Here is a 56,939-nt window from a genome sequence, read left to right as displayed (position 1 = left end):
TTGGTCAGCCCGATGAGGGCCGCCTTGCTCGTCGCGTAGAGGGTCCCGCCGGGACCGGGCACGCGATGGGCCATGCAGCTGCCGATGGTGACGATCCGGCCACCGCGTGCCAGCTTCGTGGCGGCGGCCTGGGTGGTGAGGAAGACGCCCTGGACGTTCACGGCCAGTAGTTGGCCGACATCGGCCACCGGGAAGGAGTCCAGCGGGCCGAGCAGACGGATTCCGGCGTTGTTCACGAGGATGTCGAGCCGCCCGCCGAGACCGGCCACGGTCCGCTCCACGACGCCCGCCGCCTCGGCGGGGTCCGCCGAGTCCGCGCGCAGCGCGAGGCCGCGCCGGCCGGTCGCCTCGATCTTGCGCACGACCTCCAGGGCGGCGTCCTCGTTCGCCACGTAGGTGATCGCGACATCGGCGCCCTCCTGTGCGAGCCGCAGGGCGATCGCGGCCCCGATGCCCCGGCTGCCACCGGTGACCAGCGCGGTGCGGCCGGCCGGAGCGGAACTCGTTACAGACATGTGGTGCGTCCTTCGGTCGATAGCCCGCGCGACGGCGGGCGATGAATGGGGTGCGGATGTCTTCGATCAAACCGGCCGGGCGTGCGAGCCACCGGCGGGAATCGGACGACGACTGACCGGGGAGCGTTGGCGGGTTGCGCGGCTCGTGTTCCGCGCTCGTCCTCAATCGCCGGACGGGCTCCAAACGCCCCCCGGGCGGGCACTTCTAGCCGTCCGGCGTTTGAGGACTCCGCCTGGCGCGGCGGATGCATTCAGCCGGTCCGGGTGGGCGCCTTTAGCCGTCCGGCGTTTGAGGACGCCGCCTGGCGCGGCGGGCGCATTCAGCCGGTCCGGGTGGGCGCCTTTAGCCGTCCGGCGTTTGAGGACCCTGCCGGGCGCGCCGGGCGTACTCAGTCCGTCCGGGCGGGCACTTCTAGCCGTCCGGCGCTTGAGGACACCGCCGGGCGCGCGTGGACGCCACCAGCCCGTCCGGCGCTTGAGGACAGAACACCAGCCCGTCCGGCGATTGAGGACGGACCCCTGCCCGGCAGTGACCTAGGTCGATGACGCCGTGACTTTGGTAGCCCTCGTCGGACAGCAGCCCGCATCCCGTCCGTCACCTGCATAGATTGGTTCGTATGACCCGTACGGAATACCCCTGGCTGCTGCCGTCGGCGATGGCGGCACCCGACGACCCCGGGCCCGCCGGAAAAGGGGGCGGGCGGCGGCGCCCGCGGCGGACCGTGCGCGACTGGGTCGTGGACCTGCTCGCCTTCCTCTTCGCCGCCTTCATCGGCATGGTCGCGCTGGACGCCGCCGACCAGGCCGGCAACAGCGAAGGTCTCCTCATGGCCGACATGCTGATCGGCCTGGCGGCGTGCTGCACCCTCTGGGCGCGGCGGCGCCGGCCGCTGGCGCTGGCCCTCGTACTCGGCGCCGTGCAGGTCGTGTCGCCGCTGGCGGGCGGCGCCGCGTTGGTGGCGCTCTTCAGCCTGGCCGTGCACCGGCCGTTCAAGCCCGTGGCCGTCGCCGGGGCCGTGGGCATGGCGGGCATGGTCGGCCAGGCGTACGTGCGCCCCGACCCGACCCTGTCGCATCTGACGGCGATCATCCTCGGAGCGCTGATCGTCCTGCTCTTCATCGCCGCGGGCATGCTCGTACGGGCACGCCGGCAGCTCGTCGTGGCGCTGCGCGAGCGCGCCGTACGGGCGGAGACCGAGGCGGCGCTGCGGGCCGAACAGGCCCAGCGCCTGGCCCGTGAGGCCATCGCGCGCGAGATGCACGACGTACTGGCCCACCGGCTGACGCTGCTCAGCGTCCACGCGGGCGCGCTGGAGTTCAGACCCGACGCGCCGCCCGCCGAGGTGGGCCGGGCGGCCGGTGTGATCCGCGACAGCGCGCACGAGGCGCTCCAGGACCTGCGCATGATCATCGGCGTGCTGCGCGCGCCCGGCGACGAGGGCGAGCGCCCGCAGCCCACGCTCGTCACCCTGGACGCCCTGGTCGCCGAGTCCCGCGACGCCGGGATGGAGGTCACCCTCGACAGCGGTGTCGAGGACCCGGCCGCCGTACCGCCCACCACCGGCCGTACCGCCTACCGCATCGCGCAGGAGGGGCTGACCAATGCCCGCAAGCACGCGCCCGGCACCGGCACGACGGTCCTGGTGAGCGGCGGCCCGGGGGACGGTCTCACCGTCGAGGTACGCAACGAGGCGCCCACCGGCCCGGTCCCGAACGTGCCCGGCTCCGGCCAGGGGCTGATCGGACTGACCGAACGAGCGACCCTGGCCGGTGGCCGGTTCGAGCACGGTCCCACCGGCGACGGCGGATTCGCCGTCCGGGCCTGGCTACCGTGGTCCCCATGACCTCCACGATCATCCGGCTGCTCATCGTCGACGACGACCCGCTCGTGCGCGCCGGACTGACCTTCATGCTGGGCGGCGCGGACGACGTCGAGATCGTGGGGGAGGCCTCCGACGGCTCCGAGGTCGACGCGCTCGTCCGCGCACGCACCCCCGACGTCGTGCTCATGGACATCCGGATGCCCGTGATGGACGGTCTCACCGCCACCGAACTGCTGCGGGCCCGCGCCGACGCGCCCGAAGTCCTCGTCCTGACCACGTTCCACGCCGACGAGCAGGTGCTGCGGGCGATGCGCGCGGGCGCCGCCGGTTTCGTTCTCAAGGACACGCCGCCGGCCGAGATCGTCGCGGCGGTACGGCAGGTGGCGGCGGGCGAACCCGTGCTCTCCCCGGCCGTCACCCGCCAGTTGATGTACCATGTCGCGGGGGCGCCGACCGGCGTGCGCAAGGACACGGCGACCGACCGGCTGGCCCGCCTCGCGGAGCGCGAACGGGAGGTGGCGCTCGGTGTGGGACGCGGCAGCTCCAACGCGGAGATCGCGGCGGAACTGTTCATGAGCGTCCCCACGGTCAAGGCGCACGTCTCCCGCATCCTGGCCAAACTCGACCTCAACAACCGTGTGCAGATCGCCCTGTTGGTGCACGACGCGGATCTGGTGACGGACGGCGACTGAGGGCGGGCCCGGCCGCCCTGTTCGGCGGCGTACGCCGGAGCGACGTAATCTGACGCGATGACCGTCGTCGATCTGGGCGCGTACGGGCCCGATTTTACCGCCGATCCGTACCCGTACTTCGCGAGACTGCGCGAGTCGGGCCCGGTTCACCAGGTGCGCACGCCGCACGGCGAACGGCTCTGGCTGATCGTCGGACACCGGGAGGCGCGCGCCGCGCTGGCCGATCCCCGGCTCTCCAAGTCACCCGCCACGGTGGGCGGCAGCATGCTCGACGAACGGGTCATCGGACCGAATCTGCTGCTCGTCGACCCACCGGACCACACCCGGCTGCGCAAGCTCGTCGCCCGCGAGTTCACCGCCCACCGGGTGGCCGGACTCCGGGAGCGGATCCAGCACGTCACGGACGAGCTGATCGACACCATGCTCCCCGCCGGCCACGGCGACCTGGTCGAGTCGCTGTCGTATCCGCTGCCCATCACCGTCATCTGCGAGCTGCTCGGGGTGCCCGCCGCCGACCGCGCGGTCTTCCGCGCCTGGTCGACGGAGATCGTCGCGCCCGCCGACCCCGGCGGTGAGTACACGGCCGTCCACGAACTCGGCGCCTACTTCGACGAGTTGATCGAGGACAAACGCTGTGCCGGTCCCTCCGGCGATCTGCTCTCCGCGCTGCTGCGCACCCGCGCCGAGGACGGCGACCGGCTCTCCGCCCCCGAACTGCGCGCGATGGCCTATCTCTTGCTGATCGCCGGTCATGAGACGACGGTCAACCTCATCACCAACGGTATGCGGGCCCTGCTCTCCCACCCCGAGCAACTGGCCGCCCTGCGCGACGACTTCGGGCTGCTCGACGGCGCCATCGAGGAGATGCTGCGCTACGAGGGCCCGGTCCTGACCAGCACCGTCCGCTTCACCCGCGAGCCCGTGACCGTCGGCGGCACGGTCGTCCCCGCGTGCGAGGCGGTGCTGATCGGTCTCGGCGCGGCGGGCCGGGACCCCGGTCGCTACGCGGAGCCGGACCGCTTCGACATCCGGCGTACGCCGACGGCCACGGCGACCGGCGCCAAGGGCCGCAACCACGGACATCTCGCCTTCGGGCACGGCATCCACCACTGCCTCGGCGCGCCGCTCGCGCGCCTGGAGGCGAGGATCGCGGTCCGTACCCTCCTCGAACGCTGTCCCGGCCTGACCCTCGACCCGGACACGGGACCGCTCGACTGGCTGCCCGGAATGCTGATCCGCGGGGTGCGGGGCCTGCCGGTGCGGTGGTAGGGATGGAGAGTGCCACGCGGGTACGTTCCGGAGGAGTCCGACCATGCAGGAGTTCGACATCGTCCTGGCCCGGAAGGTGCTGGCCGGCCAGCCCTTCAGCAGCCTGCTCGGCACCCGGGTCATGGTCTTCGGTGACGGGGAGGCCGAGCTGGAGCTGGACATCCGGGAGGACCTCCAGCAGCAGAACGGCTATCTGCACGGGGGAGTGCTGGCGTACGCGGCGGACAACGGCATCACGTTCGCGGCCGGCTCGGTGCTCGGTCCCGCCGTACTGACGGCCGGTTTCTCCATCCAGTACATGCGTCCCGGCACCGGCCGCACGCTGGTCGCCCGCGCGTCCGTCGTCCACGCGGGCCGGCGGCAGGCGACGGTGCGCTGCGATCTGTTCACGGTGGCGGACGACGGGACCGAGACCCTGTGCGCGGTGGCGCAGGGCACGGTGCTGCCGGTGCCGAAGCCCGCCTGAGGGGGGCAGCCCCCGCATCGCCGGGCGGGCCCGTTCAGACGCCCGGGATCTCGTCCAGCCGTACGGGCCGGTGCTCCAGCCGGGACAGCTCGCACGCCTCCGCGATCCGCAGCGCGTGCAGCGCCTCATGGCCGTCGCACGGATTCTCCAGCTCGCCGCCCACGACCCGGATGAAGGCGTCCAGCTCCGCCTCGTACGCCGGGGCGAACCGCTCCAGGAAGCCCGGCCACGGGTTGTCGCAGCGCGGCGGGCCCTTCGGCTCGGTCGAGGTGATCGGCGTACGGTCGTCGAGGCCGACCGCGAACTGGTCGAGTTCGCCCGCCAGTTCCATCCGTACGTCGTACCCCGCGCCGTTGCAGCGAGTCGCCGTGGCGGTGGCGAGCGTCCCGTCGTCCAGCGTGAGGACGGCGGCGGCGGTGTCGATGTCGCCGGCCGCGCGGAACATCGGGGGCCCGGCGTCCGAACCGGTCGCGTACACCTCCACCACCTCGCGCCCGGTGACCCAGCGCATGATGTCGAAGTCGTGGACCAGACAGTCCCGGTAGAGCCCGCCGGAGAGCGGGAGATACTCCGCGGCCGGCGGAGCCGGGTCGGAGGTGACGGCCCGGACGGTGTGCAGCCGGCCCAGCGCCCCGGACCGTACGAGATCGCGGGCCGCGCCGTAACCGGCGTCGAAGCGGCGCATGAATCCCAGTTGCAGCACCGTGCCGGCGGAGTCGACCTCTTTGAGGGCGTTGAGCGTGCCCTTGAGGTCCAGCGCGATCGGCTTCTCGCAGAAGGCGGGCAGCCCCGCCCGTGCGGCGCGGCTGATCAGATCGGCGTGGGCGGAGGTGGCCGAGGCGATGACGACGGCGTCCACGCCCCAGGAGAAGACCTCGTCCACCGAGGGGGCCGCCGTCGAGCCCGTACGGTCGGCGACATGTGCGGCGCGGGCCGCGTCCGTGTCGGCGACGACGAGGGAGCCGACCTCACGGTGGCGGCTCAGGGCCGCGGCGTGGAAGGTGCCGATACGGCCCGTGCCGATGAGTCCGATGCGCATGGCCCCCAAGGTGGCCTTCGCGTCGTCGTCATGTCAAGCGTTTGTCCTGACATTTAGACCTGTTGATGATCTTTGCGATGATCTCTGCCCGGACGGCATCGACCGCCGACCGCCGACGTCACTTGTCCTGACAACCGAACTACAGGACTTTCCGTCAACATCTCACGGGGCTACGCTCGCCCACGTGTCCAAGCAGCCGGAGCAGGAGCAGCCGAGCGGGCAGGCCCCCCAGGCCGCCGCGCTCCAGCTCGCCGTGGACCGCACCAGCCCCGTACCGCTCTACTTCCAGCTGTCGCAGCAGCTCGAAGCCGCCATCGAGCAGGGCGGACTCGCGCCGGGCAGTCTCCTCGGCAACGAGATCGAGCTCGCGGGCCGGCTCGGACTCTCCCGGCCCACCGTCCGCCAGGCCATCCAGTCGCTCGTCGACAAGGGGCTGCTCGTACGCCGCAGAGGCGTCGGCACCCAGGTCCTGCACAGCCAGGTCAGACGCCCCCTGGAGCTGAGCAGCCTCTACGACGATCTGGAGGCGGCCGGCCAGCACCCCGCCACCCGCGTCCTGCGCAACACCGTCGAACCGGCCACCGCCCAGGTCGCCGCCGCCCTCGGCGTCGCCGAAGGCGCGGACGTACGCCTCGTCGAACGCCTCCGGTACGCCCACGACGAACCGATGGCCCGGCTGCGCAACCACCTTCCGCTCCAGCTCCTCGACTGCGACACCGCCCAGCTCGAAACCACCGGCCTCTACCGGATGATGCGCGCCGTCGGGATCACGCTGCACAGCGCGCGCCAGTCGGTCGGCGCGCGGGCCGCCGACGCCGGGGAGGCGCGGCTGCTCGACGAGGCGGCGGGCGCGCCCCTGCTCACGATGGAGCGCACCACCTTCGACGACACGGGCCGCGCCGTCGAGTTCGGCGTGCACATCTACCGGGCCTCGCGCTACGTCTTCGAGTTCCAGCTCCTCGTCCGCCCGTAGAGGCGCACGTAGAGGCGCACGTAGAGCCGCCGAAGGGCCCCCGGCACGCCCTTGGCCGTCCACTTCTTCGTAAGAATGTTCGGACAAAGTATTGACGGGGCCGCGCGACCGCCGCTAGAACTCCCCCAGCCGCAACGGGGCGGCCCGGAGAGAAGGCGGAACCACCATGCGTACCAACCGAAAGGCGGCGGGCCGCACGGCGGCGGCGCTGCTCACCGCATGCGCGCTCGCCCTCGTCGCCGGATGCAGCGGCTCCGGAGGCAAGGACTCCGAGGACAAGGCCGACGACGGCGCAGGCGGTACGGCGGCCAAGACCCCGCGCATGAAGATCGCCATGGTCACGCACTCCGGCGAGGGCGACACCTTCTGGGACATCGTCCAGAGCGGCGCCAAGGTCGCGGCGGCCAAGGACAACGTGCAGTTCCTCTACGCGGCCAACAAGGAGGGCAAGGAACAGGCCCAGCTGATCCAGAGCTACATCGACCAGGACGTCGACGGCCTCGTGGTCAGCCTCGCCAAGCCCGAGGCGGTCAAGGCCGTCCTCGCCAAGGCCACCGCCGCCGGTATCCCCGTCGTCACGATCAACTCCGGCGCCGAGTTCTCCGAGCCGTTCGGCGCGCTCGGCCACATCGGCCAGGACGAGGCCGTCGCCGGTGAGGCGGTCGGCGAGGAGCTGAACAAGCGGGGCAAGAAGAAGGCGCTCTGCGTCATCCACGAACAGGGCAACGTCTCGCTCGAAGGCCGCTGCGCCGGGGTCAAGAAGACCTTCGAGGGCACGGTGGAGAACCTGAACGTCGAGGGCACCAACATGCCCGCGTCGACGTCGTCGATCGAGGCGAAGCTCCAGAGCGGCAAGGACATCGACGCGGTCGTGACCCTCGGCGCGCCCTTCGCCGCCGCCTCCGTGAAGGCCAAGGGGAGCGCCGGGTCCGGCGCCGAGATCAACACCTTCGACCTCAACGCGGACGTGGTCAAGCAGCTCAAGGCCAAGGAGATCGGCTTCGCCGTCGACCAGCAGCCCTACCTCCAGGGCTATCTCGCCGTGGACGAACTGTGGCTCCACAAGAACAACGGCAACGTCATCGGCGGCGGAAAGCCCGTACTGACCGGACCCGCCCTCGTCACCGAGAAGGACGTCCCCGCGCTGGAGAAGTTCACCGCGCGCGGCACCCGATGACAGACGGCCGTCACCCTGCCCTGACATGCACGTGCCCGTACCCGATGACCGGACCCCGAACAGCCATGACCGATACTTGGGCCGCCGGGCCGGGTCCCACCGCGCCCGGCGGTACCGGGAAGTACGGCAAGAGGGGCACGACGTCGTGGCAAGGGTTGGTCGGACAGGGATACGCGCGACGGGCGCGGTGCTGGCGGCGGTGCTCGGGGCGGCGTCCCTGGCGGGATGCAGCAGCACCGGCGGCAAGCGCGCCGAGGAGCGGGCCGCGGCGGCCGAGGCACAGGGGCGGGCCGCGGTGAACACACCTAAGTGGACCTTCGCCATGGTCACCCACTCGGGAGACGGCGACACCTTCTGGGACATCGTCCAGAAGGGCGCCGAGCAGGCCGCGGTCAAGGACAACATCAACTTCCTGTACGCGCACAGCGACGAGGGCCAGCAGCAGGCACAGCTCGTCCAGTCCTACATCGACAAGGGCGTCGACGGGCTGATCGTCACGCTCGCCAAGCCCGACGCGATGAAGGCCGTCGTCGCCAAGGCCACCAAGGCCGGCATCCCGGTGATCACCGTCAACTCGGGCTCCGAGCAGTCGAAGCAGTTCGGCGCGCTCACCCACATCGGCCAGGACGAGTCGATCGCCGGTGAGGCCGTCGGCGACGAGCTGGACAAGCGTGGCAGGAAGAAGGCCCTCTGCGTCCTGCACGAGCAGGGCAACGTCGGCCACGAGCAGCGCTGCGCCGGGGCGAAGAAGACCTTCGACGGCACGATGCAGAACCTGTACGTCGACGGCACCAACATGCCCGACGTACAGGCGTCCATCGAGGCGAAGCTCCAGGCCGACAAGAGCATCGACGCCGTCGTGACGCTCGGCGCGCCCTTCGCGGACACCGCCGTCAAGGCGAAGGAGACGGCGGGCAGCAACGCCGAGATCGACACCTTCGACCTCAACGAGGCGGTGGCCGGCTCGCTCAAGGCGGGCCGGCTCGGCTTCGCCGTCGACCAGCAGCCGTACCTCCAGGGGTACGAGGCCGTCGATCTGCTCTGGCTCTACCGGTACAACGCCGACGTACTCGGCGGCGGGCTCCCGGTGCTCACCGGCCCGCAGATCATCAGCGAGCAGGACGCTGCCGAGCTGGAGAAATACGCGGAGCGAGGGACTCGATGACCACAACCGCACCACCCGTGAAGGACCGGCCGGGCGACGGCGGGGACCGCCCGGCCAAGGACGAGCGGCTGCTCGGTGACTCGACGCTGCGCAAGCTCCTCGGCAGGCCCGAACTCGGCGCCGTCGTCGGCGCCCTGGCGGTGTTCCTCTTCTTCGCCGTCGTCGCCGACTCGTTCCTCAAGGCGTCCAGCTTCGGCACCGTGCTCTACGCGGCGTCGACGATCGGGATCATGGCGGTGCCGGTGGCGCTGCTGATGATCGGCGGCGAGTTCGACCTGTCCGCCGGTGTGCTGGTGACCAGCTCGGCGCTGATCTCCTCGATGTTCAGCTACCAGATGACGGCCAACATCTGGGTCGGCGTGTCCGTGTCCCTGCTGGTCACCCTGGCCATCGGGGTGTTCAACGGCTTCATGCTGACGCGGACGAAACTGCCGAGCTTCATCATCACCCTCGGCACGTTCCTGATGCTCACCGGCCTCAACCTCGGTCTGACCAAACTGATCAGCGGCACCGTCTCCACCAAGAGCATCAGCGACATGGAGGGTTTCGAGTCGGCACGTAAGCTCTTCGCCTCCGAACTGACCCTCGGCGGAGTCGAGTTGAAGGTCACCATCCTCTGGTGGGCCGCTCTGGTCGCCCTGGCGACCTGGATCCTGCTCCGGACCCGCTTCGGGAACTGGATCTTCGCGGTCGGCGGCAACGCCGAGGCCGCCCGCGCCGTCGGCGTCCCGGTCCGGCTGACGAAGATCGGCCTCTACATGGGCGTCGGCTTCTGCGCCTGGGTCTCCGGCCAGCACCTGCTCTTCTCGTTCGACGTCGTCCAGTCCGGCGAGGGTGTCGGCAACGAGCTGATCTACATCATCGCCGCCGTCATCGGCGGCTGTCTGATCACCGGCGGCTACGGATCGGCGATCGGCGCCGCGGTCGGTGCCTTCATCTTCGGCATGACCAGCAAGGGCATCGTGTACGCGGAGTGGAACCCGGACTGGTTCAAGTTCTTCCTCGGAGCGATGCTCCTTCTGGCCACCCTGCTCAACGCATGGGTCCGCAAGCGCGCGGAGGCGACCCGATGACAAGCACGCCCAGCACGCCCGGCACGCCCACGCCCGGCACGTCCACGACCGGTGGCACGGCGACCACGACACCGCTCGTCGAGCTGGACGACGTCAGCAAGTACTACGGCAACATCCGCGCCCTCGAAGGTGTCTCGCTGGAGGTGCACGCGGGCGAGATCACCTGTGTCCTCGGCGACAACGGCGCGGGCAAGTCCACCCTCATCAAGATCATCGCGGGGTTGCACCGGCACGACGCGGGCGAATTCCTCATCGAGGGCCGCAAGGCGGCGCTCGGCTCGCCGCGCGAGGCGCTGGACCTGGGCATCGCCACCGTCTACCAGGACCTCGCCGTCGTACCGCTCATGCCGGTCTGGCGGAACTTCTTCCTCGGCTCCGAGCCGACGAAGGGCGCCGGCCCGTTCAGGCGCCTCGACGTCGAACTGATGCGCCGCACCACCCGCGAGGAACTGCTGCGGATGGGCATCGACCTGCGCGACGTCGACCAGCCCATCGGCACCCTGTCCGGCGGCGAACGGCAGTGCGTGGCGATCGCCCGCGCCGTTCACTTCGGGGCCAAGGTCCTCGTCCTGGACGAGCCGACCGCCGCGCTCGGCGTGAAGCAGTCCGGAGTCGTACTGAAGTACGTGGCCGCCGCGCGCGACGCGGGACTCGGCGTGGTCCTGATCACCCACAACCCGCACCACGCGTATCTCGTCGGCAACCGGTTCGTCCTGCTCAAGCGCGGTGTGATGGCCGGCGGTCACACCAAGGAATCAATCACCCTGGACGAGCTGACGCGCCAGATGGCGGGCGGGTCGGAGCTCGAAGAGCTGAGCCACGAGCTGGCCAAGGCCCCCACCCCGGCCCACCTCGGTGGCCGCCCGGTGGACGGCGGCGGGCATCTCGCCGACGAGGACGGAAAGGGCGAGGGGCGGGGCACCACCGCCAAGCCCTGACGGACCTCCGGACCGCCCGGATGGCAGAATCGGCGGTGGTGGACGACCGTCCACCGCCGCCGTTCCGGACACCCGGTTCGGTGTGCCCCCGATCCGCAGGGACGACACGACACGTGCGAGCACCCAGGCCGCGTTCCGGTAGCAGCGCCGACCGTCCGGCCGGCGGCCCCGGGACCCGACGGACACAGCCCGGTGCGTGCCGTCACAGCGCCCGCCCCGGCTCGGCGGACCCCCGGCGTACGGCGGCTCCCCGGCACCCGAGGGGGCCGGTCCGATGAGTACCTACCGTGATCTCACCCACCGGGGCTCCGCCCGCGCCACCGTCCTGCGGACCGTCGGCACCCGCGAACGCCGCTCGCACGCCTCCGCGCCGCGTGTGCCCACCGTCGGCATCGACATCGGCGGTACGAAGGTGATGGCCGGCGTCGTCGACCCGGACGGCAACATCCTGGAGAAGATCCGCACCGAGACACCGGACAAGTCCAAGAGCCCCAAGGTCGTCGAGGACACCATCGTCGAGCTGGTGCTCGACCTCTCCGACCGGCACGACGTGCACGCCGTCGGCATCGGCGCCGCCGGCTGGGTGGACGCCGACCGCGCGAAGGTCCTCTTCGCCCCGCACCTCGCCTGGCGCGACGAACCGCTCAGGGACTCCATCTCCTCCCGGCTCGCCGTCCCGGTGATGGTCGACAACGACGCGAACACCGCCGCCTGGGCGGAGTGGCGCTTCGGCGCCGGACGCGGCGAGGACCACCTCGTCATGATCACGCTCGGTACCGGTATCGGCGGCGCCATACTGGAGGACGGCCGGGTCAAGCGCGGCAAGTACGGCGTGGCCGGCGAGTTCGGCCATATGCAGGTGGTGCCCGCCGGACACCGCTGCCCGTGCGGCAACCGGGGCTGCTGGGAGCAGTACAGCTCCGGCAACGCGCTCGTCAGGGAGGCCAGGGAGCTGGCCGCGGCCGACTCCCCGGTGGCGTACAACCTCATCGAACGCGTCAAGGGCCACATCCCCGACATCACCGGACCGCTGATCACCGAGCTGGCCCGCGAGGGCGACGCGATGTGCGTCGAACTGCTCCAGGAGATCGGCCAGTGGCTCGGCGTCGGCATCGCGAATCTGGCGGCGGCGCTCGACCCGTCGTGCTTCGTCATCGGCGGCGGCGTCAGCGCGGCGGACGACCTGCTGATCGGCCCCGCCCGGGAGGCGTTCCGCCGCCAGCTCACCGGGCGCGGCTACCGGCCCGAGGCCCGTATCGCCAAGGCGCAGCTCGGCCCCGAGGCGGGCATGGTCGGCGCGGCCGACCTCTCCCGGCTCGTCGCCCGCCGCTTCCGCCGCGCGAACCGGCGCAGACTTGAGCGCTACGAGAAGTACGAGCTGTACGCGGAGGCGATCCGCACCGGCCGGATGCCGCAGGACCTGCGCGAGGAGCAGGAGCTGCGCGAGGCCGAGGAGTCCCGCGCGGCGGCGGTGCGGGAGCGGCGGGAGTCCGCCGCGGCGGACGAGCCGAAGCGGGACGCGGCACCGGGAGCTGCCACCGGGCCGCGGACGCCTGCGCCCGACGAGCCGGAGCCGTCCGACCCGCCCCGAGAACCCCGTACGAGTCCCAGCCGAGCCCCTCGCACCAGCCAGGAACCTCCTTCATGACCGTGCCCCGACAGTCGACCCCCGACGACCTCCCGAAGCCGCCGGAGAACCACCGTCACATGGTTCGCCGCCGGTGGGTGACGGCGATAGTGATCGTGCTGCTCATCGGCATCCCCGCCGGCTATCTGGTGATCTCGGCGGGGCAGAGCCGGCGCAGCGGACTCGACAAGGAGCTGGAGTCCTCGGCGACCGGCCTCACCGACGCCGTGCCGTCCCGGATGAAGCAGCGGGTCTTCGAGGTGCCGATCCCCGCACGCGCCACGAACGTGCGCTACTACGAGACGAGCAACTGGAAGTCCAGCCGGTTGTATGTGCAGTTCAACGTGACGTCCGGCCGGCTCGACACCTTCCTCACCGAACTGGGCTCGCACCGCTCGGAGTTGAAGGAGGGCAACGTCACCATCGCGCCCCGTGACGCGCGCACCGTCGGCTGGGACTTCGTCCCCACGCGCGTGTGGTCGGGCACCACGCACAAGCAGAAGGACCCACGCCCCACGCAGGACATCACCGTCGACCTGAGCGATCCGGCGATGCCCCACGTGTACGTGGTCTCCACGACAACTCCCTGACCGGGGAAGCCCTTTGACGGGCACGGCCGGCGGGCTCCGGCCGTGCCCGCGGGGCCGGGTCCAGGGCGCCGCCAAGCCGGCGCCAACTCGCCGCGTAGCCCCGGCCAACTCCTCCCGCCGAAGCTGTGTGCACGCAGCATCGACATGGAAGGCCGATGATGGAAGCTGTCGAGGTTCCGGTTCTGATAGTCGGCGGCGGAGGGTGCGGCCTGTCCGCTTCCGTCTTCCTGTCCGACCACGGTGTCGAGCACCTGCTGGTGGAACGGCACCCGGACACGTCGATACTGCCGAGGGCCCACTACCTCAACCAGCGCACCATGGAGATCTTCCGCCAGCACGGGCTCGACGGGGAGGTCTTCGAACGGGGGGCGCCGCTGGAGAAGTTCGGCAAGGTGCGCTGGCAGACCACGCTCACCGGCGACGGACCGCTGGACGCGCGGGTGATCCATGAGATGGACGCCTTCGGCGGCGGCGCGCTGAGTGAGACGTACGCGGCGGCGGGCCCCGTCCTGACCACCAAACTCCCGCAGCTCCGGCTGGAGCCGCTGCTGCGCCGTCACGCCGAGGAGCGCAATCCCCGACGCGTCCTGTTCGGCCGCGAACTGACCACGTTCCGCGACGAGGGTGACCGTGTCGTCGCCGAGATCCGCGACACCGCGACCGGGGAGAGCACCGAGGTGGCGGCACGGTACGTCATCGCGGCCGACGGCGGTCGTACGGTCGGTGCCGCTCTCGGTGTGGAGATGCGGGGCACGCCCAGGATGGTCGACGTCACGACGGCGTACTTCTCCGCCGACCTCTCCGCGTGGTGGCACGACGGCACGATCATCACCTGGTTCGTGAACCCCTACCGGCCGGACCTCTCCAGCACCCTGCTGGAGATGGGCCCCACCTGGGGGCGGAACTGCGAGGAGTGGGGCCTGCACTTCGCCCTCGGCGACACGGACCGCTCCGACGGGGACGCGGTCGCCGCCAGGATGCGTGAGGTGCTCGGCCTGCCCCAACTGGATCTGACGCTGCACAAGGTGACCCGGTGGACCGTCGAGGGCGTGCTCGCCGACCGCTACCGGGACGGACGGATCCTGCTGGCCGGCGACGCCGCGCACCGCCAGCCGCCCACCACCGGGCTCGGCCTGAACGGCGGGATCCAGGACGTGCACAACCTCGCGTGGAAGCTGGCCGCGGTTCTCGACGGCCGCGCCGGCGACAGCCTCCTCGACACCTACGAGACGGAGCGCCGGCCGGTCGGCAGGCAGAACGTCGACTGGGGGCTGTCCACCTGGTTCCACCACCGGGTCATGACCGACGCCGCCATCGGCCTCGGCGCGCACATCCCGCCGGAGCACCGGCCGTCGGCGTTCGCCACGTACTTCGACCCGTCCCCGGGCGGCGCCGCCGTACGGGCCCGGGGGGCGGAGATCTTCGGTACGCACCGCGCCGAATGCCAGGCGCACGACCTGGAGATCGGGTTCGTGTACGAGGAGGGCGCCGTCGTCGGCGACGGCAGCCGGGCGCCGTCCCGCGCTCCCATGGGCGACGTGTACCACCCGACGACCCGCCCCGGTCATCTGCTGCCGCACGCCTGGATCGAACACGACGGGCGCCGCCTGTCGACCCACGACCTGACCGGCTCCGCGACCGGCTTCGCGCTGCTCACCGGCCCGGCGGGAACACCGTGGGCCGAGGCGGCCGCGCGGATCGCGGAGAGGTTCTCGATCCCGATCACCGTCGCCCGCGTCGGGAGCGGCGCGGAGTTCACCGACGGCGACGGGCGGTGGGCCGCGGTCCGGCAGATCACCGACGAGGGGGCCGTACTGGTGCGCCCCGACAACCACGTGGCATGGCGCAGCACGGCCGGCAGCGAGGATCCGGTGGGCGTGCTGGGCGACGCGGTCTCCCGCGTCCTGGGCCTGGACGCGGGAGACCGCGCCTGACGTCACCGGCGGCCCGGCCATGTCACATTCCGCCGCCGAGGCCGCTCTCAGGGTGATGCCAAGGTCCATTCGATGCGACAAGGAGAGATGATCGTGGCAACACAGAAAGCGGATCTTGCGGGCGAGCGGGACCCGGCGACCGCCGGGACGGCGGGCGGGGAACCGAAGCGGTGGCTCATCCTCGGCGTCATCTGCGTCGCCCAGCTCATGGTGGTGCTCGACGTGACGGTGATGAACCTCGCGCTGCCCTCGGCCCAGGACGACCTGGACATCACCAACGCCGACCGGCAGTGGATCGTCACCGCGTACTCGCTGGCGTTCGGCAGCCTGCTGCTGTTCTGCGGGCGGCTGGTCGACCTGATCGGCCGCAAGGCGACCTTCCTCATCGGCGCGGGCGGCTTCGCGGCGGCCTCGGCCGTCGGCGGCGCCGCGGTCAACTTCGAGATGCTGGTGACGGCTCGCGCCTGTCAGGGAGCCTTCGGCGCGCTGCTGGCACCGGCCGCCCTGGCCCTGCTGACCACGACCTTCACCGACCCGAAGGAACGGGGCAAGGCGTTCGGCGCCTTCGGCGCGGTCGCGGCCAGCGGCGCGGGCCTGGGGCTGATCCTCGGCGGTTCGCTGACCTCGTCCCTGTCCTGGCGTTGGTGCATGTACATCAACCTGCTCTTCGCCGGAATCGTGATGCTCGGGGCGTCGCTGCCGATGGCCAAGGGAGTCAGGAAGCCGGGCGCCCGACTGGACGTCCCGGGCGTGGTGGCGGTGTCGGCCAGTATGTTCTGCCTGGTCTACGGCTTCTCCAACGCCGCGTCGCACAGTTGGGGCACACCCTCGACCTGGGGGTTCCTGGCCGCGGGCGGGGTACTGCTGCTCGTATTCGTCCTCTGGCAGGCGCGCGCCGCACAGCCGCTGCTGCCGCCCTGGCTCGTACTCGACCGCAACAGGGGCGGCGCCTACCTGACGATGCTCGTCGTCGGCGCCTGCATGTTCGGCATCTTCCTGTTCCTCGTCTACTACATGCAGACCACCCTGGACTACTCGGCGATCACCTCGGGCGTCGCCCTGCTGCCCATGGTGGTGCTCACCGCCGTCGGTGCCAACGTGGGCAACATCGCGGTGATGCCGCGATTCGGCCCCAAGCCGCTGGTCATCGCCGGTCTGCTGCTCAACGCGACGGGGATGGCCCTGCTCACCGGGATCGACGCGGACTCCGGTTACGCGTCCGCCCTGCTCGGCCCGACCATGGTCTCCGGTCTCGGCATGGGCTTCATCTTCGCCTCGGTGCTCCGCACCGGTACCTCCGGAGTGGCGCCGCAGGACGCGGGCATCGCCTCGGCGAGCATCAGCACCGGTCAGCAGCTCGGCGGCGCGATCGGCACCGCGCTGCTGAACTCGATCGCGGCCGGCGCCACCACCGCGTACCTGGACAGCCATGTGCAGGGGCGCCCGACGCCGGCGCAGTTCCACCTCGCGGCGATCGAGGGCTACACCACGGTGTTCTGGTGGTGCGCCGGCATCTTCGCGGCGGGTGCCGTCGTCTGCGGCACCCTGGTGCGCGGCGGTCCGCTGCCGTCGCCCGTGGGCGCTCCCGGCCCGGTGCCGGCCAAGCTGCCCGAGGCGGCCGGATCCTGAGGCACGAACCATCAGCGCCGCAGGGGCACGCGCCGTCGTTCCACGGCGCGTGCCCCTGCGGCGCTGAACCCGCACCGGCGGCGGATGGCACCAAGCCGGTGCCAACTCGTGGGGCATTCGGGGCCAAGCCCGGTCTACGAAGCTGTGGACAGTGTCGGGCAGGGGTGCGCCGACGTGACCGAGAACGGTCGGGCCGCCCCCGCCGGTTCGCTCCCGGGTCGCGGGAGCGACGGCACGGAGCGCATCGGTTGCCGGGAAGTGAAGCTGGTCTGGATGGGGGCCCCATGAGCCATGATTCGATCCACAAGCGCGGCCTGTACCTGGGAGTCGTACCGGAGAGGGCGGCGGCCGGAGGCGGTACGACGCCGCTCACCCTCGATCACGACCTCGACGCCCTGCCGGAGGTGGGACGGCGCCTGACGGTGTCCCAGCTCGCCGGTCATGTGGCCGACCTGGCGGGCCGGATCCGGGCGGCCGGGGTGCTGCCCGGGGAGCGCGTCGTCATCCACAAGAGGGCCAACTTCGACATCTGGCTGCTCGCCACCGCGGTGGCGCGTGCCGGTGCGATTCCGGTGATGCTGTCGCACGCGCTGGACAGCGCGACCGTCGCGGCCCTGCTGGGACGGCTCGACCAGCCGCACCTGCTCACCGACGGGTCCAAGCTGGAGGAGCTGGCCGAGGTGCCGCTGGCCGATCTCACCAAGGGCCTGATCAGTGTGGGCGAACCGGGGCCGGGAGTGACCTCTCTCGCCGCCCTGGCCGGATCGCCGCCGGTACGGCCCGTGTTGCAGGGGCTCGACGAGGCGGCGCTGATCACCCACACCTCCGGCACCACCGGGCTCCCCAAGCTGGTGGTGCACACGCCCCGTACGATGCGCTCCCGGCTCCGGCCGCAGCTGTTCCTGCTGGCGCTGACGCGCGGGCGCGAGACCGTCGCGATCCACATCGCCTTCGGGCACTCGCGGATGTTCGCGGCGATGGCCCTGTGCCTCTTCAGATCGATGCCCGTGCTCCTGGTGAACAAGGGCGCTCCCGACGACGTCGCCGACTTCTTCGCCGAACACCGGCCGGGGCTGATCGAGGCGCTTCCCAACTCGTTCCTGGCGTGGGAGAGCCTGGCCGACGATCCGCGCAGACCGTTCGCGTCGGTCAAGTACTTCAGCAGCACGTTCGACGCGCTCCATCCCAGAACGGTCCGCCGGCTCCTCAGCTCCTCCGGGCGCAGAACACCGCAGTTCTTCCAGATATACGGACAGAGCGAGGTCGGCCCGGCGGTCGGCCGGCCGTACTTCCGCAGGTCCATGCGCCGGATGGACGGGCGCTGCGTCGGCTACCCCCTGCCGGGCAGCGCACGGGTGAGGCTCGTGAGCCAGAACGGCAAGCGGCCCTCGTCGCGGAACCCGGGCTTCATCGAGGCCCGCTGGGACGGGATAGCGAAGACGTACTTCGGCGAGCAGGAGCGCTACGACGCCAACGTCCACGAGGGATGGTGGCGCACCGGCGACGTCGGCTACCGCACCCGGTTCGGCTGCCTGCACATGCTCGACCGGGAGGTGGACGCGATTCCCGGTGTGGGCAGCAGCCTTGAGATCGAGGACCTCGTCCTGGACAGGCTGGAGGAGCTGATCGAGCTCGTCGTCGTGCCGGGCCCGAAGTCCGAGGCGATCCCCGTCGTCTGCACCGACCGGGACAGGCCGCTCGACCTGGACCGCTGGCGCGCCGCCGTCGCGGAGTACCCGCAGCTGGCCGAACCGGTCCAGATCCCGCTGGCCGAACTGCCGCGCACCGCCACGCTGAAGACACGCCGGGTCGAGCTGTCCCGCCGCCTTCACGAACAGCTCGGGTGACGGCGACCCGCCACACACACGCGGGGCCCGGTCCCGGCAGAGGATGCCGGGACCGGGCCCCGCGCACGATCAGCGGATGCTCTGCGCGAACCGGAAGACGTTGTGCGGGTCGTAGGCCTTCTTGACCCGCTTCAGCCGCGGATAGTTCTCCGCGTAGTAGGAACTCCGCCAGTCGGGCAGGCGGGAGTCGTAGAAGTTCTGGTACGTCTCGCCGTTCGAATAGGGATCGAGCACGGCGAAGCCGGCGTCGACGAAGCGCCCCGCCGACGCCTTGGCCTCCTCCGGGACCGGTGCGACGGCGTCCGAGGTGAGGAAGCTCGCCGAGAAGAGGCTGTCGCGGTGCACGTACGCGGTGGCCGAACGCGACACCGAGTTGACCGCCCCGCCGATCGCGACGACCTGCAACTGGCGCATCTGTCCGGGCTGCCGCTCCGTGTCGAGCACGGCCAGCGCCTTGGCCCAGCCCTCACGCGGCATCACCTCACTGAACAGCCGGCTGCGCCACAACCCGAAGGCCGGGCGCGTGAGTTGACCGCCGGGGGAGGTGTCGGCCCGGTGGCACTGCTGCACCGTGAGCCCGCCGCACTGATAGAGGTCCATCAGGATGTCCTGGTAGGGCGCCGTGTGCGACTGCCGGAACGACGGGGCGTGGCCGATCAGGGAGACGAGCCGGTCGATCTCGCTGTCGAAACCGCCGCCCGGCTCGACGGACCCCAGGAAGATCGTCGCCATCGGGACCTTGCCGGGCGCGGCGTCCTCCAGGGTGACCAGGAGCCCGCTGCCGATCGCCCGGGGCGCGTCGACCAGCCAGCGCGTCCAGCCTTCGAGCATGTCCAGCGCCTGGTCGAACGTCCAGGACAGGTTGCAGGCCGCGAGGTCGGTCAGGGGTGTCGGGGCGACCTCGTAGGAGGTCACGACGCCGAAGTTGCCGCCACCGCCGCCGCGGACGGCCCAGTAGAGATCGCTGTTGCGACGAGGTGAAGCGGTCACGACGCTGCCGTCGGCGAGGACGACCTCCGCCGACAGCACCTTGTCCGAGGCCATGCCGATGCTGCGGGTGAAAAGGCCCATGCCGCCCCCCGCGAAGTACCCGCCGGCCGCGACCGTCGGACAGTAGCCGCCGGAAATCGTCAGCCCGGCCGGCGCGAGCGTGTTCGTGATGTCGACGAGCTGCGCCCCGGGGCCGATCGTCGCCGTGTCGCGGCCGAGCGTGGTGGAGCCGATCCGGGACACGTCGATGACGAGCCCCTCCGTCGTGGAGTATCCGCCCGCGCTGTGGCCGCCGCTGCGCACCGCGATGGGCAGGGCGTGGTCCTGGGCGAAGCGCAGACACAGCGCGACGTCGGCGGCCGAGGCGCAGTAGGCGATCGCCCGGGGACGGCTGCCGTCGAACTGCACCAGGTAGAGCTGCTTGGCCCTTCGGTAGTCGGGGTCCGACGGCAGCACCAGCCGCCCGCGGAGGTGGCGGCGCAGCTGGTTCCACTTGCCGCCCGCCGCCGTGCGGGCGGCGGAGGAACCCTGGAACGCCGTGACTGCCAGCGCGGTCGCGCCCGCGCCGACGAGGAAAGATCTTCTGCTGGTCATGGGCTGGCTGCCTCTTTCGTCTGTGTGAGGTCGCGGGCCGACGGAATCCGCGGCTCGTGGATTCGTCCGGCGATGTGGCCGGAACGGGGAAACCCGCCTCCCACGCCGGCGTGACGGCGGCGTCGGAGGCGGGTGGGCAGGAGTCCGGGGCCGCGCGGCGGATTCCCACGGCGCCCCGGCGGACACGGCTCCTCACTCCTTGCGGAACTCCAGGATCCGTACGGGCGCGGCCCGGCCGCCGACGGCTCCGACGGGGACGTCCCTGGTGAAGGTGTATCCGGCCGGCTCGACGAGCGCCCGGTGCTCCTCCACCGTGCGCTCCCTGCCGCCGTAGAGGACCATCATCAGCACGTCCATCAGATGACCCACGGTGGGCACCGGCTCCGACGGGAGTACGTACTCGATCAGCACGAGCGAGCCGCCCGGACGCGCTGCCTTGGCGCAGTTCCCGATGATCACGCGGGCCCTGTCGTCGTCCCAGTTGTGCAGTACCCGGCTGAGGACGTGCAGGTCGCCCTCGGGGACCTCCGTGAAGAAGCTCCCTCCGACCGGCTCCGTACGGTCGGCGACACCCATCGCGGCGAGGTACTCCGCGGTCGTCCGCAGCGCTTCGGGCCGGTCGAACACCACACCGTCGGCCTCGGGCAGCTCCCTGAGCAGCCAGGCCAGTACCGTGCCCCGGTTCCCGCCGACATCGATGACGCGCTTCGAACCCGGCGGCCGGTAACCGGAGCCGCTGAGGGACACGAGCAGGCGGGAGGTGGCGGCGCCCATCGCGCGGGAGAACCTGACGGCCTCCTGGGGATGCGTGCCGAGATACTCCCAGAAACCGCCGGGGACGGAGGGATCGACCTGTCGTCCGCTGCGGACGTGCTCGTCCAGCCCGCCGAGGGCCTCCCGGATCGGCGGCAGCCACATTCCGGCGATCTCGCCGATCGAACCGTAGGCGGGTCCCAGCCGTCGGCCCAGCTCGGTGAGGGTGAAACGGCCGCCGGACTCTCCGGCCACCAGGCCGACCGCCATCCCCGCGCGCAGGAGCCGGGCCGTCGCGTCGGGAGCCGACCCGGTGCCCTCCGCGATCTCACCGGCGGTCAGTGACGTGCCCTCGAGGACTTCGGTGATACCCAGGTTGATGATCGCCACGGCTATCGGCGTCTGCAGGTAGCCGGCGAGCAGTTGGGCGAGTTGGCGTGCCGTCTCGTCGTTCCCGCCGTCGGGCAGCAGGTCGAGCACGGAATAGGCTTCGGGCCCGCGGTGGTCGTCGCGGTCCGCCGCTGCTTCAGACATGTCTCCTCCAGAGGTCGCTCTCGGCGCAGGCTCGAACATCCAGGCTCGGCGAGAGGACTTGGTGGAAGCTGGTGCCCCCGTTGGCGCCTGCTTGGCGGCGCCAACGGGGTCCGGAACGGTCAGAACAGCTTGTACGAGCCGATGGGTGTCAGCCGTTCGACGACCAGCGGCTCCGAGATCCACTCGCTCTTCAGCCTGGCCATGACCTCCTTGAAGGCGGGCACGGCGAGCAGGGGAGTGTTGTCGCCGTTCTCGAACTCGACCACGAACACATAGGTCTCGCCGTCGTCGAGCCTGGTCCAGGCGTAACGGACGCCCTCGGGCCGGGCGGCCTCGATGGCCGCGAACATCTTCTCGCCCGCCTTCTCCATCTCCGCGATCTTCTCGGGCCTGATCCTGGCGCGGAAGGTGTGAACGCTCATGCCGGGTCTCCTGTTTCGTCTCGTACTTCGCTGACCTGCGAAGCTGTGAACCTGTGAACCTGTGAATCCGTGAACCTGTGAATCCGTGGCGCCTCAGTCCAGGCTCGGAGCCTGGTGCAGAATGTCCCTCTCGAGATGCTGGAGCGCCGGGCTGGGATCGATGCCCAACTCCTCGGCCATCCGCTTCTGATGGGACCGCAGCACCGCCAGTGCGTCGGCCTGTCGTCCGGCCCGGTACAGCGCCACGCTCAGCAGCTCGCAGCCGTACTCGCGCAGCGGGTGGGCCTGGGTGAAGGCGGCCAGCTCGGACACCGCGATCTCGTGCGCCCCCACCGCTATCAGCGTCGCGCAGCGCCCCTCGACCACCCAGAGCCGCAACTCCTCCAGCCGCACGACCTCCGGCGCCACATGGGTGGCGTCGGCCACCTCCGCGTACGCCGGCCCGCGCCACAGTGCCAGTCCCGCCTCGAATTCGCGCAGAGCGCGCTGCGGATCACGCTGGTCGAGCGCCTGCCACCCGGCCTTCGCGCGCTCACCGAAGCGCTGGACGTCCACGTCGACGGCGCGGTTGTCGAGGAGATAGGAGCGGCCGCGCGTACGCAGCACCGTCGCGGGCTTCCGTGGCGCCCGGTCCGGTTCCAGCACCCTCCTTAAGTTGGCCACGTACGCGTGCAGCGAGGTGATCGCCGACGGGGGCGGCCGTCCCTCCCACAACTCCTCCAGCAGGACGTCGACCGACACCGGTTGCCCCACCCGGCTCACCAGCAGCGCGAGCACCGCACGCTGCTTCGGCGCCCCCAGGTCGATCCGGCGGCCGGCGACAACGGCCTCCACGGGGCCGAGCACCCGGAACTCCACCTCGGCCGGCGGCCGGTCCGGTGACCGGTCCGGTGACCGGTCCAGGGACTTCAGGGACGGTGCCCCGATTCCCCGCAGAGCGGCCGGCGCGCCGCGGCGTGAGAACGCGACAGCGTTCGTGCCGTTCCCGCGCCCGGCGACCCCGCCGATCCCGGTGGCTTCGAAGCCGGCTTCGGGCAGCGGGAATTCGAGGTTGAGTTCGAGAACCTTCGCGACGTACCGCTTGAGTGTCGCGTTCGCTCTCTGGAGATCCCGGACCTCGCGCTCCAGTTCGGCGATGCACCGGGCCTCGCCGACACCGCCTTGCGGCCGCTGCCTGAGAAGAACCTGCGTCCGGCGGCCGTCGGCGATCCTGAGGCCGGCGACAGCCGTATCGGTGCTGGTTTCCTCGTGCATCATCTCTGAACTCCTCTGCATTTCGGGTCCTTTATCAAAAGGGGCTGCGAAGGCCAAGTCGAAACCAAGTCGGTGGCAAGCGAGTTGCGCGACATTGAGCTGTACACGCTGTGGGACAGCGGAACCTTCTTCACCTCAGAGAGGCGGATCTCCGCATGCCAACCCTGTGCAAGCCGTCGGTGCATGTTCCGGAATACACGATCACGGCGGAAGAGACGATGGAATTCGCCGCGAAGGTACACGCGGGAAAACCGCAACTGCCGCTGGCGCTGCGGCTGATACAGAACACCGGAGTGCGGAAGCGTCACATCGTGCAGCCCGTCGAAAAGACGCTCAGGCACCCGGGTTTCGAGGAGCGCAACCGCATCTACGAGCTGGAATCGAAGAAGCGGTGCCCGCCGGTCGTCGAGGAGGCCCTGGCGAACGCGGGCCTCGGGGCACAGGACATCGACGCCATCATCTACGTGTCGTGCACCGGGTTCCTCATGCCCTCGCTCACCGCGTGGCTGATCAACACGATGGGGTTCCGGTACGACACGCGCCAGTTGCCGATCGCCCAGTTGGGCTGCGCCGCGGGGGGCGCAGCGATCAACCGCGCCCACGACTTCTGTGCCGCCCACCCCGAGAGCAACGTCCTGATCGTCTCCTGCGAGCTGTGCTCGCTGTGCTACCAGCCCACCGACGACGACATCAGCGCGCTGCTCTCCGACGGCCTGTTCGGTGACGCGGTGGGCGCCGCCGTCGTGCGGGGGAGCGGCGGTACCGGCGTGAGCCTGGAGCGCAACGCCGCCCATCTCATTCCGAACACCGAGGACTGGATCTCGTACGCGGTGCGCGACACCGGCTTCCATTTCCAGCTCGACCGCCGTGTGCCCGGAACGATGGAACCGCTCGCCCCGGTGCTGCGGGAATTCACGAGGAGTCACGGCTGGGACGTCGGCAACCTCGATTTCTACATCATTCACGCCGGCGGTCCCCGGATTCTGGACGATCTGGCCAAGTTCCTCAATGTCGACCGCAAGGTGTTCCGGCACAGCTGGTCCACCCTGGCCGATTACGGAAACATCGCCAGTGCTGTCGTACTGGAGGCGCTGCGGCGGCAATTCGAGGAGGACACGGTACTGCCGTCGGCCGCCACGGGTCTGATAGCCGGTTTCGGTCCCGGCATAACCGCCGAGATGGCGCTGGGCAGTTGGACCGTGGAGACGCAAGGAAATCCGGACTCCGCCTCGGAGCCGTACCTGTATTCAGGAGGGACAATATGAACAGCGGCCGACCGACATCGGATCGGATCATGCGGCTCATCACCGGTTACTGGGCCACCGGTGTGCTGGGGACGGCGGCGAACCATTCGGTGTTCACCCACCTGGAGAACGGAGCGACCTCCGCGGACCAACTGGCCGACCTCGCGGGCATCTCGCACCGTGGCGCCCAGACCCTCCTCGACGCACTGGTCGGCATCGGTCTCGTCGAACTGGACGCCGGCCGGTACCGCAACACCGCCGACGCGTCCGCCTTCCTGGTGGACGGCCTGCCCGCGTCCCTGACCGGCTTCGCCAAGGTCAAGATGGGGCACATGGCCTCCCTGGCGGACCTGCCCGACGTCGTGCGCGCGGGGGGACCGCTGCGGAACGCGGTGGTGGAGGTGGCCGACAACCCCCACTGGGAGAATCTGGTCCAGGCGCTCGCCGCGCAGTCGGCCCCCGTGGCGGCGATCGCCGCCGAGACGCTGCGGCTCGCGGAGGCCGGGGAGATCTCCATTCTCGACATCGGCGGCGGATCGGGCATCTACTCCGCCGTCTGGCTCGCGCTCAACCCCGCCGCCCGCTCGACCCAGCTCGACTGGGCGCCGATCAACGCGATCGCCCGCCGGCTGCTCGCCGAGCGCGGCGTGGCCGACCGCGTCAGCTACCTCGACGGCGACTTCCACACCACCGACTTCGGCACCTCGGCCCACGACATCGTGACGTACTCCAACATCGCCCACCAGGAGGGACCGGAGGGCAACATGGAGATCTTCGCGAGGGTACGGAGCGCTCTGCGGCCCGGCGGCACCCTGGTCATCTCGGACTACGTCGTCGACGACGACCGCTCCGGCCCCGCCTTCGCGCTGACCTTCGCGGGGGAGATGCTCCTCAAGAGCAGGCACGGAGGCACCTGGCGCCGGGAGGACTACCGGGCCTGGCTCACCAAGTCCGGCTTCGACGACATCTCCTTCCTGCGCACACCGTCGCCGACCACGTTGATCTTCGCCCGCCAGGGCCTGTCTTCGAAGTAGCGCCGTCCGCCCGTAGGGCGTCGCGGGCCCGGCGGGTCAGAGGGTGTGGCGGCCGGCCTTCAGGGCCGCCGCCACGACCACGGCGCGCCGGGCCTGGTAGTGGGCGCAGTCCAGGACCGCTTGGCCGGGCGGGCCGTCGGCGGCCCAGTGGGAGGTGCCGTACGGATTGCCGACCTCGTGCTGGACGGGATCGGTGTAACCGGGGGGCACGATGACGCCGCCCCAGTGGTAGAACACGTTCCCCAGCGCCAGGATGGTGGACTCGTGTCCGCCGTGCGCGGAGCCGGTCGAGGTGAAGACCGAGTACACCTTGTCGGCGAGCCTGTTCTGCCGCCACAGTCCGCCGGTGGTGTCGATGAACGCCTTGAGCTGCATGGACGGGTTGCCGAAGCGGGTGGGGGTGCCGAACAGCACCGCGTCGGCCCACTCCAGGTCCGCCAGGGTGGCCTCGGTGACGTCGGCGGTCTCGCGCAGGTGCCGGGCCCAGGCCGGTTTGGCGCTGATCGCCGACTCCTGGGCCAGTTCGGGGACCTTGCGCAGCCGCACCTGTGCGCCGGCCTTCTCCGCGCCCTCGGCCGCGGCGCGCGCCATGCTGTGGACGGCGCCGGTCGCGCTGTAGTAGATGATCGCGGCGTTGACGGCTTCCATGAAGGGGTTCCCTCTCTCTGTAAGGGTCGGGCGGCGCGCGCGACGGCGTCACCGATGCCGGGACCGGGCCGCACGCGCGACCCGTCCCGGCATCGGCGACAGCCGGCCGTACGCCTCAGGCGGCGCGACCGCTCGCCTGGGTCCGCAGAGCGCTCCGCAGCACGTCCACGACCCGTTCGACCTGGCTCATGGTGAGTTCGGCGTGCATCGGGACGGCGAGATTGCGCCGGAAGAGGTCCGCCGAGACCGGGCACTTCTGCTCGCTCCGGTACACCGGCTGCAGATGGGTCGCCCACGTGCCGTGCCCGGAGCCGATGCCCTGCGCCCGCAGCGCGGTGGCGACCTCGTCACGGTCCACGGCCCGGTCCAGGGTGACCACGTAGGACTGCCAGGCGTGGGTACGGTCCTCCGGAACATGAGGGACCGTCAGAAGTTCCTCGTCCGCGAGGAGTTCCGCGTAGCGCGCCGCGACGGCGCTCCGTCGCTCCAGCAGTTCCCCGACCCGCTCCAGCTGTACCTGGAGGATCGCGGCGGCGATGTCGGACAGCTTGTAGTTGTAGCCGATGTCGGTGAACACGGGGATCGGCAGACCGACTGTCTGCGCCTGGTCGAAGATGCTTCCGATACCGAACGACGACCGGAGCCTCGCGTCCGCCGCGAGCGCGGGGTCGGCGGTGATCAGGGCACCGCCCTCACCGCTGGTGGCCCCCTTGCGCCCGTGGAAGGAGAGACAGGCCACCGGCGCGAGCGCGCCGGCCTCCCGTCCCTGGTACGTCGCGCCCACCGCGCACGCGGCGTCCTCGACGACGAACAGTCCGTGGCGGTCGGCGATCGCCGTCAGCTCCGTGTAGTCGGCGGGCAGGCCGACCGTGTCGACGGCGATCACACCGACGGTCCGGGGGCCGATCAGGTCCGCCACCGACCGGGGGTCCACGGTGCCGGTGTCGGCCCGTACGTCCGCGAAGACCGGCACCGCGTCGACGTACCTCACCGCGTGGGCGGGAGCCGGGAAGGTGTAGTCGGCGACGATCACCTCGTCGCCGGGACCGACGCCGAGTGCGAGCATCGCCAGGTGGAGCGCGGCCCCGCAGTTGCTCAGCGCGACCGCGTCACCGACTCCGTAGCGCTCGGCCAGCCGGGCCTCCAGGGCCTTTCCTCTCGGCCCCTGACCGGCGGGCCATCCCGAGGAGAACACCTCGGCGACGGCCGCCAGCTCCTTCTCTCCCAGACTGGAGTGGACGAGGGGGATACGGTCCATCGTGGTCACCTCCCGTGTGCCGTCGTCGGGCGCGCGCCGGCGGGGGCGGGCGGCTCGTAGCGCAGCGGTGTGATCTCGCGGACGTCGTAGCGCTCGCGCATCGCCTCCACGGCGCCGGCGTCCACGGAGGCGCCGGCCGAGAAGATCTCCACGATCTCCTCGAAGTACCGCTCGTGGTCGGGCGAGGGGTAGCTCTGGAACAGCATGCGTGCCGGTCTGTCGGTGGCGTTCCTGAACGCGTGCGGGCAGCCGGGGGGAACGAACATGCAGGCGCCGGCGCCCGCGCGGACGACCTGGTCACCGCCCGCGGACTTCCAGTCGTGCCAGGTGTCCGCGGTGCGTTCGGCCGGCTCGAACGCCAGCAGGTCCAACTCCCCTTCCAGGACGTAGAAGAACTCCTGGGACCGGGTGTGCGTGTGCGCCCCGACATCGAAGCCGGGCGGCACGACCACCTCGAAGCACGAGATCGAGGAGCCGTCCTCGGCGGTGACCTTGAAGGTGACTTCCTGTGCCTTGGTGATCAGCTTCCGCCCCTGACCGGGGGGAACTATCAGGCCGCTCATGTGACTCGCTTCCTCGTCGTCTGGCGATGGGGGATGTCGAGTGGTGACGGCCCGCGCGAGGTCACGGCGACGGTGTCGGCGGTGTCCGGGAGGCGCGGGCGGGCAGTGGTGGCTGCCGACGCTGCTGAAGGAGCGTCAAAAGGAGAAAGGCCCGCCCGCGGAGAGGGGCTGGGCCGGGATGTCAGCGGTGGTTTCGGGTCACCGCAGCACGAAGTCGCCCTGTAGGGGGTCCAGTTGACTGGAGAGGGGCGGACCCGGGGCGACAAGAATATTTATAGGTCCTTCGCTGCCGACCGTCAAGGGCCGGCCGCCGCCCGCTCCCGCGGGAGCGAGTAGCTCCGGACCGGCCGCGGGATCCGGCGGCCGGTCCGGTCGAGCGATCCGGAGAGGGGCTCGTCAGGGTGACACGGAGTCGCCCTTGCCCCGACCCAGATGATCGAGGGTCGCCGTGACGTCGTCCGGATGGTAGTAGGAACGGCCGGCGTCGGTGTAGCGGCGCCATCGGTACTGGTGGGCGTAGCGGTACACGGAGCCTTTGGAGACCCGCAGGAGGCCGACGATGTCATCCGCCGTCAGGCCCGCTGTCGCGGGCTCCCGGCTCATCGTCCTTCGCCCGGGTATTGAAGCGTGCTCACAATTCCCCCTTCGCGCGTGGATCCACCCACAACCCCCCGGATGCGAAACGCCGGTGGACCCGCTTGGGGGAGAGGTTCACCGAGGCGGGCGGTACCCGTCAAGGGCTCCGCCGGGCGGCAGGACTTGGCGTGGACCGGCGCGCGAGTTGGTTTCCGCTTGGCGCCGAGCGGGATTCAACCCGCCCACGGCGCCAAGCCGTTGCCAAGCGGGGGAGAGGAGGATCCCGCCATATGCCCGAGCCGGCCCTGGGGGCGCAAGCCGGTGGCCCGTACTCCCTTGGAGGGTGACATGCCCGAAGCCACTCAATTGGAAGACCTGTACGCGGCGATCGAGGAGACGGCTCGGCTGGCACACGTGCCCTGCTCGCGCGAGAAGGTACGGCCGGCCCTGGACGCCTTCGGTGACGGGCTCGCGGACGCCCATGTCGTCTTCAGCCTGGCGACCGGCGAACGTTACAAGGGAGAGCTCGCGTTCGACTTCACCGTGCCCCCGGACGCCGGTGATCCGTACGGGATCGCCGTGTCGAACGGACTGGCCGAGAAGACGGACCATCCGGTCGGCACCCTGTTCTCGGAAATCCAGGGGCGGTGCCCGGTCGACAGCTTCGGTGTCGACTACGGAATCGTCGGCGGCTTCAAGAAGGCGTACGTGTCCTTCCCCCTCGGCGACCCGCAGCGGCTGTCGACGCTCGCCGGCATTCCGTCCATGCCGCGCGCTCTGGCGGAGCACGCCGACTCCTTCGCCGCCTACGGCCTGGAGGGCAAGGTGTCGGCCATCGCGATCGACTACGCCCACCGGACGTGGAACGTGTACTTCAGCGGGCTCTCCTCCGAACAGCTCGAACGGGAGGCCGTCCTGTCGATGCTTCGCCGGAACGGACTGCCGGAGCCGAGCGGGCGGATGATGGATTTCATCCGGACCACCTTCGCCATGTATCCCACCTTCGGCTGGGACTCCCCGAAGATCGAGCGGATGTCGTTCTCCGCGAGGAGTACGGACCCGGCGGCGCTCCCCGCCCAGTACGAGCCGCTGATCGGTGAATTCGCGGCCAACGTGCCCTACACGTACGCCGGCGAGCGCGTACTCGTCTACGCCGGGGCGCTGGCGGCGGGCGAGGAGTGCTACAAGGTCGCCGCCTATCACCAGCAGACACCTCAGCTGTCCGACCGGGTCCGGCCCCCTGCCTCGAAGTAGCCGGACCGCCGCGCTTCGACGGGCACGCACGACGCGGAGACGACCACACAGGAAAGGGGCAGAGCAGCATGACCGAAACCCGTGAACTCACCTTCCGCCGGGCGGAAGTCCCCGGAGCCGACGGGGCCGAGGGGGAGAAGCGATGACGCCCGTCCTCATAGCCGGCGGCGGGATCGGCGGGCTGACGGCCGCACTGAGCCTGCACACCGCGGGCATCGACGCCGTCGTGCTGGAGAGGGCCCGCCACATCGAGCCGCTCGGTGTCGGGATGAACCTCCTCAGCCACGGGGTCCGCGAGCTGACCGAACTGGGCCTCGGCGACGACCTCGCCGCCCTCGGTGTCGCCACGGCCGAGCACGTGTACTGCGACAGTTCCGGCGACCAGCTCTTCGCCGAGCCCCGCGGCCTCGACCAGGGCTACCGCTGGCCGCAGTACTCCGTCCACCGGGGCGAGTTGCACCTGATGCTCCTGGAGCGGGTCCGTGAACGGCTCGGCCCCGACGCCGTGCGTACCGGCACCCGGCTGCTGGACTTCACCGAGGGGCCCGACGCCGTCCACGTCCGCGTGGAGGACCGCGGGACCGGCGCCGTCGAGACGCTCGACGGCGCCGCGCTGATCGGTGCGGACGGGCTGCACTCGGCCGTCCGCGCCCGACTCCACCCGGACGAGGGGCCACCGGTCTGGTCGGGCCACCGGATGTGGCGTGGTGTGACGAAGCTGGACAGGCCGTTCCTGACCGGCACCTCCATGGCGATCGTGCGGGACGGCGACGCGTCGCTGGTGGTGTATCCGATCGGCAGGGACCGGATCAACTGGGTCTGTCTGGTACGGGTCGCCGAGCCGGCCCCCCTCCCCGGGGGCGGCGCCGTCGACGCGGTCGACGACCACCGCACGGCCGCGCTGGAGGATGTGCTGCCGTACTACGAGAGCTGGTCGATGGGCTGGCTCGACGTGCCCGATCTGCTGGCGCGCGGCGACCACATCCTGGAGTACCCGATGGTCGACCGCGACCCGCTCCCCGCCTGGGGCCGCGGCCGTGTGACGCTGCTCGGCGACGCCGCCCACCCGATGTATCCCGCCGGGGCCAACGGCGCGTCACAGGCCGTACTCGACGCGCGCGTTCTGGCCCTTGAGCTGGCGCGGGCGGACGGTGACATTCCGGCGGGGCTCGCCGCGTACGAGAGCGCCCGCGTGGAGGCGACCACGGCCGTCGTCCAGGCGGGCCGTGCGATGGAGCGCGCCGGCACGGCCATTCCGTGGAACCGCGGCAGCCTCGCCCGTATGGCGGAGATGTACCGGCAGATGGCCGCCGACGACATCGCCGCGCTCAACGGCCGTCCCTCGTTGACACCGCCCGGCCGGCCCTGACGCCGCTCGCGACGCGTGCGGGCCACCGAGCGTCGACCGGGGAACGAAGCACGCGCAAACGCGCCACAACGTATCGGAGGTACCACGGGTGAGTCTGATCAGGAGTGCCAGCCAGAGCGAATCCCTCACCGGGTCGCTGGACTTCGTCTTCAAGGAGTACGACGACGCGCCGGCGGACCCGGTCCCGGTGCTGCGAGACTGGCTGGCGTACGCGTACGCGCAGGATGTCAGGGAGCCGAAGGCGATGGCCCTCGCCACCGCGAACGCCGCGGGTCAGGCATCGACCCGGATCGTCGTGCTGAACCGCGTGACGGACGACGGCTTCGTCTTCGAGACGCACGCGACCAGCCGCAAAGGGCGCGACATCGCGGAGACCGGCTGGGTCTCCGGAGTGCTCTACTGGCGGGAGACCGGCCAGCAGATCACCATCAGCGGGCCCGTCCGGCAGCTGTCCGACACCGAGTCGGACGCGCTGTGGCACGCGCGTCCCCCGGCCGCCCACCCGATGACCACCGTGTCGCGCCAGAGCGAGCCGCTCGGGGACAGGGCGGCCGTGCTGGCCGAGGCCGAGCGGCTCCATGACGTGCCAGGACCGCTGCCGCGCCCCGAGCGCTACCGCGGTTACCAAGTGGCCGCGGCCCGGATCGAGTTCTGGTACGCGCGCCACGACCGGCTGCACCAGCGGCTGAGTTACGAGCGGACCGCCGACGGCTGGGTGGCGACCCGGCTGCAGCCCTGAGCCCCACCGGGAGACATCATGACCTCCGCACGCTCACCCCGACCCGGCACCGCCGTACCGGTGTTCACCGATCAGCACGACTTACGGGCCCGCAACCGGCGGGCGGTGGAGCGGTACATGGAGACCGGCGCGGAGGCCCGGTCGCGCAGGCACCTGCTCTACACGGAGGACGGCACCGCGTCCCTCTTCAACACCGACATCGGCCGGCCCATCGTCGTCAGGGGCAGGGAGAAGCTGGAGCGGCACGGCGTCCTCTCCCTGGAGGTACTGCCCGACTGGCGGTGGATCGACGTATGCATCTACGAGACGCAGGACCCGGCCGTCATCTGGGTCGAGTGCGACGGTGAGGGAACGATCCGCTTCCCCGGTTATCCCGAGGGGCGCTACCGCAACCATTTCATCCACGGGTTCACGCTGAGTGACGGCCGGATCGCGGCCAGCCGCGAGTACACCAATCCCATCGAGCACATGCGTGCCCTCAGCATCGAGACACCGCACATCAAGCGGGACTGGATCCCTTCCTGACCTGGCCTTTGGCCGGCCCTTGGGTCCCGGTCGGGTCGGCACCGTCAAGCATGTGACGTGGATCACATTCCTGGAATGGATGTCACACTCCGGCCGCCCGGACAGCTCTCAGGTCTGAACGCAACCGCGACGGGAGGCCTCATGACGCAGCACCCCCCGCCAGGCTCACAGCCGGCCATCTCCGATGACGGCCCCGGGCCGGCGGCTTCGGATCCGGTGACGAACACCGCGACACAGGTGTTCAACGAGCACCGCGAGCTGCTGTTCTCCATCGTCTACAACATGCTCGGCGGCATCGCCGACACCGAGGACGTCCTGCAGGAGACCTGGCTGTCCTGGACGAACAGGAACCGGGCACCGAACGCGGAGCCGATCGACAGCCCGCGCGCCTACCTGGTGCGGATCGCGGTGAACCGGGCACTCGCCCACCAGGCCGCCATCACCCGCCGCCGTGAGACGTACACCGGACCGTGGCTGCCCGAACCGCTGGTCAGCTCCCTGCCCGAGGCTCCCGTCGCCGACGACGCCGCCGATGTGGCACTGCGCACCGAGTCGGTGTCGATGGCGCTGATGGTGATCCTGCAGACCCTCACCCCGCTGGAGCGCGGGGTGTTCGTCCTGCACGAGGTGTTCGGCTACGCCCACACCGAGATCGCGGAGATGCTCGGCCGCAACCCCGCCGCGGTCCGCCAGCTCGCCCACCGCGCCCGCGAGCACGTCCACGCCCGGCGCCCCCGCTACAAGCCCGCGCCGCAGGTCCGGCAGCAGGTGACCGAACGGTTCCTGGCCGCCGCGCTCGGCGGTGACCTGGACGCACTCCTGGAGATCCTCGCGCCGGACGTCGTCATGTGGAGCGACGGCGGAGGCAAGGCCCAGGGTGCGGTCGGCCTCCGGCCGATCCGCGGCCGCGACTCCGTCGCCCGGCTGCTCGCCGTCGTCGCCCCCAGCTCCGGCAAGGCCCTCAGGATCGCCTTCCGCAGCGTCAACGGCGACCCGGCGGTTCTGCTGCTCGCCGGCGACGCCCCGTACGCCGTCGTCGTCGTGGATCTCACGCCGGAGGGCGACCAGGTGTGCGGCATCTACGCCATCGCCAATCCCGACAAGCTCTCTCACGTCGACTGACAACCGAGGAATTCACATGTTGCGAAAACTGGCGTCCCTACCCAGTGGCAGGAGGGCGAAATGGGTTGTCCTCGCCCTCTGGGTCGTCCTGCTGATCCCCGCCGTCCTGCTGGCCGGGAAGCTCGGCGACGTGCAGGAGAACGACAACTCGGCCTGGCTGCCCGGTGACGCGGAGTCGACCGCCGTCGTCGAGCGGGCCGAGAAGTTCCAGGCCACCGACACCGTGCTGGCGCTCGTCATCTACGACCGGCAGGACGGCGTCACCGCCGCCGACATGGCCAAGGCCCAGGCCGACGTCGAAGCCTTCCAGGGCGTCGAGAAGGTCGTGGGACAGCCCCAGGGCCCCTTGAAGTCCGAGGACGGCAAGGCCATCCAGACCGTGGTCCAGGTGCAGAAGGACAAGAGCGGCTGGGACGGGATCAACAAGGTCGTCAAAGAGATGACCGACGTCGGCAAGGCGGACGCGGACGGGCTCGGGTTCCATGTCACCGGACCCGCCGGCTACGCCTCCGACTCGATCGACGCCTTCGGCGGCGGAGGTGGTCTGACCGCGATCACCGCGGCGGTCGTGGTCGTGATCCTGCTGCTCACCTACCGCAGCCCGATCCTGCCCCTGCTCCCCCTGCTGACCGCCGGCGGCGCCCTGATGACCTCCGAGGCGGTGATCTACCTCCTGGCCAAGCACGCCGGACTCGTCGTCAACACGCAGACGAGCTTCATCCTGACCGTGCTGGTGTTCGGCGCAGCCACCGACTACGCGCTGCTGCTCACCTCGCGGTACCGGGAGGAACTGCGCAGGCACGAGGACCGGCACGAGGCGATGGCGGTGGCCCTGCACCGCTCCGGTCCCGCGATCGTCGCCAGCGCCGCGACCGTCGCGGTCAGCCTGATGCTGCTGATGCTGGCCACGCTCAACTCCACCAAGGGGCTCGGACCGGCCAGCGCCGTCGGCATCCTCGTCGGACTGCTCGCCATGGTCACCCTGATGCCCGCGCTGCTGGTCATCTGCGACCGGTGGGTCTTCTGGCCGGTGAAGCCGGTGTACGGATCGGCCCCGGCGGCCAAGGAGGGCGTCTGGACCCGGGTCGGCAACGCCGTCTCCCGCCGGCCCCGCATCGTGTGGATCGGCACCGCCCTCGCCCTCGGCGTCATGGCGATCGGGGCGTTCGGGCTCAAGTCCGACGGGCTCTCCAACAAGGACCAGTTCACCAACAAGCCGCAGATGGTCGTCGGCGAGGAGATCAAGAACAAGCACTTCCCCGCCGGAGCGGGCGACCCCGTCTACGTCGTGGCCAAGGCGTCGTCGGCCGAGCAGGTGAGCACCGCCCTGGCCGACGTACCGGGAGTCGCGGGCGTCTCGGAGCCGGTGGTCAAGGGCGACGAGGCCTTGATCCTGGGGGAGCTGGAGGACTCTCCCACCAGCACGAGCGCCATGGACACCGTCGACCGGGCCAGAACCGCGGTCCACGGGGTCGACGGCGCGGACGCCGAGGTCGGCGGCAACACGGCGATCATGCTCGACACCCGGGAAGCGGCAGCCCACGACTCCAAGCTGATCATCCCGATCGTGCTGGTCGTGGTATTCCTGATCCTCGCGCTGCTGCTGCGGGCGATCGTCGCACCGCTGCTGCTCATGGCGACGGTGGTGCTGTCGTTCGCGGCCGCCATCGGGGTGAGCAACCTGGTGTTCGAGCACGTGTTCCACTTCGCCGGGACGGACGCCAACTTCCCGCTCCTGACCTTCGTGTTCCTGGTCGCACTCGGCATCGACTACAACATCTTCCTGGTCACCCGGGTACGCGAGGTCGCACTGGAGGAGGGCACCCGGCGCGGCGCCCTGATCGGTCTGTCCACCACCGGCGGTGTGATCACCTCGGCGGGGCTGGTGCTGGCCGGCACCTTCGCGGCGATGGCCTCGCTGCCGCTGGTGTTCGCGGCCGAACTCGGCTTCGCGGTGGCCTTCGGCGTACTGCTGGACACCATGATCGTCCGCTCGGTGCTGGTCACCGCGCTGACGCTGGACGCCGACCGCTGGATGTGGTGGCCGAGCGCGCTGTTCCGGCGTCAGGACGTCCCCCGGCCGCCGCTGGAAGAGGACAAGCGCGACCTCGAACCGGCTCTCAGGGGTAGGTGACCCCCGGCCCTGCCCCACGACGGTGGCCCTCCGCACACGCCGGCCGCGTGCGCGGAGGGCCACCGTCCGTCCGCACCGCCGGACCCGGCGGACCGCACGGGTCCGGCTTCCTGCCAAGAGCTCCCCAAGTCCGCTGACACAGGGTGGTACCCCAGCCGGGCCCGCCTCGTGGACCGGCCGCTCGCGCCGTTCCCACGAGCGGTCCGGCACGGCATCGGTCCCACCCTCGGCAGTGGAAAGTGAGGCGGCTCATGTCCGACGAGACAGAGGTACGCGAACACAACCGCGCGGTCGTCGCGCGGTACATGAACACCCGTGGCCAGGACCGTCTGGAGCGTCATCTGCTGTTCACGGAGGACGGCACCGGCGGTCTGTGGACCACCGAGACCGGCGAACCCATCGTCATCAGCGGCCGGGACAGACTCGGTGAGCACGCCGTCTGGTCGCTGAAGTGCTTCCCGGACTGGGCGTGGACCAACGTCGAGATCTTCGACACGCAGGACCCCGACCGGTTCTGGGTGGAGTGCGACGGCGAGGGCCGGATCCTGTTCCCGGGCTATCCGGACGGCCACTACCGCAACCACTTCCTGCACTCGTTCCTGTTCGAGGACGGCAGGATCAAGCAGCAGCGCGAATTCATGAACCCCTGCCGGCAGTTCCAGGCGCTGGGCATCGAGGTTCCCACGGTCCGCCGGGAGGGCATCCCGACCTGATGCCCGCCTCCCGACCGTAGATCCTCGACCACGCAGGGGGAGACCGTGCATACCGAAGTCCAGAACATCCTCGCGTCACCAGCCCTCCAGCAGCCCCGGTGGGAGGACCCCGGCCCGGTGAAACGGGTGCGGGACACCCTCGCCGCCTCCCCGCCGCTGGTCACCGCCGACGGCGCCGCACGGCTGCGGCGCCTGCTCGCCGACGTGGCCACGGGCGGAGCGCATCTCCTCCAGGCCGGCGACTGCGCCGAGGACCCGGCCGAGTCGACGCCGTACCACGTCCGGCGCAAGACCGCGCTGCTGGACGCGCTCGCCGACACCGTGGCCACGGTCACCGGGGGACCGGTCCTCCGGGTCGGACGGCTGGCCGGCCAATTCGCCAAACCCCGCTCCAAACCGGTGGAGCAGGTGGGCGGCAGCACCCTCCCCGTCTTCCGCGGCCACATGGTCAACCTGCCCGAGCCGGACGCCGAGAGCCGGCGCCCGGACCCGGAAGGCATCCTCCGCTGCTACCGGGCCGCCCAGGACGTGGTGCGGGAGCTCGCCGCCGTCAACAGGGGCCGCCCGGACGCCGAACACGTGTGGACGAGCCACGAGGCGCTGCTCTTCGACTTCGAGGCACCGATGCTCAGGCCCGCGGGCGCCGGCCGTCTGTACCTCGGCTCCGCGCACCTGCCGTGGATCGGTGAGCGGACACGCCAGCCGGACGGCGCCCACGTCCGTATGCTCGCGGGCATCGTCAACCCGGTCGCCTGCAAGGTCGGTCCGGGCACGACGACCGAGGACATCACGGCGATCGCGGCCCGGCTCGACCCGCTGCGGCTGCCGGGCCGGCTCGTCCTGATCGCGCGCATGGGCACCGGATTCGTCTCCAGCCGACTGCCCCCGCTGGTGGAGGCCGTACGGGCGGACGGACACCCCGCGATCTGGCTCTGCGACCCCATGCACGGCAACACCATCACCAGCCCCGGCGGGCACAAGACCCGGCTGCTGGACGCGATGACCGCCGAGGTCCACGGCTTCGGCGCCGCCATGGCGGCGGCCGGCGGCGTCAACGGCGGCCTGCACCTGGAAGTGACACCCGACGACGTCACCGAGTGCGCCGCCGACGTCTCCGGGCTCGGCACGGTCGGCGACCGGCACACCAGCTTCTGCGACCCCCGGCTCAACCCCGGCCAGGCCCTGCGCCTCGTGTCGGCATGGACCACGACGCTCTGAGCGACCGCCGCCCCGGGCCGTGTCCGGCACAACCCGCCTGGCCGGCGGCGCCCGGCACGGCCTGGTGCCGGACACCCGGGTGCCCGCCCGGCGGCGCCCCTTCCCATCCGGATCCCGTCTCCCCCCACCGACCTCGCAGCCCCCTGCCCGAAAGGAGCCGACCGGTGGTTGGCATACCCGTCATCACCCCGTACGCCATGCCGACGGCGGACAGCCTGCCGGCCAATGTGGCCGCCTGGACACCGGACCCCGATCGCGCGGCTCTGGTGGTCCACGACATGCAGCGCTTCTTCCTCCGCCCGGTGCCCGAGCCCCTGCGCTCCCAACTCATCGACAACGCCATGCTGTTGCGCAAACGGGCCGCCGAACTCGGCGTACCCGTCGCCTACTCGGCGCAGCCCGGCGGGATGACCCGGCAGGAGCGCGGGCTGCTCCGTGACTTCTGGGGCCCGGGCATGCTCACCGCCGCCGAGGACCGGGAGGTCGTACCGGAACTCGCCCCGGCCGACGGCGACTGGCTGCTGGTCAAACGGCGCTACAGCGCCTTCTTCCGGTCCGACCTCCTGGAGAGGATGCGGGCCGCGGGCCGCGACCAGCTCGTACTGTGCGGGGTCTACGCCCACATCGGCCTGCTGGCCACGGCGATCGACGCGTACAGCCACGACATCCAGGTGTTCCTGGCCGCCGACGCCGTTGCCGACTTCTCCGCCGAACGGCACCGTGTCGCCCTGGACTTCGTGGCCCAGCGGTGCGGCATGGTCGTCCCGAGCGCGGAGCTGTTCGGATGAACGCCCGGCACACCGAGCGCCGGGCCCCGGGACCCGGCGCCAACCGCGTACCAGGCGCCACCGGCGTACCGGGCGGGCGGCGCGAACCCGATCTGCTCGACCGGGTCCTGGCCGCGCCCGCACCGCCCGACTTCGCACTGCTGCACCGGCCGGAGTCGGGCACCCCGGGCACGGTCGACCTCCTGATCGGCGACGTCTCGCACCCCGCCTCGCTGGACCGGCTGCCGCTCCCCGTGAGGGATCCCGCACACCCGCCGGCCGCCACGACACACGGCGCACTCGTCCTGGTGCCCTACCGGCAGCTCGCCGAGCGGGGTTTCGAGGCCCCGGACGACGGGGCACCCCTCATCGCCCTCACCGTCACGGAACAGGCCGTGCTGCCGCTGGCCGAGACCCTGTCCCGGCTGCCCGGCACCCCCGTCGCCCTGTCAGGGCAGCGCTTCGACCTGTCCGACGACGAGTACGCCGAGGTGGTACGGCGCGTCGTGGCCGAGGAGATCGGCACCGGCGAGGGCGCCAACTTCGTCATCAAGCGCACGCTGCTGGCGGACCTCGGCGGCGAGCCGGCGCACACCGCGCTGGCCGTCTTCCGGCGGCTCGTCGCGCTGGAGCCGAGCGCCTACTGGACGTTCGTCGTCCACGTGAACGGCCGGACGTTCGTCGGAGCCACCCCGGAGCGCCATATCTCGGTGCGCGAGGGCCACGCCGTGATGAACCCCATCAGCGGCACCTACCGCTACCCGCCCGGCGGCCCGACCATCGACGGCCTCACCGCGTTCCTGGGTGACCGCAAGGAGACCGACGAGCTGTACATGGTGCTCGACGAGGAGCTGAAGACGATGTCCCGCATCTGCGAGGACGGCGGCCGGCTCACCGGCCCCGCACTCAAGGAGATGGCGCGGCTCGCCCACACCGAGTACTTCATCGAGGGACACACCCGACGGGACGTACGGGAGATCCTGCGCGAGACCCTGTTCGCGCCGACCGTCATGGGCGGTCCGGTGGAGAGCGCGGCCCGGGTCATCGCACGCCACGAGCCGCAGGGGCGCGGCTACTACAGCGGAGTCGCCGCGCTGATCAGCGACGAGCCGTCGGGCTCGCGTTCGCTGGACTCGGCCATTCTGATCCGCACCGCCGACATCGCGCCGGACGGACGCCTGGCGCTCGCCGTCGGGGCGACCCTGGTGCGCCATTCGTCCCCGGAGGCGGAAGCGGCGGAGACCCGGACCAAGGCCGCCGGGCTGCTCGACGCCCTCGGCGCGGACCCCGCCCCGGACTCCGCCGCCGATTCGCCCGCGGGGCCGGATCCCGCCGTCGCCCGCCGCTTCTCGGACCATCCCGTCGTACGGGACGCCCTGGCCTCCCGTAACACCGGCATCGCCGACTTCTGGCTGGCGTCCACGGCCGTCCGCCCGCCGGCCGTGCCCGAGCTGGAGGGGCTGAAGGTCCTGGTGGTCGACGCGGAGGACGCCTTCACCGCCATGATGGTGCGGCAGTTGGAGGCACTCGGACTCACCGCCGAGGTGCTGCGCTACGACGAGCCGTACGCCCTCGACGGGTTCGACCTGGTCATCATGGGACCCGGTCCGGGCGACCCCCTCGCCGGCGGCGATCCGAAGATCGCGGCGCTGGACGCGGCCGTGGAGAGGCTGCTGGCCGACCGCATCCCCTTCCTGGCGGTCTGCCTGAGCCACCAGGTGCTCAGCCGCAGGCTCGGCTTCGACCTGTCGCGGCGGGCGGAGCCCAACCAGGGCGTGCAGCGCTCCATCGACCTCTTCGGCCGACTTGAGCGGGTCGGGTACTACAACACCTTCGCCGCCGTCAGCCGCACCGCCCACCGCGACGTGCCGGGGGTGGGCCGGGTACGGGTCAGCCGGGACCCTGCCACCGGGGAGGTGGACATGCTGCGCGGCCCGCACTTCGCCTCGTTCCAGTTCCACGCCGAGTCGGTGCTGACGGTCGACGGCCCCCGTCTCTTCGCCGACGCCCTGCGGGGCGTGCTCGACAGCTGAGGCACGCCAAGGGGGACGCGCACCCTCGCTTCCGCGCGTGGGTGCGCGTCCCTGTCCGGCGGGGACGAGGAAGAGACTCCCCGCTCCGGGCCGCGGTGCGGCGGTTCGGCTTCACCTGTTGGGGCGAAAAGCACTGCGGGGCCCCTGTCGGCGCCGGTACGCGCGGCCACCGGCGTGATCATGAAAACCCTCGCCCGCGGCCCGCACGGCGCCGACGGCGGGGGAGCGGTCGGGCACCAGGAGAAATGAACACCCCGGTCGGCCTGTCGCGTCGGGTCGCTCACGCGCACGACGCCCCGGGCACCCGAGGTGGAGAGGAACGTCTCATGCCCTTCGTCGATATCACCTTGGCCCGTGGCAAGTCCGACGAGTACCTGAGGGGTGTCTCCCGTGCGGCGCACGACGCACTGGTCGAGGCGTTCGGTATGCGGCCGGACGACGACTTCCAGCTCATCCACCAGCTCGACCCCGGCGACATGGTGTTCCCCCGCACGTTCCGGGGTGGTCCGCGGACCGGCGACTGGATCGTATTCAGGATCACCGATGGTTCCGACCGGGGCGAGCAGGCCAAGCGCCGGTTCTACCGGGCGCTCACGCGGCTGCTGCGGGACGGGCCCGGCGTCGACCCGCAGAACGTGTACGTCATGACGACGGTCACCGCGCCGGAGAACTTCTCCTTCGCCGCCGGGGTGATCGGCACCGACCAGGCCGCCGCCGAGTCACTGGCGGGGGAGGCCCGCCCACGGGCCGCCTACACCGCGGACGAGCTGGCCTACGCGCTCTCCTCGCTGTTCACCGACCGCGAGAGCGGCCTCGCCCGCGTCCTTCCGATGCTCGCGCACGACTTCGTCCTCATGGTCCCCTCCTCTCTCCCCTACGGAGGGACGTTCACCGGGGCCGAGCCCTTCACCGAGCTCTTCTCCGGCACCCCCGGCGCCGGGAAGGTCTGGGAATCCTTCGACTCACGGGTCGAACGCGTCCTGCGGGGAAGCGACCACCTGACCGTGCAGCTCACCAATACCGGAGTCCTCAGGGCGACCGGCAAGAAGGTCGTCTTCGAGAACCTCTGGCTCTTCGACACCGCCCACGGACGCATCACCCGGGCCCAGCTCTACGCCGACACCGCCGTCGTCACCAACCCGGCGGGCTGACGACCGCCGCCGGCCGCACTGCACATCGCGGCCGTCTTCATCCGGTGCGCCCGGTGGTCCGAAGGACGGGCACCGGCCCCGCCGTCCCGCGCCGCCCGGGAGTGCGGCCGGAGCGAACTCCCGGGCCGGGGGGCGGGGCACGACAAGTCCCGGAAGCGGGTCCGAGCCCGCGCCGGACAGCTCTTACTCTTCGAGGGCGTCGAACGCCTTCACCAACTTCCGCTGGTGATCGCTTATCTGGTAGTACGAGCCGAGCTTGATGTATTCCTTGGTGCGCGAGACGGCGAGACCGTAAATGAGCGTCCGGCGCTCTCCGGCATACGCGTACGGCGCGTTGTTCGCGTACTTCGAGAACAGCGCGGCATCCGATTCGACCCGCGTGGGTGCCAGCGTCGGATCCGTGCTGATGACGGCGAAGCAGATCCGCTCGATCCTCGACGAGTCCCAGCTGAGGGTCGGATAGACCGCGAACGACTTCCGTACGAACTCAAGGCCCTCCTCGCTCGGCTCCCGCAGCCCCATCTCGCGGAGCATCGACCGGACCGTCTCCGGTTCGAGGGATCCGGCCGGAATGTCGCCGCAGTAAAGATTCACCTGCTTGCGCTGGTAGTCGATCGAGATTCCCTGCACCTTGTCCAGGCCGTATCGCGTGAAGAGATCGAAATTGTCCGCCACGGACGACGGCATGGACGGCACGGCGACCAGTTTCGACAGATCCAGCAGGTCATTGATGGGGAAGGCCGCGTAGGTCTTCTTGAAGCCGCCGGAGACCTCGCCGTCGACGCCGTACATGGCGACGGGGCACCGCTCCCCGGTGTCCGTGAGCAGCGAGGCGATGGGATGGTCCGTCTCGGCGACGATGCCGGTCGACGGACCGAAGGCGTACGGATCGACGTCGCCCGAAGGCACCGTGAAGCTGAAGTCGAGCTCCGCGGAGTGGTCGCCGCCGGACATCGAGAAGACGATCACCGAGTCGGCGAGTGCGTCCTGGTAGGCGGTCAGGATCGGCAGGATCTTCTGCCGTGCGCAGGTCAGGTCGAGCAGCCCAGCGGCTCTCTCCATGGCCGAGTAGACGCGTTCGACGTCAGCGGCTCCGGACATTGAATCCCCCACGTGTCGGTCTTGGATGTCTGCTTGGACCGGGCCGGCCGACCGCCCGTGTACGAGGAACGTCACCGTGGTCGCTGCCGGCGCCCGGCGCTCTCCAGTCTGGTTCCGCACCTTGGCCCGTACTGTGCGGCGAGTTGGCGCCGGCTTGGTGGCCGCTCGCGGTCAAGCCACCCCCTGGAGCGGGGCCGCCGCGTCCTGAACCCGCGAACGGACATGGCCGAAGGCGAGGAGCACGGGAATGTCGGTGAGGACCGGCAGGTGGTAGGAGAACGGGCGGGGGCCGACCATGTCGGGCGGGCCGCCGTAGCCGCCGTCCGCCTGCTGCCGCGCCAGCAGCCAGGACAGGGCGCGCCCGACGGGCCGCGACTCGGTGCCGTGGCACAGCGTGATCAGCCCGTAGGCGGTGCTGATGTCGTCGCTGGGATCGCCTGGCTGCATGCCCCAGCCCCCGTCGGCGTTCTGCGTGTCGTACACCGACCGCTCGATCCGCTCGGCCACACCGGCTGTACGGAGGTCGTGCGGGTGCGCGGTGGACGCGGCGAGACGCGCGCGGAACATCGTGTGCAGGCGGCTGCGGCTCCACCCCGGCTCGAAACCGCCGTCGGGCAGCTGGCTGTCGGCGAGGAACGCCAGCGCGCGCTCCCGCGCGGGCGCGGTGGAGGGGTGCGGCGCGAGCGCGTTGACCGCCGCGGCCGTCATGCACGGCTCCGAGGAGGCGCCGGCGACGTACGTCGGGAACCCGCCGTCCCCGCCCTGGACGGCCAGCAGCGCGTCCACGCCGCGCCGCACGGTGCCGCCGTAGCCGACCGGATCGATCTCCTGGAGGAGCTCAAGGACGCACGAGGTGCAGTCGACGTCGTTCTGCGCCACGTCGGGGCCGATGGACCAGCCGCCGCTGAGCGTGGCGCCACGGGAGAGGGAACGGCACAGGGCACGCCGTGAGCCGTCGACCTCGTGGGCGGCGAGCATCTTCGCCATGGCCCGGGGCACGTCCGGTCCGGCGCCGGCGGCGACGAGGGCTATCGCCGCTGTCGAGGTGCACCAGTTACGCATCTCCAGCACGAACGGGAAGCCGCCGTCCGCGCGCTGGTGCCGCAGCAGTGTCTCCAGACCGCCGCGCACCGTCGCCTCCTGCCCGGGAACACCCGCGAGCGCGTGCAGCGACAGCAGGTCCAGCAGTACGTACCCCTCCCACACCGTCGCCGCGGGTCGGACGGCGGTCAGCGTGCGCAGCGCGGCGTCGGTGGCCCCGTTGCTGACCCCCGTGGCGGAGGCGAGGATCAGCGTCACGGACGCCTGCTGGACCGCCGCCCAGGAGTGGATGGGATCGGTGGGAGCCCGCTCGCCGGCCGACGGTACGACACCCGGCGGCAGCGGGCAGCCGAGCACCGAAAGCACCGCGTACAGCATCCGGCGACGGCGGGCGGAGATGAACTCCGGCGCGGCGCCGAGCAGGGCGTCGGTCAGTTTGTCGATCAGGTCGGCGTCACCGGCGGACGCCCTGTCGGCGGCCCCCGCGACGGCGAGCGTGGCGAGGACGCGGTCGAACTCCTGCGGCGTGTCGAGGTGCGCCTTGAGAAAGGCGAGCGCGCGGTCCCGGGCCGGTGAATTCACACCGGTACGTGTCATGAGTGTCAGCGCGAGCGAAGTCTCCAGCACCCGGCTCCGGCATTCCTCGCGTATCGCGCCGTCGGGACCGGCCCTCCCGCTGACATGTGCGATCAGTCCGGATGTGGCCCGGCGGACCTGGTCCGGGGCGACTTCCGCGGGCCACGGAATCGGCGCCGAGCGCGGTGAATTCGGTGATCTCATGCCATGCTCCTGTCTGGATGCCTGAGGTCGGTGATGAGTCGCGAGCCATGACCGCCCGGTCGGCGACAAGCCCCGGGAATGGCGCGTCGAATCGCGAACGGATCGCTCATCGGGGTGACGGCGGTACGCATGCGCCGCGGGAATTCAATGGGGCGGTGTCCCCGGACAGTTGGCGCTCCATACCGCGAAGGTTCGGCCACGGAGCTTGGTCGGCACTGTTCCGCGACTTGGCGCCGGCTTGCGGGCACGTCACGGCGGCGACGGCCGGATTCGGTGAACGGAAAGACGGTGAAAGGAAAGACGTGAGCGGAAGGCCGGTGAGTGAAGACCGCCGGTGAGCGGAAGGCCCGTGTCCGGGAATTGCCGGATCACATCGGCCGCGAAATGTTTTCCGGGCGTTCTTCCGGGCGTTCCCAGAGGCGTTCCGCGTCGCCGTTCACCGGCCGGTCGACCACGAGGGCGCGATCGCCGTGCGGGTGCGTGCGCGGCGCGCCGCCGCGGGCGGCCGCGCCCCACCGGCGGGCCGTGTGGAGGATCCAGGGCCTGTCTTTCGGATCAGGCAGGATCAGGGAGCGGGGTCTGGTGCGTGCGATCGCAAGGCGGAGGAGGGAGGCATGGCGGGAGCCGTGCCTCCCTCCTGCGCTGTCAACGCGGCGAACGTGCGTGCCAGGGACCGCGAGCCCGGCAAGATCCGAAAGACAGGCCCTACGTCCGGCGTCCCGCACTTGGGGAGGTCCGGCGGGTCTCCCCGACCCCCTCCCGTGCGAATCAACGGGATGTGGGAGCGTGAGCGGGTGAGCGAGACGACCACGAAGACCTTGCAATACCGCGTCGACGGGCCAGAAGACGCACCGACCCTGATCCTGGGTCCCTCTCTCGGCACCACCTGGCACATGTGGGACAGGCAGACGCCCGAGCTGGCGAAACACTGGCGCGTACTCCGTTTCGACCTGCCCGGTCACGGCGGCGCGCCCGCCCACCCCGCCACCGGTGTGCCCGAACTGGCCGACCGCCTCCTCGCCACGCTCGACGGGCTCGGCGTGCAGCGCTTCGGCTACGCCGGCTGCTCCATCGGCGGCGCGATCGGCGCGGAACTGGCACTGCGCCGCCCCGACCGGGTGGCCTCGCTCGCCCTGGTGGCCTCGTCCCCCCGGTTCGGTACGGCGGACGAGTTCCGCCAGCGCGGCGTCATCGTCCGTACGAACGGACTCGACCCGATGGCCCGCTCGGCGCCCGAGCGCTGGTTCACGGCCGGTTTCGCCGCCGCGCAGCCCGCAATCGTGGAGTGGGCGGTCCAGATGGTCCGTACGACCGACCCGGGCTGCTACATAGCCGCGTGCGAGGCGCTGGCGGCCTTCGACGTACGGGCGGAGCTGGGCCGGATCGGCGTGCCGACGCTCGTCCTGGTCGGCGCCGAGGACAAGGTCACCGGCCCCGCCGAGGCCCGCACCCTGGTCGCGGGGATACCGGACGCCCGGCTCGCGCTGGTGCCGGGAGCCTCGCACCTGGCGCCCGTCGAGCAGCCCGCCGCCGTCACGGACCTGCTCGTACGCCACTTCTCCACCGCCTGGCAGAACCCCTCCGACACCTCGACCGGTCTGACGGTGCTGCCCGACTGGGCCACCTATCCGGGTCCGGGGACGCCCGCGGGACCGCCGACCGTGTCGCCGATGACCGCCCCCGTCGCCGAGATCGCCTCCGCCGAGCAGCCGCAGGCCGTCGCCGCCATGCGCCCGGATCAGTACGAGGCGGGCATGCGGGTCCGCAGGGAGGTCGTGGGCGACGCCCACGTCGACCGGGTCATGGCCGGCACGGACGGCTTCGCCGGCGACTTCCAGGAACTCCTCACCCGCTACGCCTGGGGCGAGGTGTGGAACAGGGAGGGCCTGGACCGCCGCAGCCGCAGCTGTGTGTCGCTGACGGCCCTGGTCGCGGGCGGTCACCTCGACGAACTCGCCGTCGAGACCAGGGCGGCCCTGCGCAACGGGCTGACCCCGGCCGAGATCAAGGAAGTACTGATCCAGGCTGCCGTCTACTGCGGCTTCCCGGCGGCGACCGCGGCGTTCCGCGTCGTCGGCGCGGTCGTCCAGGAGGAGACCACCCCCGAGCACTGAGCGCCGCCGCTCCCGTTTGCTGTCGTGGTGGCGCGTGTCGACCATGGAGGTGCGACATCGGTGGTGGTCGTACGGAACGCCGTCCAGGAATCCGCAACACGAGGTGGTCACGGTGAAGCTCACCAAGAAGTCCCACGCCTGCGTCCGGCTGGAGAAGGAGGGGCGGACGCTCGTCGTCGATCCCGGTGTCTTCAGTGAGGAGGACGCGGCGCTCGGCGCCGACGCCGTCCTGATCACGCACGAGCACCCCGACCACTTCGACGAAGGGCGGCTGCGGACCGCCCTCGAAGCGGACCCGGCCACCGAGATCTGGACCCTGCGCAGCGTCGCCGAGCAGCTTTCGGCGGCCTTCCCGGGGCGCGTGCACACCGTGGGGCACGGCGACACGTTCGCCGCGGCGGGCTTCGACGTGACGGTGCACGGCGAACTCCACGCGGTGATCCACCCCGATCTGCCGCGGGTCACCAACGTCGGCTATCTGGTGGACGGTTCGCTCTTCCATCCCGGCGACGCGTTCACCGTCCCCGGCGTTCCCGTCGAGACGCTGATGCTCCCGGTGCACGCGCCGTGGAACAAGATCTCCGAAGTGATCGACTACGTACGCGAGGTCGGGCCGCGGCGCACCTTCGACATCCACGACGCGCTGCTCACCGATCTCGCGCTGCCTCTGTACGACGGCCATGTCGGCCGCCTCGGCGGCTCCGGCCACGCCAGGCTGGCGCCCGGTGAGTCCACCGACGTGTGAAGCCGCCGGGTGTGAGGCCACCGGCCCGTGACGCCGTCCCGGTGATCGCCGGAACGGTCACTGTCAGACCTCGCGGATAGGCTGTCGTCCATGCGCATCGCCACCTGGAACGTCAATTCGATCACTGCCCGGCTGCCGCGTCTGCTGGCCTGGCTGGAGAGCACGGGCACGGACGTGCTGTGCGTCCAGGAGACCAAGAGCACCCTGGAGCAGTTCCCCGCGGACGCCCTGCGCGAGCTGGGTTACGAGTCCGCGGTCAACGCGACCGGCAGGTGGAACGGAGTGGCGCTGATCTCGCGCGCCGGTCTCGACGACGTGGTCAAGGGCCTGCCCGGCGGCCCGGAGTACGAGGGTGTCGAGGAGCCCCGCGCGATCTCCGCGACCTGCGGCGACGTCCGGGTCTGGTCGGTCTATGTGCCCAACGGCCGCGAGGTCGCGCATGATCACTACGCGTACAAGCTGCGCTGGCTGGAGGCGCTGCGCGCGGCGGTGGCCGAGGACAGCGCGGGGGACAGGCCGTTCGCCGTCCTCGGTGACTTCAACGTCGCGCCGACCGATCAGGACGTGTGGGACCCGGCGCTGTTCGAGGGCGCCACCCATGTCACCCCCGCCGAGCGTGCCGCTCTGGCCGCTCTGCGTGAGGGCGGTCTCTCCGACGTGATGCCGCGACCGCTCAAGTACGACCAGCCGTACACTTTCTGGGACTACCGCGAACTCCGGTTCCCGAAGAACCGGGGAATGCGGATCGACCTCGTCTACGGCAACGGGCCCTTCACCGCCGCCGTCAAGGACAGTTATGTCGACCGTGAAGAGCGCAAGGGCAAGGGTGCTTCGGACCATGCTCCGGTCGTCGTCGATCTCGACCTCTGATGTTCCGGAGGCCGGGCCGGCATCGTCGGGTCTGGCCCCGGGCATTCTGCCTCTGATACCGCCCGCGTGCCCTGAGGTGCGCGGGTACGGGGAAATGGCAGGCTGAGTGGTATGAACATCCCTTTCTTGGACAACTGGCGCAAACGCAACGGTTCTGATGAGGGGGCGTCGTTGGCATCCGTCGTCGGCAGTGACGCGGAGGGCGTGGCCGAGCTGCTCTCGGAGTGCGAGCTGCTGCGTGTCCGGGCAGGGCAGTCCGGTCTCGAACTGGACGATTCCCCGGCCTCGTTGGAGGCGCTGGACCAGCTGCCGCCGCTCTGGCGCGACGACCCGGAGGAGCTGCCCTGGCTCGGCAACGACGCGGGGCTGTATCTCGGTACGGTCATCGTGCGTACGGTCGAAGGGGCGGCCTGGCACATCTGGCCCGGCGGTCACCCCGTCGTACGGCTCGTCTCCGGCCGGGAGATCCAGGTCGTGGAGGCCGGTCTGGACTGGGCCGTCAGTGGCGCGCCGGAACTGTCGCAGGTGTACGCGGAAGCGGCCGAAGCGTGAGACCGGCCCCGCCCCCTGGACGTTAATACGGCTTATGCCCGATTTATGCGTGTCGGGTGTGAAGTCCCTTATCGGGCTGGATAGTTTGCGCTGACCTCGACATCGCCGAGAACGGGGAGGGCAGCGCATGGCCGTCGACCACGGTCCGACGGGCAGTCCGCGGCGGGAGCCGCGGCCGATTCCACCACCGACCCCCACACCACCGACCGGATGCCCCGGTCCGGGAGTCCGGACGCGCGGACGAGCTCATCGCGCCGAATCTGGACTACGATCTGTCGTTCATCCCCATGGTGACGGTGGTCTCGACGGCAGAGACCACGGATGCCGCGCCGGCCTCGGGTGCCACCCGGGAGTCCGTACGCGTCCGCCGTGCCCCGCCCACGCGGGGATGGTCCCGCCGCCGCCCGAGGCGCGGTAGCTCAAGGGACACGGCCCGCCTCCCGTTTCACGCGGGGGGACCCTCTGGCAGCAGCCGGAGATCACTTCTCGCGCCGCGGGACCGACCGGCACCACGGGTCGGACGTGGACGGGGAGAAGGTCAGCTGCGCGCCGGGAGGGCCGTGCTCGACATGGAGCGGGCCCCGTCGTCATCACGTACGACGAGGGTGCCGCTCTTCTCGTTTCCCGTCGGCCGCGCACCGGGCCGCCCCTCAGCCGCTCGCCCGGTGCGAGGTGCGCACGACGGGAGCGGGCTCCTGCGCCGCCCTGGTGACGTCCGAGACCAGTTCGACCACATCGGGGCCGTACGCCTGCGAGTTGACCACCTTCAGCAGCAGACAGAACGAGTCGCGGCCGTGCTTGCGTGACAGCTTCTCGTGGTGCCTGGCCAGATAGCGCGACGCGGCCTGGTTGGTGATGGCCCGCTGCCCGCAGAAGAGGAAGACCGGCCGGGACTCCTGGCCGGCGGTCAGGCGCGCCAGGATGACGTACTCCGCGACGCCCGGCTCCGCCCGGTAGCGCTCGCTGCCTATCTGGAAGGCCCCGCGGTCCGGGCCGGGATCCGGATCGGTGTTGATCTTGACGCCGGGCAGCAGCGAGGACAGATGGGCGGCCATCCGGCGGTTCGACGCCGGACCGCCCAGACAGAACTCCGTGCGCTCACCGAACCCCTGCTGGGCGGAGTCGTGCTGGACTATCTGCGCGTGCGCGCCGCAGTCCTTGATCAGCGCGGACATCTCCAGCAGCGCGAAGACGTCGTGGCGGTGGACGGCGCCGTCGCCGCCCGCCTCCCGGTTGACGACCAGCAGACACTCGGAGTTGCCCGGCAGCCCGAAGAACGCCTGCTTCCTGCGCAGCTTCCGGCGCCAGAGATAGGTCCGGGCCATCCAGCCCAGAGCGGCGCTGATGCCGGTGGCGAGCACCCCGAGAACGATGTTGCGTATGTCGTCTGTCATGGGCGCGCATGTTAGCGGGACGACGCGGTCCCGGACATGGCGCACGGAGTTCACGGGCCGAGGGTGCGGCCCCTCCCGCGGTCGAGGACGGACCGGCGGGCGGACCGGCGGGCGGACCGTCCCGATGAACCATTCATTTCATCGCACTAATGCTTCTGGCGGGGCGCGAGCGGTGAAGTTACGCTCCGCGGACGGACGTCCACCGGAGGTACAGATGCGCCGCCCCGCCGCACGCACCGCACGAAACGTCTCGGTCGTGGCTCTCGCCGCCGCCATGCTCTCGATCGGCGCCGCGGCGCCTCCGACGGAAACACCCGCGAAAGCACCTGCGAAGGCACCGGAGAAGACCCCCGCCAAGACCCCCGTCGCCGTCGGCTACGGCGGGGCGGTGTCGAGCGTCGACAAGGACGCGTCCGCTGTCGGCATCGAGGTCCTGCGACGCGGTGGCAACGCCGTGGACGCCGCGGTGGCCACCGCCGCCGCGCTCGGTGTCACCGAGCCCTACTCGGCCGGTATCGGCGGGGGCGGCTACTTCGTCTACTACGACGCCCGCTCCCGCTCCGTGCACACCATCGACGGCCGCGAGACCGCGCCCAGGTCCGCCGACGCCACCCTCTTCCAGGAGGACGGCAAGCCGATCCCCTTCGCCGAGGGAGTGACGAGCGGACTCAGCGTCGGTACGCCCGGTACCCCGGCCACCTGGGAGCGAGCGCTCGACTCCTGGGGCAGCACATCGCTGCGGCAGTTGCTGAAGCCCGCCGAGCGGCTGGCGAAGGACGGCTTCACCGTCGACGAGACGTTCCGCTCGCAGACCGCGTCGAACCAGGCCAGGTTCGCCGACTTCCCGGCCTCGGCGGAGCTGTTCCTGCCCGGCGGCGAACTGCCGGTGACCGGTTCGGTCTTCAAGAACCCCGACCTGGCGCGTACGTACGCGGAACTGGGCAGGCACGGCACCGGCGCGCTCTACCGGGGCGACCTCGCCCGCGACATCGTGCGCACCGTCCGCACCCCGCCCGTCGACCCGGACGCCACCCGCAAGGTGCGGGCGGGCGATCTGACGACCGGCGACCTGGCCGCGTACCGGACGAAGCGGCAGGCGCCGACGAAGATCTCCTACCGGGGGCTCGACGTGTACGGCATGGCGCCGTCGTCCTCCGGCGGTACGAGCGTCGGCGAGGCGCTCAACATCCTGGAGAGCACCGATCTGGCCCGGGCCACGCAGAAGCAGTATCTGCACCGCTTCATCGAGGCGAGCCGGATCGCCTTCGCCGACCGGGGACGCTGGGTCGGCGACCCCGCCTTCGAGGACGTCCCCACCAAGGGCCTGCTGTCGCAGCGCTTCGCGGACTCGCGCGAATGCCTCATCAAGGACGACGTGGCCCTCACGAGCCCGCTCGCGCCCGGGGACCCGGCGAACCCCGTGGACTGCGCGCCGGGCGGTACGGCGGCGCCCACGACGTACGAGGGGGAGAGCACCACCCATCTGACGACCGCCGACAAGTGGGGCAACGTGGTGGCCTACACGCTGACCATCGAGTCGACCGGCGGCAGCGGCATCACCGTGCCCGGCCGGGGCTTCCTCCTCAACAACGAGCTGACGGACTTCTCGTTCGCCGCCGCGAACCCGGCCGTCCACGACCCGAACCTGCCCGGCCCCGGCAAGCGGCCGAGGTCGTCCATGTCGCCGACGATCGTGCTCGACGGCCGTGACCGACCGCTCCTGGCGCTCGGCTCACCCGGCGGCGCGACCATCATCACCACCGTCATCCAGACGCTCACCGGCCATCTGGACCGGGGCCTGCCACTGGTCGACGCGATCGCCGCACCCCGCGCCAGCCAGCGCAACTCCGCGACGACGGAGCTGGAGCCCGGTCTCTACGACAGCGCGCTGCGCGGCCAACTCGAAGCACTGGGGCACGGGTTCACCAGGAACCCGGAGATCGGCGCCGCGACGGGCGTCCAGCGGCTGCCCGACGGCCGCTGGGTCGCGGCGGCGGAGAAGGACCGCAGGGGCGGCGGCTCGGCGATGGTGGTCCACCCGGCGGACCGTCCCTGACCCGCCGGACCGCGATCGCGTGACGGGCCCGACCCCGACACGGACGGGCCCGTCACCGACAGACAGGAGTCTCAGAAGGCGTGCGGACCGAAGCGGCCCCGGGCGACCACGCCCGCCGGTGGCGGCCACCGGGGTCAGGACCTCCGCGACGCCTGCGTACGGCGGGAGTGCCAGCCGCCGCGGGCCCCGCCCTGCGGGCGGACGGCGCTACATCGCGGACACGCCCTAGAGCAGCGTCAGGATCCGCGGACCGTCGTCGGTGATCGCGACCGTGTGTTCGGCGTGGGCCGCGCGGCTGCCGTCCGTCGTACGGATCGACCAGCCGTCGCGCGCCGTGTAGTGGTCGTCGGTCCCGCCCGCGATCAGCATCGGCTCGATCGCGAGGACCATGCCGTGGCGCAGCGGTACGCCCCTGCCGGACCTGCCCTCGTTGGGGACGCCCGGGTCCTCGTGCATCGCGCGGCCCACGCCGTGGCCGCCGAAGCCGTCCGGGATGCCGTACCCGGCCCCGCGGCAGACGCGGCCGATCGCGTGGGCGATGTCACCGACGCGGTTGCCCACGACGGCGGCCGCGATGCCCGCGTCGAGCGCCTCGAAGGCGGTGTCGACGAGCCGGGTGTCGGCTGGGCGCGCCCGCCCCACGGTGAAGCTGACCGCCGAGTCGCCGACCCAGCCGCCCGAGGAGGCTCCGCAGTCGACGCTGACGAGGTCGCCGTCGCGCATCGCGTAGTCGTCGGGGATCCCGTGCACGATCGTGTCGTTGACCGACGCGCAGATGACGGCGGGGAACGGGACCGGCGCCCAGTCGGGGCGGTAGCCGAGGAAGGGCGAGCCGGCGCCCGCCGCGCTCAGCACCGCGCGGGCGGTGCCGTCCAGTTCGCGCAGGGTCACGCCGACGGCGGCCGACTCCCGTACCGCGGTGAGCGCCTGGGCGACGATCCGGCCCGCGGCGCGCATGGCGTCCAGGGACGCGTCCGTTTTGATCTCTACCATTCCAATAACTATACCGGTCGGTAGCGGTATTACAATGACGGTATGGTACGCACTCCACTGACCCCGGAAGAGCGCGAGCGCGGCGAACGGCTCGGCCGTCTGCTCCGCGAGGCGCGCGGTCCGCGCAGCATGGTCGAGATCGCCGCCGTCTCCGGGCTCTCGCCCGAGACGCTGCGCAAGATCGAGACCGGCCGGGCCCCGACGCCCGCCTTCTTCACGGTCGCGGCGCTGGCCGGAGCGCTGGGGCTGTCCATGGACGAGATCGCGACGGCCTGCTCGCCGATGCCCGCCTGATCCCGGAACCCATCCGTCCGGTGGCGCGGCATAGTCTCGTGCGCATGACTCTCGACGCGCTCCGCCGCAGCCGCTACGTCAGCCTCACCACGTACCGGAAGGGCGGCACCGGGGTGGACACCCCGGTCTGGCACGCCGTGGACGGCGGCGTGCTCTACATCTGGACCCGCAGCGACTCCTGGAAGGTCAAGCGGCTCCGTCACAACAGCCGGGTCGTCGTCACGGCGTGCGACGTGCGCGGGCGCGTCGCGCCGGGCGCCGCGACCGCCGAGGGTACGGCCCGGCTGCTCGAAGGTGAGGAGGCCGCCCAGGTCAACAAGTTCCTCGCCCGCAAATACACCTGGCAGTTCTGGCTCGTCGCGAAGCCGGCCGCGCTCGTACGCCGCGGTAAGCGCGTGCACACCGGAATCGTCGTGAGTTTCTGACGCCTCGTCGGCGCGCCGACTTGTGAAACAACCTTGAGCCGTAACCACATTTTTTCCTCGGAAACGTGACGTCGCCCACTCGATGAGCACATACTTGAGTGATCGCACCGCACCGTGCACGACAATCCCGCGTAGCCGTCACGTAACACGGCTGCGGTTTCATGCCGGCGGGGCCGAACAGTTGGCTCAAAAGCGGTACGCGGCAGGGCAGGGGCGGGAAAGACAGCGATGACTAGGCACGAACTTCCGGCGGAAATAGGGGCTTTCGCGCGGTACTTCCGCGGGATGACGGCGCTCCTCGACCCGGACGGCGGCTGGTACGCCGTGTTCAGGCAGCGGGACCCGGAAGGGCTCAGGGCCTGCTTCGACGGTGCCGAAGTACCGCCCTGGGACGTCGTGGAGTCGCTGCTCCACGACCTCGCCGCGAGCCACGAGAACCGGCCGGTCGACCGCGAGACGGCGCGGGCGGGGAGACTGCACGCCGCCTCCGCCGCGGCACACGACCGGCTCCCCGGCGGCCCCGACTCGCTGGGTGAGCGGCTGCGGCTGATGCAGCACGAACAGGCCACGGCGGCGAGCCGCGCCGACGAGGTGATGCGCCGCCTCCGACTGGTCGGCGAGGGCTCGCCGGAGGCCGACCAGCTCGAATACGACCTGGCATGGGTACGCGACGACTACGCGCGCGCCACGGCCCGCTGCGCCGAACTGCGAAAGCGCCTCGCGGCGGTCGGCGAGCCGCCGAACGCGGCCGCCGCACACCCCTCGCGCCCCGCACAAGGCGAATCCGCGCCACGCTCCGCCTCGCCCGCGCACGCCGCGCAGGCCGGCCCGGAGTACGGCTCCCCGGAGGCGAGACCCGCAGCCGCCGACGGGTGGTACCGGGCCGAGGAACCGATGGTCGACGACCGGTCGGTTTTCGGCCGTCCCGACGGCGGCCGTCCCACCGCGCCCGACGACTGGTTCCGCCCCGAGCCCGCCCGCACCGGCGGGAGCGGTGGCGACGGCGGACGCGACTTCGAGGGCCGGGGCGGCCCCGACGGCCGCCGAGGCGCCGACGACGTGAGCGACACGGGCTCCAACCCCGCGGTGGGCCCCGAGGATTCACAGGAAATGGCCCAGGTGCCCGGCCAGCGCCGTAAGCAGCGCAAGCAGCGCGGCGCGCGCTTCGCCTTCACCGAGGGCACCGATCCGGCGGTCGCCCCCCTCGTACCGCCCGCCGCCACCGCACCGCCGCGCGGCGCCCGCTTCGGCGGCTCGGCGAACTCCGAGCGGACCACCGCCGACGGGCCCGACAGCGGTCTGACGCGGGAACAGGCCGAGGCGCGCCGCGCCGCCCTCGACACGGTGGCCGTGCTCGTACGGCTGCGGGCCGCCGGCCGCAGCGGTGAGGCGCACGTCGCCCTCTGCGAGGCGGCGGCCAGACCCGCCGAACAACTGCCCTTCCTCGCCGCCGAACTGCACCGCGCCGAACTCGGCGCCGACTGGGCCTCGGTGCTGTGGGAGGCGTCGTCCCTGCCGCCCGACCGGCTCGCGGCGGCGGCGGGCGCGCTCGCCATGGCCGGCCGCGACGCGGACTGCGGGGTGCTGCTGCGCCAGGGCGTCTCCCGGCCCGCCGAGGACATCGCCCAGGCGGCCGTCGCTCTCGGCGACGCCGGCCGCGCCCAGGAGGTCCAGGCGCTGCTCGGCGCCTTCGTCCGCGCCCGTACGCCCGAGGACACGGCGCGCATCGCGGCGCTGGACCCCTCGCGCCTGGTCCCGTGGCTGCTCGAAGCGGCGCGAGGCGTCTCCACCGGCCACGAACGCGATCTCGCCCGTGCGCTGCGGAGCGCGGGCAAGGGCGGCGCCTGACGCGGACGGGTCCACCGGGCCCGCAACCCGGCCAGGCCGCTTCGGCGACGGCCCCCGGGCGCGCTGTCGACCGGGTGGGTGCGAATCATGATCGACTCCGCGGCTTCACAGCGATGGTCTTGCCCCGGTGGGACAGCGGGCTTAGGTTCTCCTCCTACGCACCGTGTCTACGGGCGTAGAAAGCGCTCGAACCGCGCTCGGAACGCGCTCGTGAAACGCCCAGCAAACGCTCGACCTTCCGCCGAAGGAGCAGCTCGTGGCCAGAGTCGTACGCGCCGCACTCGTCCAGGCGACCTGGACCGGCGACACCGAATCCATGATCGCCAAGCATGAGGAGCACGCCCGCGAGGCGGCCCGGCAAGGCGCCAAGGTCATCGGTTTCCAGGAGGTGTTCAACGCCCCCTACTTCTGCCAGGTGCAGGAGCCCGAGCACTACCGGTGGGCCGAGGCCGTCCCCGACGGACCGACCGTGACCCGGATGCGGGCCCTGGCGCAGGAGACCGGAATGGTCGTCGTCGTGCCGGTGTTCGAGGTCGAGCAGTCCGGCTTCTACTACAACACCGCGGCCGTGATCGACGCCGACGGCTCGTACCTCGGCAAGTACCGCAAGCACCACATCCCGCAGGTCAAGGGCTTCTGGGAGAAGTACTACTTCAAGCCCGGCAACGCGGGCTGGCCCGTCTTCGACACCGCCGTCGGCAAGGTCGGCGTATACATCTGCTACGACCGGCACTTCCCGGAGGGCTGGCGCCAACTCGGCCTGAACGGCGCCGAACTGGTCTACAACCCGTCGGCCACCTCGCGCGGCCTCTCCAGCTATCTGTGGCAGCTCGAACAGCCCGCCGCGGCCGTCGCCAACGAGTACTTCATCGCCGCGATCAACCGCGTCGGCCAGGAGGAGTACGGCGACAACGACTTCTACGGGACGTCGTACTTCGTCGACCCGCGCGGTCAGTTCGTCGGCGAGCCCGCGAGCGACAAGGCCGAGGAACTCGTCGTCAGGGACCTGGACTTCGGGGTCATCGACGAGGTCCGCCAGCAGTGGGCGTTCTACCGGGACCGCCGCCCGGACGC

49 protein-coding genes and 1 pseudogene (1 of these 50 running past the window's edge) are annotated in these 56,939 nt (G+C 71.1%); 36 read left to right on the top strand and 14 right to left on the bottom strand.

Annotation, left to right across the window (positions count from 1 at the left end; all coding sequences use genetic code 11):
- Positions 1-515: the 5' portion of an SDR family oxidoreductase gene (locus tag GXP76_RS03495; RefSeq protein ID WP_242569904.1), read on the bottom strand. Its footprint begins 241 nt before the window's first position; 515 of the gene's 756 nt are visible here — the first part of the coding sequence; its start codon is at positions 513-515; the stop codon falls past the left edge of the window.
- A gap of 617 nt (positions 516-1,132) precedes the next feature.
- Between GXP76_RS03495 and GXP76_RS03490 the strand changes: the two genes are divergently transcribed.
- From GXP76_RS03490 to GXP76_RS03475, 4 genes are read left to right on the top strand one after another with little or no spacing between them, the layout of a single operon-like run.
- Positions 1,133-2,359, top strand: coding sequence for a sensor histidine kinase (locus GXP76_RS03490; RefSeq protein ID WP_242569903.1), 1,227 nt, complete (start codon positions 1,133-1,135; stop codon positions 2,357-2,359).
- Complete coding sequence (locus GXP76_RS03485) at positions 2,356-3,030, top strand: response regulator transcription factor (protein WP_242569902.1); 675 nt, start codon at positions 2,356-2,358, stop codon at positions 3,028-3,030. The genes GXP76_RS03490 and GXP76_RS03485 overlap by 4 nt, the downstream gene beginning before the upstream one ends.
- A gap of 57 nt (positions 3,031-3,087) precedes the next feature.
- Positions 3,088-4,299 carry a cytochrome P450 gene (locus tag GXP76_RS03480; RefSeq protein ID WP_242569901.1) on the top strand — a complete coding sequence of 404 codons (1,212 nt, stop codon included), beginning with the start codon at positions 3,088-3,090 and terminating at the stop codon, positions 4,297-4,299.
- A 43-nt stretch (positions 4,300-4,342) separates the two neighbouring features.
- Positions 4,343-4,765, top strand: coding sequence for a PaaI family thioesterase (locus GXP76_RS03475; RefSeq protein WP_242569900.1), 423 nt, complete (start codon positions 4,343-4,345; stop codon positions 4,763-4,765).
- A 34-nt stretch (positions 4,766-4,799) separates the two neighbouring features.
- On the opposite strand, the gene GXP76_RS03470 is transcribed toward GXP76_RS03475, so the two are convergent.
- Positions 4,800-5,804: a Gfo/Idh/MocA family oxidoreductase gene (locus GXP76_RS03470; RefSeq protein ID WP_242569899.1), complete on the bottom strand. Its 1,005-nt coding sequence runs from the start codon at positions 5,802-5,804 to the stop codon at positions 4,800-4,802.
- A gap of 253 nt (positions 5,805-6,057) precedes the next feature.
- Here GXP76_RS03470 and GXP76_RS03465 point away from each other — a divergent pair, with 253 nt between their 5' ends.
- From GXP76_RS03465 to GXP76_RS03420, 10 genes and pseudogenes are all read left to right on the top strand, one after another.
- The gene (locus GXP76_RS03465) at positions 6,058-6,777 is read left to right on the top strand and encodes a GntR family transcriptional regulator (RefSeq protein ID WP_242569925.1); all 720 of its coding nucleotides are present in this window, start codon (positions 6,058-6,060) and stop codon (positions 6,775-6,777) included.
- Between the two features lie 166 nt (positions 6,778-6,943).
- A complete protein-coding gene (locus tag GXP76_RS03460) occupies positions 6,944-7,954 on the top strand; it encodes a substrate-binding domain-containing protein (RefSeq protein ID WP_242569898.1) in 1,011 nt (336 codons plus the stop codon).
- A 145-nt stretch (positions 7,955-8,099) separates the two neighbouring features.
- Positions 8,100-9,119, top strand: a complete 1,020-nt coding sequence (locus tag GXP76_RS03455) for a sugar ABC transporter substrate-binding protein (protein WP_242569897.1) — start codon at positions 8,100-8,102, stop codon at positions 9,117-9,119.
- Complete coding sequence (locus tag GXP76_RS03450; RefSeq protein WP_242569896.1) at positions 9,116-10,192, top strand: ABC transporter permease; 1,077 nt, start codon at positions 9,116-9,118, stop codon at positions 10,190-10,192. The genes GXP76_RS03455 and GXP76_RS03450 overlap by 4 nt, the downstream gene beginning before the upstream one ends.
- Positions 10,189-11,130 (top strand): ATP-binding cassette domain-containing protein, encoded by a 942-nt coding sequence (locus tag GXP76_RS03445; protein ID WP_242569895.1) that lies wholly within the window; start codon positions 10,189-10,191, stop codon positions 11,128-11,130. Before GXP76_RS03450 ends, GXP76_RS03445 begins: the two co-directional genes overlap by 4 nt.
- A gap of 274 nt (positions 11,131-11,404) precedes the next feature.
- A pseudogene (locus GXP76_RS03440) lies at positions 11,405-12,550 on the top strand (ROK family glucokinase); the annotation flags it as partial.
- Positions 12,551-12,774: 224 nt separating this feature from the next.
- The gene (locus GXP76_RS03435) at positions 12,775-13,347 is read left to right on the top strand and encodes a hypothetical protein (RefSeq protein ID WP_242569894.1); all 573 of its coding nucleotides are present in this window, start codon (positions 12,775-12,777) and stop codon (positions 13,345-13,347) included.
- Positions 13,348-13,502: 155 nt separating this feature from the next.
- Positions 13,503-15,281, top strand: a complete 1,779-nt coding sequence (locus GXP76_RS03430) for an FAD-dependent monooxygenase (protein ID WP_242569893.1) — start codon at positions 13,503-13,505, stop codon at positions 15,279-15,281.
- 87 nt (positions 15,282-15,368) lie between these two features.
- Entirely contained in the window at positions 15,369-16,910 is a 1,542-nt protein-coding gene (locus tag GXP76_RS03425; protein ID WP_277992934.1) for an MFS transporter, read from the top strand.
- Positions 16,911-17,194: 284 nt separating this feature from the next.
- Positions 17,195-18,757 carry a class I adenylate-forming enzyme family protein gene (locus GXP76_RS03420; protein ID WP_242569891.1) on the top strand — a complete coding sequence of 521 codons (1,563 nt, stop codon included), beginning with the start codon at positions 17,195-17,197 and terminating at the stop codon, positions 18,755-18,757.
- A gap of 69 nt (positions 18,758-18,826) precedes the next feature.
- Here the strand turns inward: GXP76_RS03420 and GXP76_RS03415 are convergent, their stop codons facing one another.
- The 4 genes from GXP76_RS03415 to GXP76_RS03400 form a co-directional block, all read right to left on the bottom strand.
- Positions 18,827-20,341 (bottom strand): FAD-binding oxidoreductase, encoded by a 1,515-nt coding sequence (locus tag GXP76_RS03415; protein ID WP_242569890.1) that lies wholly within the window; start codon positions 20,339-20,341, stop codon positions 18,827-18,829.
- 192 nt (positions 20,342-20,533) lie between these two features.
- The gene (locus tag GXP76_RS03410) at positions 20,534-21,628 is read right to left on the bottom strand and encodes an acetylserotonin O-methyltransferase (protein ID WP_242569889.1); all 1,095 of its coding nucleotides are present in this window, start codon (positions 21,626-21,628) and stop codon (positions 20,534-20,536) included.
- 119 nt (positions 21,629-21,747) lie between these two features.
- Entirely contained in the window at positions 21,748-22,050 is a 303-nt protein-coding gene (locus GXP76_RS03405; RefSeq protein ID WP_242569888.1) for a hypothetical protein, read from the bottom strand.
- Between the two features lie 93 nt (positions 22,051-22,143).
- Complete coding sequence (locus GXP76_RS03400) at positions 22,144-23,307, bottom strand: AfsR/SARP family transcriptional regulator (protein ID WP_242569887.1); 1,164 nt, start codon at positions 23,305-23,307, stop codon at positions 22,144-22,146.
- A 152-nt stretch (positions 23,308-23,459) separates the two neighbouring features.
- Between GXP76_RS03400 and GXP76_RS03395 the strand changes: the two genes are divergently transcribed.
- Complete coding sequence (locus tag GXP76_RS03395) at positions 23,460-24,569, top strand: type III polyketide synthase (protein WP_242569886.1); 1,110 nt, start codon at positions 23,460-23,462, stop codon at positions 24,567-24,569.
- Positions 24,570-24,598: 29 nt separating this feature from the next.
- Positions 24,599-25,582: a methyltransferase gene (locus tag GXP76_RS03390; RefSeq protein ID WP_242569885.1), complete on the top strand. Its 984-nt coding sequence runs from the start codon at positions 24,599-24,601 to the stop codon at positions 25,580-25,582.
- 36 nt (positions 25,583-25,618) lie between these two features.
- Here GXP76_RS03390 and wrbA read toward each other — a convergent pair whose 3' ends face one another.
- The 4 genes from wrbA to GXP76_RS03370 form a co-directional block, all read right to left on the bottom strand.
- A complete protein-coding gene (wrbA, locus tag GXP76_RS03385; RefSeq protein WP_242569884.1) occupies positions 25,619-26,230 on the bottom strand; it encodes an NAD(P)H:quinone oxidoreductase in 612 nt (203 codons plus the stop codon).
- Positions 26,231-26,345: 115 nt separating this feature from the next.
- On the bottom strand, positions 26,346-27,488 hold the full coding sequence (locus tag GXP76_RS03380) for a DegT/DnrJ/EryC1/StrS aminotransferase family protein (RefSeq protein ID WP_242569883.1): 1,143 nt from the start codon (positions 27,486-27,488) through the stop codon (positions 26,346-26,348).
- A gap of 5 nt (positions 27,489-27,493) precedes the next feature.
- Entirely contained in the window at positions 27,494-28,051 is a 558-nt protein-coding gene (locus GXP76_RS03375; RefSeq protein ID WP_242569882.1) for a cupin domain-containing protein, read from the bottom strand.
- A gap of 396 nt (positions 28,052-28,447) precedes the next feature.
- Entirely contained in the window at positions 28,448-28,654 is a 207-nt protein-coding gene (locus GXP76_RS03370) for a hypothetical protein (protein WP_242569881.1), read from the bottom strand.
- A 321-nt stretch (positions 28,655-28,975) separates the two neighbouring features.
- Here GXP76_RS03370 and GXP76_RS03365 point away from each other — a divergent pair, with 321 nt between their 5' ends.
- The 11 genes from GXP76_RS03365 to GXP76_RS03315 all read left to right on the top strand — a co-directional run bounded on the left by GXP76_RS03365 (position 28,976) and on the right by GXP76_RS03315 (position 41,652).
- The gene (locus tag GXP76_RS03365; RefSeq protein ID WP_242569880.1) at positions 28,976-29,881 is read left to right on the top strand and encodes an aromatic prenyltransferase; all 906 of its coding nucleotides are present in this window, start codon (positions 28,976-28,978) and stop codon (positions 29,879-29,881) included.
- A 142-nt stretch (positions 29,882-30,023) separates the two neighbouring features.
- Positions 30,024-31,250: an FAD-dependent monooxygenase gene (locus tag GXP76_RS03360; RefSeq protein WP_242569879.1), complete on the top strand. Its 1,227-nt coding sequence runs from the start codon at positions 30,024-30,026 to the stop codon at positions 31,248-31,250.
- 88 nt (positions 31,251-31,338) lie between these two features.
- Positions 31,339-31,989 carry a phenazine biosynthesis FMN-dependent oxidase PhzG gene (gene phzG / locus GXP76_RS03355; protein ID WP_242569878.1) on the top strand — a complete coding sequence of 217 codons (651 nt, stop codon included), beginning with the start codon at positions 31,339-31,341 and terminating at the stop codon, positions 31,987-31,989.
- Positions 31,990-32,007: 18 nt separating this feature from the next.
- On the top strand, positions 32,008-32,514 hold the full coding sequence (locus tag GXP76_RS03350) for a PhzA/PhzB family protein (protein WP_242569877.1): 507 nt from the start codon (positions 32,008-32,010) through the stop codon (positions 32,512-32,514).
- A 141-nt stretch (positions 32,515-32,655) separates the two neighbouring features.
- Positions 32,656-33,636, top strand: coding sequence for an RNA polymerase sigma factor SigJ (gene sigJ, locus GXP76_RS03345; protein WP_242569876.1), 981 nt, complete (start codon positions 32,656-32,658; stop codon positions 33,634-33,636).
- 16 nt (positions 33,637-33,652) lie between these two features.
- A complete protein-coding gene (locus GXP76_RS03340) occupies positions 33,653-35,770 on the top strand; it encodes an MMPL family transporter (protein ID WP_242569875.1) in 2,118 nt (705 codons plus the stop codon).
- 251 nt (positions 35,771-36,021) lie between these two features.
- Complete coding sequence (locus GXP76_RS03335; RefSeq protein ID WP_242569874.1) at positions 36,022-36,483, top strand: PhzA/PhzB family protein; 462 nt, start codon at positions 36,022-36,024, stop codon at positions 36,481-36,483.
- 45 nt (positions 36,484-36,528) lie between these two features.
- Positions 36,529-37,701, top strand: a complete 1,173-nt coding sequence (locus tag GXP76_RS03330) for a 3-deoxy-7-phosphoheptulonate synthase (RefSeq protein ID WP_242569873.1) — start codon at positions 36,529-36,531, stop codon at positions 37,699-37,701.
- 164 nt (positions 37,702-37,865) lie between these two features.
- A complete protein-coding gene (locus GXP76_RS03325; RefSeq protein WP_242569872.1) occupies positions 37,866-38,489 on the top strand; it encodes an isochorismatase family protein in 624 nt (207 codons plus the stop codon).
- A complete protein-coding gene (locus GXP76_RS03320; RefSeq protein ID WP_242569871.1) occupies positions 38,486-40,501 on the top strand; it encodes an anthranilate synthase family protein in 2,016 nt (671 codons plus the stop codon). Before GXP76_RS03325 ends, GXP76_RS03320 begins: the two co-directional genes overlap by 4 nt.
- Positions 40,502-40,827: 326 nt before the next feature.
- Entirely contained in the window at positions 40,828-41,652 is an 825-nt protein-coding gene (locus GXP76_RS03315) for a tautomerase family protein (RefSeq protein WP_242569870.1), read from the top strand.
- A gap of 183 nt (positions 41,653-41,835) precedes the next feature.
- On the opposite strand, the gene GXP76_RS03310 is transcribed toward GXP76_RS03315, so the two are convergent.
- The gene (locus GXP76_RS03310; RefSeq protein ID WP_242569869.1) at positions 41,836-42,753 is read right to left on the bottom strand and encodes an aromatic prenyltransferase; all 918 of its coding nucleotides are present in this window, start codon (positions 42,751-42,753) and stop codon (positions 41,836-41,838) included.
- Positions 42,754-42,924: 171 nt separating this feature from the next.
- Positions 42,925-44,574, bottom strand: a complete 1,650-nt coding sequence (locus GXP76_RS03305) for a prenyltransferase/squalene oxidase repeat-containing protein (RefSeq protein WP_242569868.1) — start codon at positions 44,572-44,574, stop codon at positions 42,925-42,927.
- Between the two features lie 794 nt (positions 44,575-45,368).
- Here GXP76_RS03305 and GXP76_RS03300 point away from each other — a divergent pair.
- The 4 genes from GXP76_RS03300 to GXP76_RS03285 all read left to right on the top strand — a co-directional run bounded on the left by GXP76_RS03300 (position 45,369) and on the right by GXP76_RS03285 (position 48,855).
- Positions 45,369-46,688 (top strand): alpha/beta fold hydrolase, encoded by a 1,320-nt coding sequence (locus tag GXP76_RS03300; RefSeq protein ID WP_242569867.1) that lies wholly within the window; start codon positions 45,369-45,371, stop codon positions 46,686-46,688.
- 112 nt (positions 46,689-46,800) lie between these two features.
- A complete protein-coding gene (locus tag GXP76_RS03295) occupies positions 46,801-47,433 on the top strand; it encodes an MBL fold metallo-hydrolase (RefSeq protein WP_242569866.1) in 633 nt (210 codons plus the stop codon).
- A gap of 90 nt (positions 47,434-47,523) precedes the next feature.
- Positions 47,524-48,303 (top strand): exodeoxyribonuclease III, encoded by a 780-nt coding sequence (locus GXP76_RS03290; RefSeq protein ID WP_242569865.1) that lies wholly within the window; start codon positions 47,524-47,526, stop codon positions 48,301-48,303.
- A 111-nt stretch (positions 48,304-48,414) separates the two neighbouring features.
- Positions 48,415-48,855 carry a DUF6278 family protein gene (locus GXP76_RS03285; protein ID WP_242569864.1) on the top strand — a complete coding sequence of 147 codons (441 nt, stop codon included), beginning with the start codon at positions 48,415-48,417 and terminating at the stop codon, positions 48,853-48,855.
- A 650-nt stretch (positions 48,856-49,505) separates the two neighbouring features.
- On the opposite strand, the gene GXP76_RS03280 is transcribed toward GXP76_RS03285, so the two are convergent.
- Entirely contained in the window at positions 49,506-50,249 is a 744-nt protein-coding gene (locus GXP76_RS03280; RefSeq protein WP_242569863.1) for a hypothetical protein, read from the bottom strand.
- Positions 50,250-50,523: 274 nt separating this feature from the next.
- Here GXP76_RS03280 and ggt point away from each other — a divergent pair, with 274 nt between their 5' ends.
- Positions 50,524-52,305, top strand: a complete 1,782-nt coding sequence (gene ggt / locus GXP76_RS03275; protein ID WP_374359743.1) for a gamma-glutamyltransferase — start codon at positions 50,524-50,526, stop codon at positions 52,303-52,305.
- A 225-nt stretch (positions 52,306-52,530) separates the two neighbouring features.
- On the opposite strand, the gene map is transcribed toward ggt, so the two are convergent.
- Positions 52,531-53,298: a type I methionyl aminopeptidase gene (map, locus tag GXP76_RS03270; RefSeq protein ID WP_242569861.1), complete on the bottom strand. Its 768-nt coding sequence runs from the start codon at positions 53,296-53,298 to the stop codon at positions 52,531-52,533.
- Positions 53,299-53,340: 42 nt separating this feature from the next.
- On the opposite strand from map, the gene GXP76_RS03265 reads away from it, so the two are divergent.
- The 4 genes from GXP76_RS03265 to GXP76_RS03250 all read left to right on the top strand — a co-directional run.
- A complete protein-coding gene (locus GXP76_RS03265; RefSeq protein WP_242569860.1) occupies positions 53,341-53,592 on the top strand; it encodes a helix-turn-helix domain-containing protein in 252 nt (83 codons plus the stop codon).
- A gap of 44 nt (positions 53,593-53,636) precedes the next feature.
- Positions 53,637-54,017 (top strand): PPOX class F420-dependent oxidoreductase, encoded by a 381-nt coding sequence (locus tag GXP76_RS03260; protein WP_242569859.1) that lies wholly within the window; start codon positions 53,637-53,639, stop codon positions 54,015-54,017.
- A gap of 228 nt (positions 54,018-54,245) precedes the next feature.
- The gene (locus GXP76_RS03255; RefSeq protein ID WP_242569858.1) at positions 54,246-55,865 is read left to right on the top strand and encodes a hypothetical protein; all 1,620 of its coding nucleotides are present in this window, start codon (positions 54,246-54,248) and stop codon (positions 55,863-55,865) included.
- A gap of 256 nt (positions 55,866-56,121) precedes the next feature.
- Positions 56,122-56,939: nitrilase-related carbon-nitrogen hydrolase (locus tag GXP76_RS03250; RefSeq protein ID WP_242569857.1), on the top strand; the 818-nt coding region annotated here is incomplete at its 3' end.

Source organism: Streptomyces sp. NP-1717 (assembly GCF_022695985.1).
Lineage (GTDB): Bacteria > Actinomycetota > Actinomycetes > Streptomycetales > Streptomycetaceae > Streptomyces.
Note: the sequence above shows the minus strand (reverse complement) of the source record. Positions and strands in the feature narration are given on the sequence as shown.

What these genes read in the sequence shown, in the direction of transcription:
- GXP76_RS03470 (WP_242569899.1), bottom strand. Translation starts at nt 5,804, where the DNA reads ATGCGCATCGGACTCATCGGCACGGGCCGTATCGGCACCTTCCACGCC.
- GXP76_RS03405 (WP_242569888.1), bottom strand. Translation starts at nt 22,050, where the DNA reads ATGAGCGTTCACACCTTCCGCGCCAGGATCAGGCCCGAGAAGATCGCG.
- GXP76_RS03335 (WP_242569874.1), top strand. Translation starts at nt 36,022, where the DNA reads ATGTCCGACGAGACAGAGGTACGCGAACACAACCGCGCGGTCGTCGCG.
- GXP76_RS03340 (WP_242569875.1), top strand. Translation starts at nt 33,653, where the DNA reads ATGTTGCGAAAACTGGCGTCCCTACCCAGTGGCAGGAGGGCGAAATGG.
- GXP76_RS03305 (WP_242569868.1), bottom strand. Translation starts at nt 44,574, where the DNA reads ATGAGATCACCGAATTCACCGCGCTCGGCGCCGATTCCGTGGCCCGCG.
- GXP76_RS03415 (WP_242569890.1), bottom strand. Translation starts at nt 20,341, where the DNA reads ATGACCAGCAGAAGATCTTTCCTCGTCGGCGCGGGCGCGACCGCGCTG.
- GXP76_RS03410 (WP_242569889.1), bottom strand. Translation starts at nt 21,628, where the DNA reads ATGTCTGAAGCAGCGGCGGACCGCGACGACCACCGCGGGCCCGAAGCC.
- ggt (WP_374359743.1), top strand. Translation starts at nt 50,524, where the DNA reads ATGCTCTCGATCGGCGCCGCGGCGCCTCCGACGGAAACACCCGCGAAA.
- GXP76_RS03430 (WP_242569893.1), top strand. Translation starts at nt 13,503, where the DNA reads ATGATGGAAGCTGTCGAGGTTCCGGTTCTGATAGTCGGCGGCGGAGGG.
- GXP76_RS03395 (WP_242569886.1), top strand. Translation starts at nt 23,460, where the DNA reads ATGCCAACCCTGTGCAAGCCGTCGGTGCATGTTCCGGAATACACGATC.
- GXP76_RS03365 (WP_242569880.1), top strand. Translation starts at nt 28,976, where the DNA reads ATGCCCGAAGCCACTCAATTGGAAGACCTGTACGCGGCGATCGAGGAG.
- GXP76_RS03375 (WP_242569882.1), bottom strand. Translation starts at nt 28,051, where the DNA reads ATGAGCGGCCTGATAGTTCCCCCCGGTCAGGGGCGGAAGCTGATCACC.
- GXP76_RS03450 (WP_242569896.1), top strand. Translation starts at nt 9,116, where the DNA reads ATGACCACAACCGCACCACCCGTGAAGGACCGGCCGGGCGACGGCGGG.
- GXP76_RS03490 (WP_242569903.1), top strand. Translation starts at nt 1,133, where the DNA reads ATGACCCGTACGGAATACCCCTGGCTGCTGCCGTCGGCGATGGCGGCA.
- GXP76_RS03425 (WP_277992934.1), top strand. Translation starts at nt 15,369, where the DNA reads ATGATCGTGGCAACACAGAAAGCGGATCTTGCGGGCGAGCGGGACCCG.
- sigJ (WP_242569876.1), top strand. Translation starts at nt 32,656, where the DNA reads ATGACGCAGCACCCCCCGCCAGGCTCACAGCCGGCCATCTCCGATGAC.
- GXP76_RS03280 (WP_242569863.1), bottom strand. Translation starts at nt 50,249, where the DNA reads ATGACAGACGACATACGCAACATCGTTCTCGGGGTGCTCGCCACCGGC.
- GXP76_RS03290 (WP_242569865.1), top strand. Translation starts at nt 47,524, where the DNA reads ATGCGCATCGCCACCTGGAACGTCAATTCGATCACTGCCCGGCTGCCG.
- GXP76_RS03285 (WP_242569864.1), top strand. Translation starts at nt 48,415, where the DNA reads ATGAACATCCCTTTCTTGGACAACTGGCGCAAACGCAACGGTTCTGAT.
- GXP76_RS03380 (WP_242569883.1), bottom strand. Translation starts at nt 27,488, where the DNA reads ATGGACCGTATCCCCCTCGTCCACTCCAGTCTGGGAGAGAAGGAGCTG.
- GXP76_RS03480 (WP_242569901.1), top strand. Translation starts at nt 3,088, where the DNA reads ATGACCGTCGTCGATCTGGGCGCGTACGGGCCCGATTTTACCGCCGAT.
- map (WP_242569861.1), bottom strand. Translation starts at nt 53,298, where the DNA reads ATGGTAGAGATCAAAACGGACGCGTCCCTGGACGCCATGCGCGCCGCG.
- GXP76_RS03435 (WP_242569894.1), top strand. Translation starts at nt 12,775, where the DNA reads ATGACCGTGCCCCGACAGTCGACCCCCGACGACCTCCCGAAGCCGCCG.
- GXP76_RS03485 (WP_242569902.1), top strand. Translation starts at nt 2,356, where the DNA reads ATGACCTCCACGATCATCCGGCTGCTCATCGTCGACGACGACCCGCTC.
- GXP76_RS03475 (WP_242569900.1), top strand. Translation starts at nt 4,343, where the DNA reads ATGCAGGAGTTCGACATCGTCCTGGCCCGGAAGGTGCTGGCCGGCCAG.
- GXP76_RS03370 (WP_242569881.1), bottom strand. Translation starts at nt 28,654, where the DNA reads ATGAGCCGGGAGCCCGCGACAGCGGGCCTGACGGCGGATGACATCGTC.
- GXP76_RS03315 (WP_242569870.1), top strand. Translation starts at nt 40,828, where the DNA reads ATGCCCTTCGTCGATATCACCTTGGCCCGTGGCAAGTCCGACGAGTAC.
- GXP76_RS03400 (WP_242569887.1), bottom strand. Translation starts at nt 23,307, where the DNA reads ATGATGCACGAGGAAACCAGCACCGATACGGCTGTCGCCGGCCTCAGG.
- GXP76_RS03390 (WP_242569885.1), top strand. Translation starts at nt 24,599, where the DNA reads ATGCGGCTCATCACCGGTTACTGGGCCACCGGTGTGCTGGGGACGGCG.
- GXP76_RS03310 (WP_242569869.1), bottom strand. Translation starts at nt 42,753, where the DNA reads ATGTCCGGAGCCGCTGACGTCGAACGCGTCTACTCGGCCATGGAGAGA.
- GXP76_RS03360 (WP_242569879.1), top strand. Translation starts at nt 30,024, where the DNA reads ATGACGCCCGTCCTCATAGCCGGCGGCGGGATCGGCGGGCTGACGGCC.
- GXP76_RS03350 (WP_242569877.1), top strand. Translation starts at nt 32,008, where the DNA reads ATGACCTCCGCACGCTCACCCCGACCCGGCACCGCCGTACCGGTGTTC.
- wrbA (WP_242569884.1), bottom strand. Translation starts at nt 26,230, where the DNA reads ATGGAAGCCGTCAACGCCGCGATCATCTACTACAGCGCGACCGGCGCC.
- GXP76_RS03265 (WP_242569860.1), top strand. Translation starts at nt 53,341, where the DNA reads ATGGTACGCACTCCACTGACCCCGGAAGAGCGCGAGCGCGGCGAACGG.
- GXP76_RS03260 (WP_242569859.1), top strand. Translation starts at nt 53,637, where the DNA reads ATGACTCTCGACGCGCTCCGCCGCAGCCGCTACGTCAGCCTCACCACG.
- GXP76_RS03445 (WP_242569895.1), top strand. Translation starts at nt 10,189, where the DNA reads ATGACAAGCACGCCCAGCACGCCCGGCACGCCCACGCCCGGCACGTCC.
- GXP76_RS03460 (WP_242569898.1), top strand. Translation starts at nt 6,944, where the DNA reads ATGCGTACCAACCGAAAGGCGGCGGGCCGCACGGCGGCGGCGCTGCTC.
- GXP76_RS03320 (WP_242569871.1), top strand. Translation starts at nt 38,486, where the DNA reads ATGAACGCCCGGCACACCGAGCGCCGGGCCCCGGGACCCGGCGCCAAC.
- GXP76_RS03420 (WP_242569891.1), top strand. Translation starts at nt 17,195, where the DNA reads ATGAGCCATGATTCGATCCACAAGCGCGGCCTGTACCTGGGAGTCGTA.
- GXP76_RS03255 (WP_242569858.1), top strand. Translation starts at nt 54,246, where the DNA reads ATGACTAGGCACGAACTTCCGGCGGAAATAGGGGCTTTCGCGCGGTAC.